Here is a 57671-nt window from a genome sequence, read left to right on the forward strand (position 1 = left end):
ACCCGATTTCCGTCATCGGTAAGCTCCTTAAAGAACGGGGAATCCTCTTTCACGTAGACGCCATTCAGTGGGTCGGGAAGTTGCCACTTCACTTATCCACCTTAGATATTGATCTTCTCTCTCTTGCTGGCCACAAGATCTATGGACCCAAAGGAGTAGGGGCACTCTACCTCCGTAAGGGGGTTCGCATAGAACCCATTATGTATGGCGGAGGGCAAGAGCGAGGCCTGCGACCTAGTACCCAGAATGTCGCCGCAATCATGGGACTTGGTATCGCAGCAGAACTCATCGCGACAGAAGTGGAGAATGAAGCCAGTCGGCTAACCAGGTTGCGTAACCTCCTCTGGGCACGTATTTCCGAGGAAATAACCGACGTACGCCTCAACGGCCATTCAGAAGAACGCCTCCCAAATAATTTAAATGTTAGCTTTGATCGTGTAGAAGGACAAGCGGTTATGCTAGAACTGAATCGCTACAATATCTCCATCTCCAGTGGGTCCGCATGCAGCGCAGGCAAACATGCTCCTTCTCATGTGTTAATCGCGATGGGTCATGGAGTAGAGTATGCTCATCAGAGCCTGCGAATGACGCTTGGTAAAGAAACAGAAGAAGAAGATATTCATACGTTGGTCGATCGCTTAAAAGAAGTGGTTACCTACTTACGATCGTTGGTGTAATTCGTCACGAAAGCGAAGAGCCCCCTCCCACCTCGAAAAAGGTGGAGGGGGCTCTTCGTTTCAATCACCTACGAATCTGCCTCATGCTTGTTTCAATGATTCCTGTGCGTCTTGCGACAGATGCTGATCCAACCAGGTTATCACATCTTGATATACTTCATTTTTATTCGGTTCATTAAGCATCTCATGCCGACCCTCTTCATAAATTTTCATGCTGACATCTTGTAATCCGGCTTTCCTAAGTAGGTTAGCCACTTTCCCAACCCCTTTACTCTCCTCACCTACGGGATCTTTTTCTCCTGAGAATAGGTAAACCGGTAGTCCATTCGGAATTTTACGTAGCTGCTCCGGTCGATCCAACTGTTTCACACCTGCAATGAGATCACAAAAGAACTGGGCGGTCCCTATTTGACCACACATGGGATCTTCCAGGTATTTATCCACTACTTTAGGATCGCGCGAGAGCCAATCAAATGGGGTACGCACCGGTTGAAAAGACTGATTAAACTTCCCAAAAGATAAGCGATCCAGCAATTCACTGCGTGCTCTTCTTCCTTTAATAGACCTTTGCAACTTCGCTAAAGAAAGTCCCAAAGAACTTAGAAACCCTTGATCTGTTCCTGTTCCAGATAAGATGAGTCCTTGAATCTCTTCGCCATACAATTGCACATAACGACGAGAAAGAAAAGAACCCATACTATGACCAAACAGAAAAAACGGCCCCTCCGGATAGGCACGCTTCATCTCTATCGTCAGCTGATGCATATCTTCCACCGTCCGCTGCCATCCATCTTCATCAGCAAAATGGCCCAATCGCTCTTGGGAACCGGCCGTTTGCCCATGTCCTCGATGATCATTAGCAAACACACGATAGCCCGCCTCTGTCAACTTTTCTGCAAATTCTTCGTAGCGTGCTGAGTGTTCTGCCATTCCGTGGGCAATTTGCACGCTTCCCTTCGCTTCTCCTTCTGGAAGCCATTTGTGAACAAAGATGTTTTCGCCATCAGCTGAGTGAAGCATAAATGTATCTGCTTTCATTACTCGAACCTTCTTTCTGGTGATGATGAATTCCCTTACACGAAAGAGTGAAGCAACCGATTACTTTTGACTCTTACTCATGATCCTATTCTCTACATGTGACGAGAGTTACTTATCCATATTTTATCAGTAACCCACTCACTTGAACATCCCATCTTCATGATAGCCAAATATGGATGGAATTCCACCGCCTCTTCATCACGAAACCTCCCCCTACCCTCCATCACATTTTTAGCCCACTAAAAAAGGCCTCGCTGGAGGCCTTTTCCCGTCATTTTCTCTACCCGGATCGGAAGTAAGATTTAGCGATCATACGCACTGCGGGTGTCCACTGCGAATCAGCGGCCCGCCAGGCATTTAACACCTGATCGGATCCTTCTTGTTCCCAATTGTCCGGTTCCGCTTCCTCTTCACTCGCAAACCACCTCTCCAATTCCAAACAAAACTTTTCCGCATCCTCACCCTTTACAAGTAGTGAAAACACATCCCCCTTCTTCAGCGGGATAAAAAATGATATCAAACCCAACACACTCTTCCCGTTACAGGTTATTTCATCCCGTTGAAAATAATAATTACATTGGTACTGTACACCTGTCCGTGCAAGATTCAGTAGTTGTGGCACCTTTAAAGGAGCCTTCAAGATTAGCTTTTTACTACGTTCCATACCTTCTCCTCCTTTTAATGTTAGAAAATCTTACATCACTTCGCATTAATTTCACTTTATTTCCCATTATAGCATAAAATCAAAATTGATCAACAAATATGTTGTTATAAAAAATGACATATAAATGACATGAGCACTGATACTTGCTATTTACTCGATTTAACGTAATGTTTCCTTACATATTAACTCTCCATTTTTTCATGAGTGTATCCATCATACAAAAACTCCTGCGGGGGATCAGCAGACAACCCAAAGTGATAAAATATCGCTTGTCGAATTCGTTTTGCTGCATGACCATCACCAAAAGGATTCTTCTTGCCCACCATCCGTTGATGCACACGTTTGTCCGTTAGGATCTCCAAACCCGCAGCATAGATTTTCTCTTCCTCATTCCCTACCAATGCGGCTGCCCCTATCCCAACCACTTCCGGTCTTTCCGTCCTATTTCTCATTACCAGCACCGGTACATTTAGCGAAGGTGCTTCCTCTTGAATCCCTCCCGAATCTGTACAGACGATATAGGAACGAGAAAGAAAATTATGAAATTGAATCGGGTCCAGTGGCGAAAGTAAATGAATTCGCCTATGATCACGTAAATGTTCTTCTACCACCTCTTTCACTGCTGGATTGGGATGGACAGGAAAGACCAATTCCGCTTCGGGTACATCATTCACCAATCGCCTCAGTGCTTGAAACATTCCTCGCATCGGCTCTCCCCAACTCTCTCGACGGTGCGCCGTCACGAGGATCAACTTCTTTCCTTTGATCTGCTCTAACAGAGGATGAGAAAAATCTTCACGCACCGTCGTCTGAAAAGCATCAATCACCGTATTACCTGTCTTAAAAATACATTCTTTTGACTTTCCTTCACGTAGAAGATTTTCTACTGCTCCTTTTGTAGGGGCAAAGTGAATTTCCGCTATCACCCCAGCTAGCCGCCGATTTAATTCCTCAGGATAAGGCTCCCACGGGTCTAAGGTGCGTAACCCCGCCTCCACATGCCCCACTGGAATCTTGTGATAGGCAGCCGCCAAACTAGTAGCAAAGGTAGTGGTTGTATCCCCATGCACCAATACCAACTGTGGGTTTACTGCTTGAAAAACTTCTTTCATTCCTTCTAGTATGCGTACAGTCACATCGGTAAGTGTTTGACGTGTGCGCATCACCGTAAGATCAAAATCTTCTTTTAATGAAAAAGCGTCCATAACCTGCTTCAGTAATCCTTGATGCTGCGAGGTAACACAGACATAGCACTTGCAGATTTCACTATTCTGTAGCGCCGTTACCAAAGGAGCCATCTTAATCGCTTCCGGACGAGTCCCAAACACAGCGAGAATTCGCAGCGGTTCCATTTGCATCTCTCCATCCATTTCTAAGTGAAAGATGGACGCTCCCCTTCTTTCTTCCTTTTCACTATGCGTATGCAGATATGACTGACTCATATTCTGAGTAAGTAAAAAGGTTCTCTATTACAAGGTTAAACGCGCTTTAGTATAGTTCGAAACACGGAGGGATCAGATGGAGAATAGCGAACACCTAAGCAGAAAAGCCTTTATAGCAGGGGATTCTCCATCCATTCAGAATAATGGCTTCCCTCACCTGCTTTATGTCATAAACCCTGCTCATCATGAATGTAATGTAGTATGTTATTCGCTTATCTAAAGAAGAAGAACGATGATAGAAGAGGGGAGCTCAACGGCGTATGAAGAAAAAAATTCTCATCGGAAGCCCCGTCCATCAGAAACCGGAAATATTAAAGGAATGTCTCCTTTCACTAGAAGAATTGGATGCAACTCGCTATGCAGCTGACTATTATTTTGTAGATGATAACCGTGATCCTGCCTCCAAACAACTTCTTAGTAGCTTCCAAGAAAAACACCCGAACACCATTATCCAACCATCCGGACATGACCACGAATACAATACCGATGAACAGGGTCATTATGTTGGATGGAGCGAGAAGATTATATGGAAAGTAGCCGCAATGAAAGATGGGGTTATTGATTACGCGGCAAAAGAAGGGTACGACTACCTTTTCCTCGTTGATTCAGACGTCGTTCTTCATCCCTATACCCTGGAACAGCTCTTACAAGCTGACAAAGATATTATCGCTAATATCTTCTGGACACGCTGGCAGCCTCAGCATATCGAGATGCCCCAAGTATGGTTACGAGACTTTTACACCCAACACAACTTAAGTCGCGAACTGAAACTCACTCCCGCACAGGAAGAGCACCTGATGCTCCAGTTCTATCAAAAGCTGAAGCAACCAGGCGTCTATGAGGTTGGTGGGCTTGGAGCCTGCACACTCATTAGTCGCGCCGCCATGGAAGCTGGCTGTCGCTTTCGTGAGATCTACAACATCTCCGTACGCGGGGAGGACCGACACTTCTGCGTGCGAGCAGCCTCTCTCGGTTTCACCCTCTACGTGGACACCCACTATCCCGCTTATCACATTTATCGTTCCTCTGAGTTGCCGGGATTAAAACGGTATAAAGAACGGTATCAAGCAGCCATCAAAGCTGCTGGAAAGGATTCGAGCGATTCCTAAATAGACAGCCATCTGCAAAAGACTACTAACAAAAAGCAAAAATAGCATGTAGGAAGCATAAAAAGAGAGAAGTACATGAAGTCTAGGTATCTATTCCCTCTTCATCAGCCGATTGAATAAGCTTCTCGCTTCCTGCCTCCGCTATCTGTTTCAGACTGATCGCACGCGCTTCGATAAAACCGTACATATACCGCTTTAGAAAAAGAACATCGGCAATTTTTCCTAATAGGCCCAAGGGGGAACGATATTGAAATCTATCTTCCATCATCGTTCCCCCTTCCACTTCCCTAAAGCTATGGGTATGTACAAACGAATGAAAGGCTCCCTTCACCATAACATCCACAAACTCGTAAGGACAGTTCATTTCAGTCACTTTAGCCGTCAACCTCTGCCTCACTCCTAAGTGGACAGCCTCCCACGTAACGACATCCCCTTTCTCCAAGATCCCTTGTGTCACACCACCAACCGCTCGTTCTTGAGTATGTGAAGTAGTCAAAGTATGAACATCAACATGACGCGCTAAGTCGAAGCACTTTTCAATCGGTGAATGGATTTCGATTCGATGATAAATCGTTGGCATGCCTTACTCCTTTTCTGTTTTATTCCCCGGGAAACCATACTCTGATTTTCTATCGATAATCACCACTATCAAGTGGCCGATCACGCTCAAAATACTCACCCAATTGCACTTTCCTTTGATCATCAATGTAGGTAACTCCATCCACCCAATAAACTTCATACGCCTCCTAACAGCTCAATATCTTCGATGGTAACCAGGACCTCTACTGGCTCGCTCATCAATACCCTTCCCTCTCACTTCATGCCATTACAGCACAGCTTCCTCCGTATTATTGCTCAAATAATAATATTTCCGCTCTAATTAGCATTGTTTTTAATATCCTCAGGAACAGTGACCGAACTCATCAACTCTCCCTTTAATGTCATCTCGACCTGAGTATAGCTCACTTGTACATTCTTTGTAGGGTTTTCTGCGTTCGAGTCAGAATCAATGGTTACATCTCTACTACCTAAGGTAACTCCAACAGGCAAGAATGTATGTTTGTCAAATCTGATCTCCCAATCTATAGATACATTCGCACTTCTTAGTTCTCTTCCATCTTCATATTTTGATAATTTCTTAACTAGTGTATCGTAATAGTCCGGAACGTATTTTTTCATTTCCGCATCATTTAATTCCATTTTAACGCTATACACCTCTTCCTTCTTCTCTACTCTTACTTTATCAATCCCCTCTTGTAAAGCCTCCATTGCGACCCTAGGGTCTAAATAATGTTTTTGACCTTCGTCGTATGGAACCGAATAATAGTGAAGAGGCTTGTTTCCATTAGGGGGGTAATTAATGTATAATTGACCGTCTTCTAAATATACATGTTCACCTAATTTTACATTGCTACTATTTTTTATAACATGATTATAATATCCATATGGTTTAAATTGAATATCAATCTGACCCTTAACGGCACCCTTCGGCTCCCTTTTTTTCTCTTCATCTTCATAGTAACTACCTTTGTATTGCTCGCTATATTCATATGAAAGTCCCTTGGTTTTCTCAAGTGCCACTTGTGCTTTCTCTAATATCTCTAATGCTGTCCGCTCTTTCTCATTTTTCCCCTTATTAACAGCAGTTGATTGCGCATCAACTTCTACTTTACTTTCCTCTTTTACAACCTTACTACTACTACATCCAACAATCATAGATACAATCAGGCAAACAATAATAAATATGACTAGATGTTTATTCACTTCTCAATCCCCTTTATCTCTACATAGGATAGATATCCCTATAAAATCATAACATACTATACAATTCCTATATAACTATTTTTTTCATTATTAGCCTATTGGATTCTTACTCCAATCTCGAGTCTAACAGCTAAACATAAATTTAGATTAGCAATCTTTCTAGGAAGAGAAGGGATTGCTTTTTTCATGTCTAATTATGGATGGTTTTTACCCATCATTATCCCTGTTGATATCAGAAAACTGATATAATCCTAGACAAGGGTATGACAGCTTGTGGTGGATTGGCTATACCTCCCGTGAGTGGGGAGGTAACCGCCGATGATCCAACTTGGATTGCTGATTGTTGCGACAATATCTGTTGTTGTAAACATAGCAATGTTCTTCTACAAGATTGGGAAGGATATTGAAAAAAAGTAATCCACCCAGGTCCCTAACCAACGGTGGATTACTTTTCCGATGAAATATTGAATTTCGCGGGAGTCGTCCACCATGGGACGGTCTACCCTAAGTCGCAGGTGTTAGCGCACCTGTCACGTTCTTATTTTATGCCATTATCAGCTACGATAAACGTTTCTTTGTAAAAACTCATGACGATAAAGTCGTCTATCCCTGTTATCTATGACGATAATATCGTCTCTGTAAAATCATCATATCATTATTTTTTGCGATTGTACACAATCGGGTGTGTGTATACACATCTAATTGTGTAACTAAAGCGAAAAAGCCGACTAGGCCTACCCAAACGGTTCTCATCGATTAGCAACAAGATGGGTCAGTGACGTTCACAATTGGTGGCTGTGACGATACAAATGCGCCACTAATTGGGATTAAAATGAGAGCTATGGACAATACCATTGAGATAATAAATTTCATGTATATCAACCTCCATAATGGATTTTTCTTGAATATTCTAGTTCTGTTTAGCTTAATCGAAAGTATGGTAGATCATATCACATCTCACATCGAACTTCACCAAGGAGCTATAGCGAGGCATGCTAACCCTAAACTAGGAAGACATAAGAGAGCAAATCATGGCCACTTCGCGATTACGTATGGAAATCTAACCACGCAAAAAAGAACACCCCTCTGCTTAGACTTAACTTTTTACTGCCTCAAATATTGACTCAAGTCCAGAAGATCTAACTCTAAGTATGAGAATGCTCACTACTCAACTTCCACCTTGATTAGTTTCATAGCAGCTACTAGATTGTCCACTAGTCTTTCGTAATTTTCATTCGTACCAAAAATCCAAGCTGTAGATGGATCAAAACTCTTTGGTGGCAATTTAATTTCATCTCCCACATTCCTAATTGGGAGGACGAATTCTACTCCTTCCACTTCCATAGCAATGTCTAAGCCTTTTACCGCTTTGACTTTCCCAGCTACTTCAGAGGAAGATTGAGTTATACCAGCATATTTTGTTGCAATTTCATCATATGCTTTCCACTTAACAGGTTCCCCTAAAGCACACCTTATCATTTGCTCATGGAGTGAATATCCAGATGCAGCCGGAATAATATGCGAGGTAATAAAGCCACCTCCAGCCCTTGCAGCAACTTCTAGTATTCTTACTCCAGCTGAAGTCACCCTCACTTCGAGGTGGAAAGAGCTATTATCAAGCTCCAGTGCCTTCACAGCAATTCTTGTTTTTTCCTTCAGCTCGTCCACAGATTCACTCGGTAAATTTGAAGGAAAATATGATGTATACTCCAAATAATAGTCTTCTGTCACATCTTTATCTGTGACACCCGCAATATAGACCTCTCCATTTTGCACGAGTCCATCTACCGATACCTCAGGTCCATCAATGAATTCCTCCACGATATATTCACCCGGGTAGTAAGAATGAATATTTTTCCCGTTGGGAGTCGTTGTTTCTGTCATGATTTTATAAATCGAATCCAAGTTGGTTTGTTCGGTTATAGTGAAAATGGATTTACTACCAGATGCCCCCACTGGTTTAAAAATGAGTGGAAATTCAAGCTGATTTACAGCTACTTTCAGGTCATTTAATGACTTGACGAACATAAATCGAGGGCACAATTCAGTCTCTGTACGGTTCAAAGCTTCGCGCATAAGATATTTATTTCGTGCCAAGCGGGCAGATGACTCTGAAAGAGAAGGAAGCCCTAGTAACTGACCAACCTTTGCGACAAGCTCTACATCTTTATCCCCCCAAGTCATTACCCCAGAGAGAGGGGTTTTGTTATGGTATGCTTTTACTGCTTTTAATGATTGCTCGAAGTCAAATGTATTAGTCAATATTACATCATCAATCAATTTCTCTTTCCCATATGGTATTTCAGGATCCGTATCTGTCAACAATGCCACTCTTAATCCCATTTTTTTTGCCGTTTTCAATGGAGCGATACGCTCAACCAAGTGTGATCGAAGATTGATAAACAGGATTGTTAGTTGATCCATGATGATTTACTCCTCATCCATATTGAATAGTTTTTTAAATCGGACGTTTTCTCTATTAGCTCTCTTAACAATATATTGCTTCGATGGCGATTAACCTACAAAAAACTTGCCAAACGAGATCTGAGCTCTGAGAGCCAAACTTCTCAACCCCGTTTGATCTCAAATTCTACAAGTTGCAGGCTACCCGCTATATAAGTTGCTCGTTTCCACATCGCAACAAGTGAGGTAACCTCATGAAACAGATTAACACACTGATTGAAAGTTTACAAAAACTCATAACTGAGGAAGATTGCAGTTTATATTGAATGAAGGGTTTCGCGATGTAGCTCGAAAACTCACATTTTGTGAACTTTTTTAAGTTTTGGGTTGCGGCTTCGACTGAACGGTTGACAGCCTCGTTAGATATAAGAGATGATATAGGGAATGTATGTTCTTTATTAGAGCATTCGTATCCTATATGTCTTTTAGTAAGCCTAAGACAAACGAGGTGATCCTATATGATTTCGCTAATATTCTACGAATCCTCCCATGACGAGGGTCTAAACCAATTTACGCTTCATGAAGAGCAGCGACCCTTTACAGCTCTACCTCGTGATGCTCTTATAAGCTGTGAACAAGATGAGCAGCGCTATCCCATCGTCATTCTCCATGAAGAAGTTCCTGTTGGCTTTTTTGTCCTCCACGCTGGAGAAGGAATTCGTAGCTTTACCGAAAATGACACGGGGATGTTAATCCGTGCCTTATCTATCAATCAGTCTGAACAAGGGAAGGGATATGCTCTACAGGCGATGCAAATGTTGCCTTCATTTGTATACAAGCACTTCCCTTCCATTAACGAACTGGTCTTAGTAGTGAACGAAAGTAATCAAGCCGCACGCAATTTATACCTGAAGTCTGGGTTTCAAGATCACGGACGCAAACGTCAAGGTCCGATTGGTAAACAATCCATCCTACATTTTTCTATTCGTTAATTTCAGGGTCATCCCTTACAGACCAGAAGAGACATTTCATGCCACTCCTTTGGAGCATGCAAAAAAGAACGAAGAGATACCCTCTCTTCGTTCCCGATCCTATTTTCATACACCCATTCTCTCTATTTCTTTTCCATTATAAACTTCTCCCATGAACCAATCATCGTTCGATTAGCGTTGGCCTTCCCATCACGCTCACCAACCACATAGGTGCCGTGCGTACTCTGAAAAGAAAGCTCATCTCCGTCAGCTACACATCCCGTTGCATCGGAGTGGTTGATGATCGTATAACGCTCCCAGGAACGTACTTCCGGTGCCTTGGCATCCAAGGATCCCGTATCAACGGCTCTTACATAATAGCCCCCTCCGGAGCGAATCGCTACAGAGTCACCGCTTCTTATACAGCTTCCATCAATACGTTCTGGTGCAATCAAGGTAAATGTCTCCCAGCTTTGTGCTTTCGTTCGATTGGCATTCACATCGCCACCTCCGTTCCCTTCAGCAACTAAATAGGTATCATGCGCTGTGCGGAACGCCACATTCTCCAATTTTTGTGCCCCATCATTCAATTGATAGTGAAAAATAGCCGCGAAAGGATCGTGATCAGACAGGTCATTCCCGTTATTATCCTTAAACTCTGCTTCAGCGTTATAAAAATCTACCACTTCCAACTGAACAGCATCCGTGCCACGAAAAAGAACCTTATCAATGTTGTCACCAGAAATAGACTCACCCACTGCCGGTATTTCTCCTTCTCTCTCTATTTCCGCCCAAGCATCGGAAAAACCGGCGTCCGTAAATTGCCGTACCCCATCCTCAGTAGAAAAGCGAGAATTAAAATCACCAGCTACAATGACCGCATTGCCTCTAGACTTATTTTCAATCACAGATAAAATCTGTCGGAAGTTTTTCTCACTAATCTCCCCATTTGTATCCGCATGCAGATTGTAAACATCAATGAATACATTATCATCGATCCGATGACGGGCAAATGAGAAACCTTTTGGTGTCAAACAATTGCTCCCATTACGAAAATAGCCTTTACAATCGTTCCACTCTTGGCGCTTGTGATTGGTAAAAGCAAATTGAGAAAGTCGCGTCAATCCATCTCCAAAACCCATGATTCCCGCATGCTCGGAAATATAAGGATGATTTGCTTTTTCCGTCAAATCATCATGATAAAAAAAATCTTCTTGCGCCAAAACTATGTCATACTGGTTGAGCCCAGGGCTAATCTGAATGGTGTTACGGGCTGGATTGGATTGCGATATAGGGTCCCATAACCCAGCAACATTGTAGGTTAACACACTAAAATCACCTTCCTCATTCCCTCCCTCTGCTAGTACTTCACCATTCCAGCCAAAGCTTGTCCCGAGTAACAACAAACATATCCCGATTGCTAATGCTTTTTTCATGAACCTTCCTCCGATCTTCTTATTATTTTTGCTTGATCATACAGAACTTAAAAGTTGTATTGAGCATTCGTTCGACTCACTTTCGACTCACTTCTTAGAAAATAATGAGGGCGTCCCCCGTCTTTCGGACACCCCCACTTTCGCGCTTTCCTTTTACTCCACTTTAAATTCGCGCGATTTCCCTTGATAGTCACGAATCTTTCCACTTATTTTCTTGGATGCTCCTGTATGAACAATGCGATAAGTCCCTGTAGCATCTTCTGGAATCTCCCATTTAATCGTCACAAAGGAGGTCGCCCACAGGGTTGATTTGCGCGTCCATTTAAACGTCGTTTCCCAATCCCCGTCATCGGCCACTTTGATCCAATTTCCATCTACCTTCTTTTGCACCTCTAAATAAGAGGACTCTGTTTGAAAATCGTTGTTTGGGTGACCCGCCCAAAACTGTACATTTACCGTTTCACCCGTTTTGTAACTAGACTCTGCATTGTTTTTTACGTCCCCAAAATCTTTTCCCAGAGGGGCAGCATCATAAATGACTCCAGGAGGAAAGTAAACTTGCTCGTCACTCAAATCTTTCGGAGTCGGTCCTGGCTCTACTTCACTTCCGGTGATGAGGGCGTCCGCAAGCTGATCGTATTGTTGTAGATAAGCACTTAGCGTCCATTTCCCATACAGAGTTGATCCCCCTTCATAGTGCTGGTTTTCATACTCTTCCGGGGTCGTTACATAGCTACTGTAAGAATTGGACAAACCGCTCAGTACAACAACGCTCTCTTGCTCTAAATGCGCATCCATTTTCTCCTCGACCAAATTCATCAATCGACGACCAGACATCGTGGTAAACTCAGCTGGCACCGCCAGGATGGATACCTGTCCGATTTGCACCAACTGCATAGGAAGCACATCAGGCGTCCAAGAATCTGGTGTAACTTGCGAAGTAGCGAATAAAACCGACTTGGGGTAATGTTGTTCCCATAATTCTGGATAGAGGGAGCCACTCATCTCTCCTAAATGAGGAACAATGGTCAGGAGACCGGATAGATAAGGGACCACATTATCATAATCATCAATTTGGTACTCTGGCTGTGCCATACCTTCATGGAAGAAAGAGGAACCAGGCCCATCTTCCGCCCCAGCTGCAAAAGAGTATCCAAAAGCAGCTGGATACGTACGCCTCTCCTCACCATCGGTATACTGAGCATCAATCGTTACATTTTCGATTTCCACGAACTGATGACGAACATCTACGCTTCCCGTCACAGATTGGCTTTCTGATTCTGTTAAATCACGCGCTGCTTCATACTGCGCTTGCCCTGCTATTTCCGTACTTTCTACATCATTAGCACCAAGACCTGTGCCATCCAAATTTACATTGGGGGTTACATCACCAGAGTGTGCTTGCCCAAAAGCAGCCACAAAAGGTTCTTCTCTCTGATTCTCCCCTCCCATCTCCTGTTCAAAGAGATACGAAGCATAGCCTTTGTTGTCCCCTGAAATAAGGTGGTTGTCACTACTCATCGACACACCGTGCAGAGGAAACCAGTTGTACACTCCCAACAATGATCCTTGCTCATTACGAAAGCTGAGTTGCGTCATCGTTTGATCCACATCGGACCCATACTGATTACGCTCACTCTCCGGATTCATCTCATACGATCCCAAAGAGCGGTTGGCACTGATTCCTTCAACTTCTACCTGGCTTACTTCGATGGAACCAGGTTGCAAATGATCGTGTGCACGCACAATCGATTGGTAAATACCATTAACGATGGTCTTATAATTTTCCTCATGAAAACCATAAGTTGAGAAATTGTAGATCCCACGATGTGCATATCCACCTGGTCCGCTATGAGTATGGGTCGCACTTAGCATCACATTTTCGTAACCATAAAGATCACCATACCCATTCTCAACTAGCTTCTCCACCACTCCCTGTTTGACCGATTGAAAGACTTGCCCCAAATCGGCACTAACAAGCACGACCCGTTGATCGCTTGCCCGTTCTTGTACGATAAAGGCACGCGAGCGGAGACGTTGATGAATTCCTTCCGTCTTCTGTTCGGATTTGGCGTACCCCATCATTACCACTTCCGCAGCAGGACCTGTAATATCATAGATTCCTGCCCCAACATTGTACTCGGATTCTGAATTGGCTGCATTGTATGCGCTTACATTTAGGGGGATGATTAACAATATGATACACAATAGTCCGATAACGACCTTTCCCCACACTGCTTTTCTTCTCATGTTGTCACCCTTTCTTTATTTTCGCAAAAGTAATAGGATAACGAAACTCCTGAACGCCTCTTTCTCTATTCCCTACGCTACGAACTCTCTATTTCGAACTGTATTATAGCACACATCGTAAATTTTGAAAATAAAAAAAGAAAGATAATTATACAAAAGCAAGAGAAGTGTAAGTTAAAACCTCTCTTGATTGATATCCACAAAGAAAGAGGGAGCCCTTACTTAAGCAAGCGACTCCCTCATCAAAATCTCCTGTTTTTCCTATTTCCCTTCCAATCTTCTATTTAGCTCGCTTTCACTCCACCAAGATCTCCATGCATCCTACACCCACGCTATAGGGCATGATATCTCCGCTCTACTTCTTTATATGTTTTGTAATCACATATCACAAATAACTGAGCGTCTGTTGGAATGGGTTCCTGCATCCGTCGTACAATCCCAAAATCTTCACGATCGGCAACCAGATTGGCACCATTTTCTCGAAAAAAATGATCAGCATCATCGTATGTATCCCAGCGTGGATGCTTGGTGAAAACATAGAGATCATCCCCTTGCTTCCCGCTTAATAGTTGTTGAAACAAGCGACTTGATCCTTGGTACTGTGACGCTTTTGCCATCAAGTTGGAGGTCATCTGATTGGAGAGGATAAAGTCATCCACTTCAGCATGACGGAAGTTATTCACATGATTCTCTTTCATCACTTCCACCACTGTATACACATCGGCGTTACGCTCTACCCCGAAGTGTTCGATCGCTGTGGCAATCAACAGCGTACGTCCATCTGCCAAAACAGGGTCTTGAATAGAAGAAGGAGAAAAGATCAACACCGACTTCGATTCGGTCACATTGGCTTGTTCTAGCACTTCTTCATCCGTGGGTTCCCCTTGTATATAATGATAGCGTACACCCGTCATTGGAGACCGCTCTAACATATCAATCAAGACGATTTCTGCATCGTGATTAGCCGACATCAGTTCTTTCATCGCGTCTTTCGCTTTATCCGACCAACCGATAATAACATAGTGCCCGCTGCCACGGTATTTCAATTTCCCTTCCTCCTTCATGCGCTTAAAAGTCCCAAATCCATCCACTACTTTTCCGATGACCAACCCAATCAAGCCAATGCCAAATATGTATAAAAAGATGGCCAGCCATTGGCCCTGTGGTGTCGTTGGTGAGTAATCTCCATAACCCACTGTCGTCACCGTTGTCAGCACCCACCAAAACCCGATCCAAGGAGTCTCAAATGTTTCAGGCTCAAGATCGTGAATGATATATGAGCTACAAAGCAGGAGGAGGGAGGTAATCAAAGCGAGAAACCAGTTATTTAATTGCACCGCTGCCGCCACAAATTTACGTATATAATAGATGATTAGCCCTCCCCATCTGACAAAATGATCTATCTCTATCTTAACCAATCTTGCAGGAGCTTGGCAAAATCACTTCACCAACTATTTTAAAGAGTGCCACGCACCCCTAAAAAACAGAAATAATGTAGAGACTTTCATAAAAAAAGCTGACCTCTTCTCATATATATGAGGGGCCAGCTCATTCACGCCTTCCCTTACTTTGCTAGCTCATAAATCGCCTGTGCATAAATGGCCGCGGCTAGTACCAAGTCATCGACAGATAGACATTCATCCTTTTGATGAGCCGTATCCGGACGACCAGGGAATAAAGGACCAAAAGCAACGCCTGTATCGAGCGCACGTGCATAGGTCCCCCCACCAATCGCCATCAACTCGGCTTTTTTCCCTGTTTGTTCTTCAAATACATGTGCCAAGGTCTGTACAAGTGGATGATCATGATCCACCGCATGGGGGTATTTGTGATCAATGAGATCACGTTCGATTTTCATCCCATAGGGGGTTAGCTTCTTCTCAATTTCATCCATTAGTGCCTCCCCATTGCTAGCCAAGGGATAGCGTACATTGAGAACCACTTGTTGTTTCTCTCCCTTTTCATAACGGAAAACACCTGTATTCACGGTTAGTTTACCCACTCGCTCATCCTCTTGCGCGATGGCTAACTTCTCACCAAAGAAGCTATCCACAAAGCAATCATGAATCATACCAATATATTGTTCTCCACTACGATCTAATTTGACACCATGAAGAAAGCGTGCCAACTCCAATGCCGCATTAAGCCCTTGTTCTGGTTCTGATCCATGGTGAGATTTCCCCTCTAAGACCAGGGTTAAATCGGTATTGGCTTCCTCCGCATAACCACGAATTCGGTTTTCCAATAAGAAGTCTTGAAACTGTTCTTTCAGAGTAAAAATGTCTCCTTCTCCTACTAAACTGACTCGAGCAAAATCAGGCACCATGTTGGGACGATAGCCTGCTTCGAAGGAAGAAAGAATCAAGCCTTCAGCTTCCTCTTCTTGTGGTGGTTGAACATTTCCCGCCAAGGAGAGATCCATCAGACCCTTTTCTGCTGTAATGATGGGGAAATCTGCATCAGGGGTAAAGCCCATTGTCGGCATCTCTTCCCGCTCAAAATAGTAGGCCATATCTCTCCATAAGGATTCTTCATCCGTACCCCAAATCAAGCGGATGCGCTTAGACAAAGGAAGGTCCAATTCAGCAATCACCTTTGCAGCAAAAAAAGCGGCCATGGCCGGTCCCTTATCATCAATCGCTCCACGTGCATACAAGTAACCATCCCGTACTTCTGGTGCAAAAGGATCACTGGTCCATCCATCCCCTGCCGGTACAACATCCAAGTGGGCTAGGATGCCAATCAGCTCTTCCCCCTCTCCTATTTCAGCGTGCCCCGCATAACCGTCCACATCTTTCGTATGAAAACCACTTTTATGCGCCAATTGAAGCATATAATCCAATGCTTCCTGGATCTTTTGTCCAAAAGGTGCGCCTTCCCGTGCCGTTTCTTCATCTAATACGCTTTCAATAGCCAATAATTCTTTCGTTGTCGATAGTAATTCTTCTTTTCGCTTTTCCATCTCTTCCAACCAATTAATTTGCATGTTACGTCCTCCTCATCCGAAATCAACGTTTTTCTATCATCCTTTATGTAATTTACTCAGGATCTTTTGCTTTACAAGCCGCTTCCGCTAACTCCTTCATGAGAGCGGAATGAATCGCTCCATTGGTCGCCAAAATGTGCCGAACATGCAATGCATAAGGATTTCCTGACGTATCCGACACTTGTCCGCCCGCTTCTGTCACAAGCAGGGAACCAGCAGCTAAATCCCATGCATTTAGTTGTAGCTCCCAAAAGCCTGTTAATCTTCCTGCCGCCACATAAGCCAGGTGTAGAGCGGCCGATCCTCCTGCACGCAGATTTCGACAGCGTGGAGCGAGATGGTTGATTCCTGCCATATTAATTTCACGAGCAATACGGTCAGCGGCGGGAAAACCCGATGCAATCAAGCTATCTTCCAATTCTTCCTCTCCCGATACCGTCATCGGCTCTCCATTGAGAAAGGCTCCTTTGCCTTTCTCCGCAGTAAAGCATTCTCCCGCAATCGGGTCATAGATAACAGCCGATATCACCTTCCCTTTGTGTGCATAGGCGATGGAAACACAGCAAAAGGGAAAACCATGCACAAAGTTGGTCGTGCCATCGATGGGGTCCACAATCCATAACGAATCCATCTTTTCGTGCGTTTCGGTGGCTTCGGTAGACGCTTCCACTCCAGCAGCCACACCTTCTTCTCCCAAAATCGCATGAGACGGAAAATGATCCAATATCTTCTTTCGAATAATTTCCTCTGCTTGTTTATCCACCTCCGTTACCAAGTCGCTTCGTGAGGATTTATACGAAACCTCTTTATTCGTCCGAATGCGTTCCGCAATTAAAGAACCTGCCCCTTTGGCAGCCAAGATTGCCACTTCTAATGTTGTCACACCTCATCCTCCTTTGTTCCTATGCCCCCTCGGTCTTTCACTGAGACCGCGCATTCTTCGCTTCTATAATAGTATCATGTCCTGTTTACTCTCTGCATCTCCCATTAAATTTTCAAAAAGCGATATAATAGAAAGGAGGGTCACTCTCCCTTCCCTTTGATAAACAAACCAACTTGCACAAAACTCGTATCGGTCCATGCAGAAACATGAATCCAGTGGAGATTTGACTCCCTCTGATGGAAAATCCCACTTAGGGAGACTAAAGAAAGTGGTCTGGTCTACTCCACACACCCTGGATGAAAGCAGTTAACATGGGAGCATCAGGTTCTCTCGCGCCTGGTTGATGGGCGGCGGCATCTCCTATCGCTGCCTGATCCACGGCTCAGAGTCTCTCAAGGAGAAACCACTCGCCCATCTTCCAGCAACTCTAGGGTGAGCTTTCACCCTTATTTTCCATATAACGAAACTCAATTTCACTAGTGGAAACTTTCATTGAACAACTACTCACCGTCAGGAGGATCGTCATGCCAAACATTTGGACTCATATCATCTATGCAGAAGAGAGTTATCACCAACTCAATACCCCTCTTCCGCACGATAAAACCCTACTTCAACTCGGATCCCAGGGGCCAGACTTTCTATTCTATCACCATTTCTGGCCATGGAAAAAAGATCAAGGGGCTAGCGAGCTCGGTAATCAAATGCACACCCATCAATGTGGCCCATTTCTTCTGGCATTGATTCAAGAAGCCAAAGAAGCTACCAGTATTCGTAGCTACGTCATCGGTTTTGTCACTCATCATCTCTTAGACCGCAATACGCATCCTTATATCCACTACAAAGCAGGCTACGACGGATACAATCATCAAAAGCTAGAGATCATTATGGATACGTTAATTGCACAGAAATTACGAGGAATCGCTACGTGGCAAACACCCGTGTCCAAGTGGTTAGATGTAGGAAGCACACTCCCCTCTCCCTTAGTAGACACCTTACGTCGTTTAGGAGATCGCTTTTATCCTGACCTGATGAAAAAAATTCCTCATGAAATCTGGAATGAAGCCTATCAAGACATGCACAAAGCTCTACAATTCTTTTATGATCCCAAAGGAATTAAGACGTTTCTTACAGGCGGAAAGATAGCTCCATTCCGCTATACAAACCAGATTGCAGAAAAGGATTATTTTAATCAGGCCCAAAAACCTTGGATTCATTCTGCACTCGCAACAGAAGAGCATACCGAAACCTTTTGGGACTTATGGGATGCCGCTCTGATAGAAGCCAAAAAGATCCTGCCACTCATCCAAGCTTATTGGCAAGGTGAGGACGTATTTTCATCCATCGAAGAGCAGATCGGAAACATCTCCTACGATACAGGCAAACCGTGTGAAGCAAACTTGAGTAATACCATCGCTGACCCAATCGTATAAACATGTCCGGCGAAAAAAGTAGCTCATACGTCCTTCTATCCGTACCTGTGAATAATGTTCTATGCCTCATCTAGTGCCCATCAGACAGCCTTGATCTTGGTTCGCTACTAGGAAAAACATCGCAAGCCGAGTGCATATTTTTCCTCTTGCTTCCTGTCTCAACTCGTAACACCCGCGATCGCTTCCTTAGATAGCACAAGGCTTTTTAAAACAGAACCAACTATCTCATTCCCTGATGGAGCACTAGCACCTTTCTCTCACTCATGATGAAGAGAAAGGTGAAGTGTCAACTCCAATCAGGAGAACACTTGACAAAGGCCGATAAGTATGCGATTATCTAAATAGACAGACTTCCTTTATCCCTTTAATGAATAGGAAAGAAGAAGTAGCCCCATAAAAAAAGACCTTTCGCAAGGGCCGCCAAACCATTTGCGAAAAGCCGTATAAAATTCCTATGGTGTGAATAAATATTCTTATTCGCTAATTGAATTCAAAACAGAATGGTTTATATCAACAGTCTGGTTAGCTTAAAATGTTTCCAAGTATGAGGCTAGCCAGAACATTCCCCAGTCCTCTACTTCAACTAGATGGAGGACATGCGGGATTCCAACGGTACCAGGTGCACGCATATCAATCGTGGCCGGAATAGCATCAGCCGTTTCATACTGGGATTTCGGATAGAGATAATACTGGTACTCCGAGGTAACTTCATTTAAGTTTTGGACTTGTTGCTCTGCTACTTGTACCTTGTTTACATTAGCTTCTGCTGCATCCACCGAAGACATCGATCCGAAAAGGGCCACTGTTACCGTCAAACCTGCAAGCACTTTCTTATTCAACATTGGTAATCCCTCCTAATTTGTACTTCATGTACACCTTATCACAGACGGAAAGTCGAATACTGTCTAAATCTGTACCCTTATTCAAGTTTGTATTTTCCGAAAATATTGATATGTATACATATAATCTTTCTTACATACCTCGCTTCTACTCTTCGATATTTAAAGAATTTAAACTAATGAAAAGTGTATAAAAATACTCTCCTTTACCTTTCCGTCACAAAATATTCTTCCTCTTAACATAAAACATTTTCCTTCTTTTGTAAGAAAAAAGACCGCATCGCTACAATTACACGCGATCGGCCTTTTTATTATGAGAATAGATATAGAATGAGGCAGCAAAAATGATGAGATAGCCAAGAATGCTATAGATATCAGGAAACTGTGCGAAAAATATATAACTCAAAATCGAGGTATACACCACAGTCGAGTAAAAAAAGATAGATATTTCTTTCGCAGGCGCAAAGTTATAGGCCGCCGTAATTCCTAATTGCCCTAAGGTGGCAAATGAGCCTGCAAGAAGAAGGTAAACGGTTTGTCGCACGCTCATCGGTTCATAATAGATCACCACGAATGGGAGTAACACCACCGTTGAAAAGAAAGAAAAGTAGAAGACAATGGTGAAGAAGTTTTCCTTTTCCCGCAAAAATCGCAGAACCGTATACGCACCTGCGGCAAACATGGCAGACAAAAGACCCGATCCGTATGGGATGACATCAACTGAAAATGCCGGTTTGATAATAAAAAGCGTCCCCACAAAGGCAATCAAGATCGCAATTACCTGAAACGAATGGGCCTTCTCTTTTAAAAATAGCGCAGAAAAGAGAATCAGCAAAAACGGACTTAGTTTATTAAGCATATCCGCATCGGATAACACCAGATGATCGATCGCGTAAAAATAAAAAACAATGCCCAGGGTGCCCAGGATGGAACGTAACAACAAATATTTTTGGTGCTCTTTCTTACCAAAGAAGCGCTTCTTATAGTACCAAACCAAGCCGAAAGCGATCACTGCTGTTACCAGATTGCGAAACATCGTCTTTTGGATAGTGGGCAAATCCCCCGATAGCTTCACAAACACCGCCATCATGGAGAAGCCAAAAGCAGAGAGCAATAAAAGGAGAATTCCTTTTTCCTTGTTTCCCATGTCGATTCCCTAGCTCCAATCTTCAAAGTAAAAAGGTGTGATTGCTGAATGAACCACATCTCACCTATCATCTGTTCAGCAATCTCAACGAATTAGACTACCTGATTCGGAGAGGGAAGTCAACCAGAAATCCCTTACTGTTACTGTTGCTGTTTCTCCATCACCACCCCACGGTGTTCAAAGGGGCAAGTAGCAGTATGAAAATCGAGATCATTCGTTTCAGGAAGAAAATATTGTAACCACTCGCGATTGTGTGCTTCCCCAGGCAAGCCGAGATAAGGGAAGATATCCAGCTCATCATACTCTTTTAACAAGTCACGAATCACTTTCATCGATTTCTTTCCTTGTTCTGTCTTGATTCCAATTTCATCAAATACCCATCCGGGTTGCACTGCAATGATAAAATTGTCCATCCTCCTACTTTTCCGCTGTTGATAGGCGGGTGCATTACAAACAACAAAGATTGGTTCACCATGGTATACAAATTCCCAGTAGGGACTGCCCGTATCCAAGGGAATGCGTTCCGGCCATTCCTTCGGATCCAAGCGGTGAATCTGATTTAAAATACGCCAGAACCTCTCTTCATAGTCTGCTAAGGGCAATGTGCGATCAATGTTAAAAAAGCTGATCAAAGAAGTGTATTTTCCTAGTTGACGGGCTTGTTTTAAGTATTCTCCCAACTCATCTGCTAGCTGCTGAATCGTCTTCTCCTCTACATCTTCGTAAAAGGAAAATCTCATTTCGTCCTTTTTTAATCCTTGGGTAGCAAAAATACAAGGAAACTTCGGGTCGGGAACCAATAAGTTCTCTTGAAACGAAAGAAAAGCCTCTCTGCGCCAATCACTAGGATGCCATTGTAAAATCTCGTTTTGTCCAAACATAACAAGCCCCCTCCCTTTGCTCAGTACATAATATATACAACAAAGGAAGGAGGCATAATGTTAATTAATAGCAGTTCTCTTGGACTTCCCCCGTCTGAAAGGCTAAATCTGTTCAGCGATTAAGGTTCTTTTTTTGTTTTTCATTTCCAAAAATGAATCCTCTGCTAGCTTCTCTAACTTGGCAGAAAAATCTTTTGAATAAAAAACAGGACCCAACTGATCCGGCTCTAATACCAATCCTACTGGCATTAGGTCATTGTATTTCAACATTCCATTTACTTCATCAATCAGCAAGTCAAAAGCAATGTGATAGCAATGTGCTTTTACCTCCCAAATATCATGCAAAGCAAATGGATTCTTTAAACGCCTCGTCCGTAATAAAGGGCCTGAGTCAATGCTACTATTGATAAAATGAAGAGAGGCTCCTGTAGCACAGGTAAAAAGGTCCTCGTCATTGGAGCAAGCCATATTTTCCACTGCATAATATCCTCTTGCATAAGGAAGAGCAGCAGGGTGACTATTAATAATTCTCCCTTTTGTTCGTTCAATCCACTCAGGCGAGAGTAGTTTATCCAACACCATAAAAAACACGAGATCATCTTGAGAGTTTTGTCTCATATCATCCAGTTGTGCCAATGCATGTTCACTGTTTATATCTTGACCCACAAAGCGAGTCTGAGGGAATGACCCTGGAGAGTAAGGAGGAATTCCAAATCGCCCCACCATGGCCCGCTCGTACTTGCTTAAGTTCCCATAGAGAGAAGTAAGCTCTTCCCATTGCTTTGAGGTCAATTTGGTCTTCCCTTTGTGGTATCCATGGAATAAAGCTTTTTCTTTCTCCAGATGTCTATCTAAGTCACTTCTTATCACCACTTCTTTTACTCTATCTATATTCTTAAAGGAATCAATCCATTGAGAAACGAGATAACTGGTGAAAAACTGATTCTCTGTTAGTAAATATAAGTGAGGTTGTTGAGGATCATCACACATCCTGCATCGCTCCTTATGCTAATGATAGTTAAGAGATTGCTCAACGGTTTTTGCCAACTTAGCTCGCCTTAGAGAGTGGATCATCCCGCTGAATCGTCATTTTCTTTTCCGTAGCGTACACTAGAAACATTAAACCCGCGACAAATAATCCAACAAAAGTAAACAATTCACCTGCATACTGATTTCCTATTAACCCTAAAGGAAAAGCTAAAATTAAGGGTATAATCGCTTTTGTAAATTGAAATGCCAAAGTGGAACGTCCCGTCCATAAGATCGTTTCCTCTCTGGTTTGGATATAGTGAAACATCATACTCCTCTGTAGGATGCGGTTGTGGTTAAAAATCAGACCAATCAAACAGCCCGACAAAACAGCCACTCCCCATATGGATATAAAGGCCATCATTCCATCCAAAACCGCTAACACCAAAAATGAGGTTGGTGGTATATATTTTATCCATCGCCCTCTTATGGTGGCGGTAAGGGCCCCCAATCCAGCTGCTGCACTCATCAGACCATACTGCCATGCACTCCATCCCCGAACCTCGTGAAACACAATAGGAAGGAGGAAATTAAAAGCAGCCAACTGAATGGTAAGAACCAGAATTCCACTAATTGCAAGGGTAAGAACCCGTCTTCTTTCTCCTTCTGTCAATGTTTTCTTACTCTCTTTCTCCATCCCTTGCTCTACTTCAGAATGACGTTGCCACTGAAATTTTCGAGCGATAAAAGGAAAGAACATCCCTATTCCTAGCGAAAGAGCGAGACCAACCATGACGAAGGAAACTCCCCCTATATGAAGCAAAAACCCTGCTAAGGCATTCCCTCCAAGTGCCCCTATTTGAATCGCAGTTTGTAAGGTGGAAGATGCCTTATGTGCTGTCAATTTCTTTTCTAAGACCAAATAAGACATAAACGCTTCTAAACTCTGTGTGGAGAGAAATAATACCATGGATAACGTTCCTGCCAAAAGATATAGCTGACCAATTTGAATCCCAGAAGAAAAGAAGATAATCAAGCTTATAGCCAATAAACCTGCTAAACGAGAAAGAGCAAATAAGAGAAGTGGCCTCCTACTGATCCAGTCCCGTACAGTGCGCGAGATTCTTTGCACCATAAAAGGAACTAGACTCATTAGTGCCAAGATGAACCCCACTTGGGTAGCAGAGCCACCTTGCTCCAGCAAGGACCACACCAGGGTAACGGTCAACATTCCTTCGCCACACATCGTGAGCGAAAGAAATAGAATAATAAAGTATTCACGTGACAATGGAATCACCTTTTAACGAAATATGAAGATGTCGTTCCAGTTCACTTGCCTTCTGGCGAATCTTATCAACATCTTTTGGGTCCTCATAGCTCCCGCGTAAGGACAATAATCCCGTAATATCAAAGCCATATGGAGCTTTATGTACCCTGCTACCGGGTGACGCCACAGGATAATAGGCACAAAAGTACGAGTCCTCACTTGCCTCTCCAGCCTTATTCTCCAGAATCCATCCAGATCGATAAATAAATTTTATGCACGTGGTTGCTTTGGGCTTAGGGGAACGCCTCATAAACCAACGGGCTACTGCTAAATCCTCATCCATTATTGCAATGGTATGAGCTGCCACCAGATCCACCCCATAAACATCGCGAAGATTTCGATAAACATGCCCTCCGCTAATCCGAATGCTAAACTCTACAACCTTGTATTTTCCGTTTCGGTCTTGTCTAAGTTCCACATTGAACAAGGTATTTTTTAATAGCAATTGTTCACATATCTCTCGAACCAATCTAATTAGATCTGCTTCATCTCCTCCTAAATAAGGAAGAGTATACTCATTTTCTTCGAAATGTGGCCCCATCATTCTCTTTTTGCTATGTGTCCCTCCTAAGAAGAAGTCCCCATTAATTATGGCACCATCCAAAGTCACTTCTGTGCCCGGCAAAAATTCTTCCAAAAGGACTGGAAAGGGGTAAGAGGAATCTAAGTAGTATAATCCTTCCCTACTATTCGACATTTCTACTATTTTCTCGAATGCTGTCTTTAACGACTCATCGGAGTGCACAAGAGACACATGACTACTAGAAGCAGCTAATGTAGGCTTTATAATAAGCGGATAACCCATGTCATGGGCTACTGAGAGTGCATCAGAGAGGTTGTTCACTCCTTGATAAACTGGAGAGTCAATTCCATGGGTAGAAAGAAATTCTCGCTGTTTGAACTTGTCTCGTGAAATCTCCGCACTTGATAAAGGAACATCCTCTCGTCCTAATCGAATATTTAATTTGGTAGCCAAAATAACATCTGTTTCTTGCCATGTGATAAAGAAGAGAATTCCGTGTTTCCTCGCAACATTCCATATATCTTCCAACGCTTCTTCTTCCGTTTGTTGACTTACTTGATGTACATAGTGAAAACGAAAATCCTCTTTTCTATGTGGAACTTGTGTCCATAAATGAATTTCATCGGCTAATTGCGATACCCGCTCGATATGATCTGCGTGAATACCAACGCCTTTACGCATGAGTAGTCCGATCTTACGCATCTATCATCACTTCCCTATTTTCCTTAAGTTATTATCCTAGTTTGAATTTCATGAATGAGAAGAAGTCTCTGATCTCACAAAATCTCTTGCTTTATTATCGCTCTCCTTCTCCTCCTCTTTCGAGAGACTAGAAAGAAAGGGACATGCTTTTCGTTCGTTAAGCTCATTCGTTTCCGGCAGAAAGTATTGTACCCATTCTCTATTTCCTTCCTCTCCATATATATCTAGGTGAGGGTAGACTGAGATCTCATCATATAGCGACAACAAATCACGAATAACCCTCACCGACTTCTTCCCTTGTGGCGTTTGTAAACCCACTCTATCGAATGTCCAGCGAGGTTGAAAAGAAAGCATAAAAGTAGAAGAATTTCTACTTTTTCTATTATGATGAGCCGGTGTATTACATACAACAAAAATGGGCTCTCCATGAAAAGAAAACTCCCAATAAGGACTATCTGTATTTTGCGGGATATCTTGTGGCCACAGCTTTTTATCCAACTTATGAAGTTGGTTGAGGATAGACCAAAAAATCTCATGATACTTATTAATTGAAAGATCTTTCTCTATATTAACAAATGCAATGAGTGATGTATACGATCCAAACTGTTTAGCATGTGGAAGATAATTTCTTAATTCGTCGGACAAGGTTCTAATCGAATGTAGTGAAGTGTCTTCTAGAAAAGAAAATCTTAGCTCATTTTTCCTAAACCCTTGTGCACCAAAAATACATGGAAAACGTGGATTCAATCCCATCAAATCATTTTCCAATGATAAATATACATTCTTTCTCCAGTCTTTCTCATCAAATTTTTTGATATCATATTTTTCATACATATAGATTACTCCCTATCTTTAGATAATAATTCTTGATTAATGTTTCTTTATTACTATTAAGTACCATAATAGCAAAGGATGAATATATATTCAATATTTTATATAGAAACTTCTTAATTATAGAATAGTATTTATTATACTGTGGCTCAGAGACTCTTCAGGAGGAACCATATCCTGTCTTCCAACTGGTGGCTGAGTGAACTTTCACTCTTATTTTCATGAAAAATAATGCACTCTAAACAATAAAGGTAAAAGTCCATTTATTATTTCAGCGTTCGGCTCACCTTTTCTTTCCACTCTCATCGTGCACCCATCAAGCTTTTAACCCACATCGCTGTGGAGGGAGTTCATCAGAAGATCGCTCTCCCTTCTTACTCTTTCAATAACTTGCGCGCTTCTAGTAATCGCTGTATCCCAGTAAAGAGTTCAATCACAAAGAACAAGAGTGTCACAAAAACCAGGTACTTACTCCACACCATCATGACCGTAAACAGGAGAAAGCCCTCCGTTCGCTCTGCTAACCCCGCTTGATAATAAAACGACTTCATGCCTTTTTTTTCTGTGAGAGCCCCTACTGTCAAAAAGATGGTCATTGAAATGATGATGGAGACAGACAGCAGTAGTAACGCAAACTGTGCATCAGGAAATCGAATCGCCAGCCCCACAATCACAGAGATCTCCACCACGCGATCAAACGTGACATCAAGGACCGTTCCCCAAGCAGAAGGCTTTGTCTGGCGTGCCATGCTACCATCTACCGCATCCAAATAACCCGACAGCCACAAAAATCCAACAGCTACCCAAGGCAGATCCCAAACAATCCATACTCCAGTCGTGATTCCACATAGAAAAGCGATCCATGTGACTTGATTAGCCGTCAATCCCCATTTTAAAAACAGCCTCGCTGTGTGATCCAGCCAAGGCTGGACATGCCTTCTTGCGTGTGTATCAAGCATCTTCTGACGAATCTCCTTTCCCATATATCCATTCCTTCACCTGCTTGCGAAAAAGTAAGGATAACACCGTAATCACGATTAACACCGAGGAGGCGAATAGTATCTGCTTCCAACCACCCACCAGACTACTCCCTACGAATGTATAAGCAAACGTACCGGGGATAATCCCAACCAATGTGGCACATGCAAACGGAAGCAGTTTCACTCGAGATAAACCGGCCATATAACTAATGCCGTCAAACGGAAAGAGGGGGATGAAACGCAAGACGAGGATGACCACAAAACCACGCTCTTCAATCTGTTTGTCTAGTTTAGCCAGTCGTCCCGATAACCTTTTCTCAATCGCCCTTCTGCCCAAGCCCCGTGCCAGCAAAAAGGCTACAATCGCTCCCATAGTGGCACCCACCACCGTGAAAACCGTTCCCCACAAAGGACCAAAGGCCAAGCCACCCGCTAGCGATAAGACAGATGCGGGAAATAATATAATAGGACGCAAGGTATACAAGCCAATATAAATAAATATAGACCAAAATCCAAACTGCAATAAAAACTGCCGAATATCTGTAGGTCCAACATCCCAATAAGACCGACTGACCACCACGAGTCCGATTAACAAAAGGACCGCTATCCACTTTCCTATCTTCTTCACCACTTCTCTTCCCTCCCTTGGTCGTCTCTTATCCAAACTCATCCAAACAAATGAATATTTCGCGGATCGAAACAAAGATCTACCTTGGAACCGTTCGATCCCTTTAAGGGCTCCGATGCCTTTCCCGTCAATACCTGCTCACCAATCAGAATGCTATAGCCATAGGAAGCCCCCTCATCGTAGCAAGAGAGCAGCTCCCCTTCCAAACGAAGAAAAGGAAGCGGAACCTCTTCGTCCTCTCGACACAGATGAATGTCCTCCGGATAGATGGCACCCACCACTTCTTCTCCTGGAGAAAATTGAGTGGTAAATGCTGCTACTGGATAGACGCTCCATGTCGTATCCCATCTCTCTTCTCCCCAACTTCCCGTCACGACCAGTGCACCACCAAACATTTGCGCCACCATCGGTGTGTGGGGGTTCTCGCGCAAGTGGCGCGGGCTGTCCAGCTGCAAAATACGCCCTTCGTGCATAATAGCAATCCGATCCGCCACCTGCACCGCTTCTTCGCGATCATGTGTGACAAAGAGCGCCGTCAGCTGAAGCTTTTTGAGGAGTGTTCGAATGAGGTACCTCATTTTATTGCGTAAGGAGGGGTCCAAACTAGCCAAGGGCTCATCAAGGAGCAAAAGCTCTGCAGAGAGAACCAAAGCACGTGCTAACGACACTCGCTGTTGCTGGCCTCCAGAAAGTTGAGCGGGAAAGCGATCTTCATACCCACTTAACTCTACCCATGCTAGGGCTTCTTTTACTTTCGCTTTTTGTTCCTGTTTGGGCATCCGCTGAGCCTTTAATCCATAAGCAATATTTTCGCGAACCGATAAGTGCGGAAAAAGAAGGGGATGCTGAAACATCATGACAATGTTGCGTTGATGGGTAGGAAGGCTAGTCAGCTCGCGATCCTTGATTTTAACTGAGCCCCGGTCGGTAGGCAAAAGGCCTGCGATCACCTTCAACAAGGTAGATTTCCCTTGTCCCGATTCGCCAATGAGGGCGACAATCTCCCCTTTATTTAGCGTAAGATCCAATCCCGTTAAGATCTGATCCGCACCATAAGATTGATGGATTCCTTCTATTTGTACATACTCCTTCATCGTTTCTCCTCCAAGCTGTCCATCCTCGCGCTTCCATTAATGAATCTGCTTCTTGGCGCCTGCCCCTTGCCAAAGGAACATCACGATCACCCACAACAGAGAAACCATTACAAAGATCAAACTGTAAACCGCAGTAACCGTGCGATCCAATCCGGTAGCAAAAGGATAATACTCCAGTGGCAACGTATGAACACGTCCTCCACCGATTAATACCGTCAACAAGTACTGACTAAATGAGATAAGAAATACCAGTATAGCCGTTGCCGCTACATTGGAGCGAATTTGCGGGAAGGTAACCGTCCAAAAAGCCCGCCACGGGGAAGCACCCAAAGTTTGAGCTTGCTGACTCCACTCCCTGCCAACCAGTTGAAAGCCATGCCCCATTATGAGGATCGCGTAGGGCAAGGTGGGGATTAGATGGACCAACACCACCCCAAGCATCTGATCCGCCCAACCCAAGCGAATAAAAGTTAGGTGAATACCCATAGCGGAGGCAAAGGGAGGCAGCAATAATGGAAGCAAGAAAAAAAATTGCCACCAGCGTCTGATGCGTACTTTCATCTGCGCCAGCGCATTTCCCGCAGGCACTGCCAATAATAGGTTGATCCCGACGACGATCACGCCAATGCTCACACTCATGACTATCGCTTCTAGCAAGCGGCTATCCGCACGAAAAACATATTCCCACCCACGTAATGAAAAGTGTGGCCACAGCTCAGGAAACGGCCAGTTCGCTGCAAAGCTCCACAACACCATGGGCAGAAAGGGAAGCAAAAAGAGACAACCAATGAGTACCCCGATCCACTTTCTCATTCCTGCTTCCCTCCTGTTGCATAAAAAAGTGTCTGTTCATTGCGACGCACGAGCCAAAAGAGTAGAAGGGCAACAAAAAACATTAGGCCCGCCATTACCACCACCAGAGCCATCACGACGGGACGCATGGCCAGCTCCATCTCACTGTACTGTTCATATGCCCATACGGGTAATAGCGGGGGGTACGTTTCTCCAAGTAGAAAAGGTACTTCAAACGAGGTGAAAACAAAGGAAAAGAGAATCAATCCCGCAACCGTCATCGAGGGAAGCAAATAGGGAAGGGTAATTGTCCACCCTCGTCGCCATCGTCCTGCCCCTAAAGTCGCGGCGACTTGTTCGTATGTCTGGTTGACCTGTATGCAAGCGGGCAGGGTCATCAAAAGAACAAACGGAACTTCCTTCCACACATAGGTGAGGATGATCGCCCATCCCCACTCATCATGAACCAAGATCGGAAATTGGACAGGCTGTTGTATCCATCCCAGAGCAAAAGCCATCCTTGATAAAAGGCCGGTCTGTGAAAGTAACCACCCCATGAGATAAGCTGCCACGAGATGAGGGACCAACAAGGGTAATTGAAAGACCCACAACAACTTGCTCCAGCTCCTCGCCCAATGGCTAAGGGCATAGGCAAGTGTCGTTCCAATCACCAAGGAGAGACCCGTCGCTATAAGCCCAATCCGCACAGTGAGAAAGAGCGAATCCCAGAAAGTCTCTAGTTGCAGTAGTTGCCCATAAGCCTCCCCCATCGTGGTTTTCTCTGTAAATGGGACAAACCCCAAGCTCTGCTTGACTGCCTCCACCAATCCCCAGCCGAATAATAGGCCGAGGACCACCAGTGCGGGAAGCAGGAGAAAAGATGGTTTACTCTTTTGCCACATGCTCTTTCCAGCCTTCCTCCAAGAGTTCCACATAACGCGCATCGATTTCCGGCAAACGATGCTCCGCTAATTCTTCCTCCGACAAGGTAGCCTCACCTCGATCGATCGCTTCCCATGCCTGGCGATCTTTCTCACTCAGTTTTGCGGGGTCCAGTGCCATCGGCTCTCCCCAATGTGCAGGGTCCGCTTTCGCCAATTGTGCCGCCGGTGATTCTAGGAAATCGATTGCCACCATCGCCCCTGCCTTGTTAGGAGCATTATAGGGAATAGCCAGGAAGTGCGTATTGCCAATCGTCCCGGAGTCCAATACGACGGAGCGCGTCGTCTCAGGGAATGTTCCTTGCTGGATCAAGTTGCTCGCACGAGCAGGATCATAGCCCATCGTCATCCATACCTCACCATCGGCATAAAGCTGCTCCAACTGCGTTAAGTCCTGAGGATACGTTTTGCCTTCTCGCCACAAAGAGGGTTCCAGTTGGTTCAGTCTATCCCATACATCCGCTTCTACTTTGGCTACCTTTGATGGATCATAGGCACCGCTAAAAGACTCATAACCCCCTGCTTCTTCATATAAGACATGACGAATAAAAGCACTGCCAGTGAAGTCAGGAGGTGCGGGATAGGTAAACTTTCCTGGATGCTTTCTTGCCCAGCTCATCAACCCCTCTAAGGTGCGTGGAGGCTCCTTCACTTTCGCTTCATCATAGAAAAAGACGAACTGTGTCTTTCCCCAAGGGGCTTCCAATCCCTCTACCGCGGTTCCAAAGTCGTGAGTCACATCAGGAGCTTTTTCGTTAACGTATTCCTTAAAGTTAGGTAAACGGTCGGTAAAAGGACCCCACAACAGCTCCGCATCTTTGGCTGTGCGGAAGTTCTCACCGTTAATCCAGAGGATATCCATACTTCCTTCTTCTTTTGCTACCTGCTTCTCGGTAAGGAGCTTTTGAATAGAAGTTTGTGCATCAGCCGCGTGGCGAATGAGCTCCACTCCTGCTTCTTCTCTTAAACGAGGAGCCACCCATTCATCGATATAACGGTTAATCGATTCACTCCCGCCCCACATATAAAGGTGAACCTCGGTCCCGTCCGCTGCACTTGCAATCGCTTCCCAATCTTGTTGGAGAATATCCGTTTCCGCCTGCTCAGAAGAAGATGAAGGACTGCAAGCGACGAGAAACAAAGAGAGGACCCCCATCCATAGAACAACCTTTACTGCATATTTGCGCATGGTTTCTTTTCACTCCCATTCTTTTATTATTCTTGCGCTAAATCATCTTGTGCTCGTTCGGAGTGAATACGTATCGTCTTCCACCCCGTCTTCACAATTTTATCGTGATTAAGTTCCTTCAGCGTACTGCTAACCGTCTCTCGCGTAGAACCAATCATATCAGCTAACTCTTGGTGGGTTAATTGGATGTCCAGCTTCCGATACTCCCCTTTATCCGTACCAAAATCTTGACCTAGCTTCAATAATAGATACAATAATCGCTTGCGTACACTGTGAAAGGCCATATTTTCTAGCATTTCTTCGGCATCCTGTAATCGTTTCGTCAACTCTTTAATAAATGAGAGCGCAAGCTGCGGGCGAACCCGCAAATATTGTTCGAAATCATTTTTCCGTAACACACATAACGCCGTATCTTCCAATGCTTCCACGTACACATTGCGTGTTCCCGTCGTAAATGTTTCAATCTCACCAAATATATTGCCTTCCCCGAGGATCCCTAAAGTAAATGCTTTTCCCTTGGGACTCAGCTTATAGAGGCGCACCTTTCCTTTTTTGAGAAGGTAGAGGACACTTTTATTATCATCTGGCGTGCAAATAAGTGTCCCTTTTTTCGTTACAGCCAATTTTGCCTTCTCATCCAATATTCTAAGGTCCTCTTCCCCTAGCTCTTTCATGATATTGATCTGCGACAGGTGCCACAGCTTATCCATCTGCCTTCTCCCTTTCCTCCCGATAGATGCGCTCAAAGCTTTCAGCATCAAACCCCATCAGCCAGGAATCTCCGATGCGAATAAGAGGAGTTGCCACCACTTTGTTCTCTATTTCCTTTTGGACTTCTTCTTTTCTCACATCCATCACTGCTACGGGTATCGATGCATGCGTAAAATAACGTTGTGCCCGTTCTCCTCCGAGGCATCCTGGGTGCGTATACAGTTTTACGAATGGTTTCATCACCTTATTCCCCTTATTCTCATGTAAGTACACTTCGATAAATCCGAATCTGCTTACTTCATCTTACCGAAAGACCTGGCTAACCTTCTGTAAGATAGCTCACACTTCGCTGGAAATGCTTTGTTGCATTAAGGGATGACTTGAGTGCCACACACCCCAAATGAAAGCAATCATCATGGGAGCATCTGGTTCTCTCATAGCGTGATTGATGAGGTGAGCTCTCATCCTTATATTCAAAGATGATTTGTTTATTAAGTGTCACATTAAGTTCCCTTGAGTGAGGATTTTACTGGAAATTAACTGCTTGACGCTCGTGTTATACTTTTGTTTATATACGAGAGAATAGAGGCTATATAATCATAAGAAAATACTCTTGTTTCTATTACAAAGCTCCCTTATTATATTGTGTAACCAATAGAGGGTGACTATAAATAAATTCACATCGAAAGGAGGTATCCTCAATGAATCCTTCAGGTAAACGTGTCGTCTTAGGGATGTCAGGCGGGGTCGATTCCTCGGTGTCTGCTCTCCTCCTCAAGGAGCAAGGCTATGACGTGATCGGCCTTTTTATGAAAAACTGGGATGACACCGATGAAAATGGGCATTGTACTGCCACGGAAGACTATGAAGACGTGCGACGGGTCTGTTCCCAACTGGGCATTCCCTATTACTCGGTCAATTTTGAAAAAGAGTATAAGGATAAAGTGTTTGCCTACTTCCTTGACGAATACCGACGTGGTCGAACACCTAATCCCGACGTGATGTGTAACCGTGAAATTAAGTTTGGTGAATTCCTCCACAAAGCCATGCAACTAGGGGCCGACTATATCGCCACGGGTCATTATGCCAATGTGGAAAAAATCGATGGTCACTACCGCTTGTTGCGTGGAGCTGATCCGAACAAAGATCAAACCTACTTTCTACATGCCATTAGTCAAGATGCGTTAGCCAAAACCCTTTTTCCCATCGGTGGTTACCAAAAACCCGAACTTCGACGTATAGCAGAAGAAGCAGGACTTGCTACCGCCAAGAAAAAAGATAGTACCGGCATTTGCTTCATCGGTGAACGTGACTTTAAAGAGTTCTTAAGTAACTACTTGCCCGCGCAACCCGGGCCGATGCAAACCCTCGAGGGTGTTGAAAAAGGAACCCATGATGGACTCATGTACTATACACTGGGACAACGTCAAGGACTAGGCATTGGGGGATCCGGTTCTGGAAAGCCATGGTTTGTCGTCGGTAAAGATGTAGAGAAGAACATCCTCTATGTTGGACAAGGTCATGATCATTCTGCTCTTTATTCCAATGGACTCCTTGCCAGCGATCTATCATGGATTAGTGGAGAAGCTCCCACTTTCCCCCTTACCTGTACGGCGAAGTTCCGCTATCGCCAAAAAGATCAAGCCGTAACGGTGTATCCCCATGCAGATGGAGTAAAAGTGGTGTTTGACCAACCACAACGAGCGGTTACTCCAGGACAATCCGTCGTTTTTTATGATGGAGATACCTGTCTCGGTGGAGGCACGATTGACTCCACTTTCTGTCTATCCTAATCATACACGATAAAAAACCGACTTCCTAAAGGAGTCGGTTTTTTATCGTACTGTAACAGAAAGAGTGTAACACCTACACTCTATAGTGGCTAACATCAAATTGTGTTAAGGAATAGGCAAACTCTTTTTGCTTAGGATTTTCATCTTCTTGTGAATCAACAATGAGCCACAATCCTTCGTCAATGTACATGAACAAGAGAATCTCTTCCCAAATCTCTTTTTCTCTGTCGGTTAACGTTACATGCTCTTGGTAACCTGTTACAAACTGACTCCACTCTCCCTGCGTTAACGGACGGGCAGGTGTGAGGTCTATGCCATCGTTATGAAATAGGACACAAGCGATCGCTAAATCCATCAATCTAGGAATAATCCCACCATTATCTGGATCGACTAAAGTTGGTTTTCCGTCTTCATCAAAAATCAAATTATTCGCCTTATAATCTCTACTTGCTGTTACTACCGGTAGTTCTTCCTGTTGCAATTGGGGTAAGCGTGTAGATAGAAACGCTTCTATTCTATGTGCAGTCGATATAAATGTTTTATATGCTGGCCGATCACCAATCCAGCTCTTGATCGTCAGTACATCAGACGAGATCTCTTTTTTATAATCTTCTCCGAATGAATTCCATGTAAAACGACCACTATCATAGACCTCTCGCTGTTGGTGCAGTTGTCCGAGGAGTTTTCCTGCTTCATATAAATCATTGGGTGACCCTGTATATTTTCGGCCATGAATATAGGGATACATCACCCACGTGTGCTCAGCAAAAGAGACAAAAGGCTTATCCTTAAATGGAGTAACAACCTTAATCCCTTGATTTTCAAGATGGAGGAGCCATTGTTTCAAGCGATCGGCTTCCTGGATATCTTTTCTTGTACGCTTGATGATCACATCATGATCCAGGTAAGTACATTGAAATACAGGTGCATAGGGATAGATAGAAGTAGCGTAAGACTCATCCCATGCAATGTCAAACTGGCGAAGTAATTCTCTTATCTCTTTTCGCTCCATGATTAGCCTCCCATAGACATTATTATCTACTATACATAATATTTAATCAAATATCTACTTTATTATACAATTAGATAGAGTCAGAGCCTGTTCCCTCCGTTGAAGACAGATTCTGTCTCTTGCCCTTGTTTCTTGCCTCAACTGTACACTAGGCGGAAACTTTCATAAGATGAAAAACAGGTATCTTCGATGATGGGGGACTAGAACCAAAAACATTTTTTCAAAAGCACTTGACCTTTCCCCTAGGGGAACCCTATACGATAGGAATGGAAAGGAGGACTATCATGCTTACAGTGGGTCGACTAGCGCGCTTGTTCGACATCTCTGCCAAAACCTTACGGTATTATGACGCTATCGGACTTTTCTCTCCCGCCAAAGTAGGAGAAAATCAGTATCGCTATTATTCTCCGGAGCAGATCGGGGTACTACGAACGATATTACTATTTCGCGCGATCGGTCTAGGGTTGGATCGAATCGGCGAAATGCAAGCAAATGGTTCCATCAAAGATAAAGCGAAGGTAAAGGAAGTCTTGCGAGAACATGCCGATGAGATACGCAAAGAGATTGAGGGGAAAAGCAGATTACTCAATCAAGTCGAGGAAACGATTGAACGACTAACATTAAATGGAGGAATGATGATGATACCAAAGATCAAAACCTTAGGTGGGTTTACTATTGTAGGAATAGAGTATCAGAAATCTTCAAGCCAAGATAGTATTGCGGATATTTGGCAACAGCTCCTATCGAGACAACATGAGATTAAGGAGAAGCGAGACGCCTCTGTTTCATATGGCGTGTGCACGCCCATAGATGAAGAAGGTGATTTCTTCTACACAGCAGGATATGAGTCGGATATGAGCCAGTTACCCCCTGGAATGGTGAGCGTAACCGTCCCCGCACAAAAATACGCTATTTTCACCCACTTTGGGTCAGTCGAGAAGTTGGGGCAAACCTATGAAAATATCTACGAAACCTGGTTACCTCAAAACCAGTTGCAAGCTAGTAAAGGCATCGATTTTGAATATTATGGTCCTCGTTTCTTTGGACCTGAAAAAAAAGAGAGCGAAATGAACCTCTATATTCCCATTGGTTAAGTCCTCATAAGACGAAGAGAGGAACCCCTCTCTATCAGAATCCCTTTCTGTTTGCTCTCTGTCGACTTATTCATCCATGACAACCTTAAAACCGGCTCATCCTAGAGCCGGTTTTCCACGGTTTATGACAATTGGGTAAGACAGATCGAGGCAACCACCAGAGAGTTACCGAGACGAAGCCCAGTCTTCATTAGGAAAAGGAAATATAAGTAAATAAGACGACGTTGTTGCCCTCATCTCTCATTGGTATTCCTTCTCCTCTTCGCCTCTGGTAACATTCCTGGCTTTCACTACTTGGGAAAACGATTGTCTGTGCGACTAACCTCGAACTAGTTAATCAAACGAGTAATCGAATCCCTTGTCTTCATCCAGCGTGAATTTTTCCTTCTTTAATCAATGGTAATCGGATGTAGGAGATATTATACCTAACTAGATGATCTTCTTAAATTTAAGGATTTTCACACTTACACTCACTCAGCTAAAACGGGAGCTTTCTCGCGACTCTTCTCTCTTAACAAGTGATATAGCTCCACTGTTGATTGATGCAAGGCACTTTCTGCATCTAAACCATCTACCAATTGATTGCTCTTCGCATCGTAAAAGCGGCAAACATCGTCTTTCGCAAGAAAATACTGATAGTTGACGGTGATTTCGTCTCCAGGAACTAAGTCCCGTTTGGCAAAACAAATACCACAGTGATAAAGAACACTTGGATCAAAGGAATGATTGATGTACTCCTCTTCCGTAATTGCCTCTCCGTATAAAAACTCTTGACCGATGTAGCGTACACCTGTCATAATAATTAATTTATTTTTCAAAGACTGTTCTTTCTGATATTCCTCCTCCGAGAAAAAACGTGCTCCTTTGGGGAAGATTGCAATCACTTCCCCCTTTTTCACTTCTTCCTCCAGAAAAAGCCCTTCACCTTGAATCGGAGAATTCTTTACAGTTGATTTTACGGTCAACATGGCTCCCTCTCCTTTTTCAATAATCCCCTTAACTCTCGTCACGTGAAACTTCTAGCTTCGTCAAATCCTTCAATGAAATCATGTAATCCGAAGCCATTTGGGATGCTACCTCCACCGGAACACCAGCATCCACCAATTCTTTATACAACGCTCCTACCGCTTTCCCTATATTCTTCCCTGCTTCAGGAGAATAGAGAGTGTCTAGAAGTTGATTAATTAGAGTAGGTAGCTTTTGTGAAGTCATCTCTAGTAGCTGTGAAATCTCTTCTACGGGAATATGTTGATAATCTGTCGACGCCATCATGCTCTCTCCTTCATATAACTCATGTTGGTAGGCCCATTAAGCCTGACGGGTATAGGCCTTATTTAATGTATCCACCACTTGTTCTGCCTGCCCATAGATTTTTTTAAGCTCCATCTGATAGGCATCCATGATGGAACGGCCGATCCGACCTACTGGGAAAAGAGGAATACTCTTCTTCCAATCTATCTCACTATGCACCCATTCTCTTTCCCCTTCCCCTTCAAACGAGGCCATCTTAGTGGATATTTGGTGAAACAACTCCTCTTTTTCCTGGGGAGTCAATACTACGTGTGATTCACTCATCACCTTTTTCTGTAGTTCTTGCATGAGGACATATTCTCTGCGACACCCTGGGCATTGGGCCAGATGGTGATACAAGTTTACTTTCTCACGAATGTCCACCGACCGATTCAGCAAGAAAGGGAATAACGCTTGGGAAGATTGACACTTATCCATGGTTGTTCTTCATCCCCGTTTCTAACCATAACTTCTTTAAATTTTTCTTCAGATGAAAGACACGGCTTTTTACCGTTCCTTCTGGAAGATGAAGCAGAGTGGCAATTTCTTTGTACGAAAACCCTTGTTCATATACCAGATGGAGTAGTTCCTCCGCCTGCGGAGAAAGCTGCTCACGCACATCCTTCAGAGTGAGGTCAAAGGCGATTCGCTCGGTAAAATCACTTCGCTCCATCTTCTCGTCGGCCAGTTCCAACTTCCACTCATCCACTATATTTTCGATATGTTTATACTTTCTCCGCAACAGGTCCATTCGTTTGTTGCGCGCAATCGTATAAACCCAGACGGAGACGGGCGACTGCCCGCGATAGCTTTTTGCATTTGTCCATATGGCCAAGAAAATTTCCTGCAATAAGTCCACAACTTGTTCCTTATCAGAAATACGTTGATAAAGGTAGATAGAAAGCTTATCCACAAATGCCTGGTATAACGACTCAAAGGCTACTTTGTTCCCCTGGCTGGTTTGCTTCACCCATATTCGTAATTGTTTCTCACTGGGAGAAGGGGGATTTTGTCTTTCTTGTTGCTCCACCTCTCATCCACATCCTACGTTCTGTTCTCTTGTTCTATCTTTCTTAACCTCTCTACTTATACAGTCGTACAAAGCGAAAAATGGTTCAATCATTTGCTCATTTTTCTCTAAACTTTTTTCTCTTTTGCCTGCAGATGTTTCACACTTACCATCGTATGGGCAACCAATGCCATCGCTTCTTCCTCTCGCTGACGGCCTGTTCCCAATAAACGATTGCAATGCATATGTGTAAAGCTAGCCAATACTTTTAAGTTCCGGCTATCGGTCAGAGGACGTTGATAGTGATGTTGCCATTGTGTCGCATAGTCCCCTACCTTTTCTCTTCTCCGTTCAAAAAGAGAGAGAAGTTGCTCCTTTTCTTTTTGGCCTACCTGCTTCTGCGGGAAGTACCATCCTATCAAATGATCTTTCCACTTCCGGTAAGAAGATTGGTACTTTTCTTTCCCACGAAAACGTTCAAACCACTGCATACATGCTGATAACTTCAACCCGTATTGTTCCATCAAAGTAAACGTGCTCATAGCGGCCATCACTTCTAGAGGGTAGAACGAGCGATTCTCCCGTTCCCATTGCAATAAGTAGGCAACTACCTGACTATCCACCGCAAACACTCTCTCTGCTGCGGCTATCAACTCACGGCCACCATACCGCTCAATCTCTCTCGAATAAGTATCCAACACGATGCGAGTAACCTCTCGCTTTTCCACAAGAGGAGTAACCCATTTGTGCAAGCGCGGGATCACCTCTTGTGCCAATATCAACGGATCCCCCGTACAGCGCACACGCAAATGATCATCGGGGTCTTTGTAACGCAGGAAGTACCAATCTTGTATCCAACCACCTCTTGCTAACTCCTTCATAAATGGAGTGAGGGAATGAAGAAGAAAAAGATTCTCCTCGGCAGGTGGCAAATACAGTTTAAAATAAAGCCACTCACTTCCTGGAACTTTTACTCGGTCTTCCTCTGAAGAAAGGGAGCGAAAGAATCCCGTGAATGGAGGAAGAGATGCCATTCGGGTTGCACTCTTTTTCTTTTTCAGAGGAAAAACACACTCTGTCATGTACCTTTGACCAGAGGGATCTTGCACCCCTCTTTCCTGCAACGTCCCTATCATCTCTGTTAGAATAACGCTATCCCTTTTCACCAGTTCTTCTTGTAGGAGTTGGAGATGATCATCACACGTCAAATCTAACAGCAAACGTTGATCCTCTTCTCCCAGATAGACGTAACGCGGAACAGACCACTCCTGTTGCCAGTTTGCCAATTGCGCTTTCCATTCACCTAGCGAAATCCCTTCTTCCCACAGCGATTGACTTAACCGCCAACGAGCAGGACGCAAGATCGTGCGCCGATATCGAAGCCGAGGCAGGTAAGGCCATTTGTCTATACTTCCTAGCGATAAGGGAAGAAAGTCTCTTGTCTGTTGTCGGGATACCTCGCTCAGAAAGCGGAAGAGATTAGGTGTCGTGGCTAGGTTGATGGAGTGCGGAACATCCAAAATCACCTCTTGTTCCTTCTCTTTTAATTTAAGATAAAGGCGCTCAGATGTGGCTCCAACGACAATTTCTTCTAAGGGGACTTCGTTGCTCACGCAAGAAGTTGAGCTATTGAGCGCGAGTTCCCTTTTTCGTACTGGTGGACACAAAAAGACATTCGCATAACGCCCGTTTTCCGGTAAATAACGGAGCTCAGTATAACAACGATGGGGGTTGCTCTCTTCTTCTTCCCGATTCAACTCCACAAAAGAAGCTTGCACCTCCGGTTCACATAGATGAAAAAACCGCCCAAACGTTTGGCCGGCTGCTAGCGTGCCCATATGGGGACTTAAGATAAGCAAGTATTCCCCAGCGTCAATCGCTTGCGGAGAAGAAGCAAGCACTTCGGCGATCAGCTCCATCGAATGCGGAGCTGTCTCCATATGGGGAGAACACGCTGCCAACTCCTCTATGATTGAATCATCGATCACGATTTCCGGATCTCCTCGGCGAACCGCCGTTAGTACGAGATCACGGAGTAAGCTATCCCGCCGCTCCGAAATCTTCCCTTTCCTTCCTTCCTTACGGTGACTTTTAGGAAAATGATAGCCAGCAGGTGCCCCTAATCCAATATGCTCATCGAGCAGTTCCAATACCGGAACTTCGCAGTCCGTCCCATATTTTTCTATAAATTCTTGATGATACGCATGCAGATGCGGTTTCCCTCTATCCAATACTCCCAAACGCCATAAACATTCCGCTGCAGCTGCCACTTCTTCACCCACTCGTCTATGCAGGGCAAACTCCTTCATTGTTAGTTTTAAATCCACATGTAGAGGAAGGCGATTAACGGGGAAGAGGGAATTTGCCGCACGCTCTACTGGTTGCAAAGACAAAGGATCGTTTCCTATAAACTGCTGATGATAGTTGGACAATCCATCGGTTATTTTGGCTAGAGATTCTACCTCCTCTTCCACCCCCACAAGCGATTTCAATTGGCGCCACAAGAGAGGCAGTGGGTCCGTTTGGGAAAGGACCGGTCGTAACGAGGTCAGCAGAAATTCTTCTTCAATCAATTTATGTATAAACGATTCAATCTTCGCATCAGGAGCCTGCGGAAAAGAAACTTGTAACTCTTCCAACAATAGTGGAAAGGGAAGACCTTGTTTCGCTAAGGCAAAAGTGGTTTCCAACTCTTTTGTCGCACGCAAGTAGGTTCTATTATCTTGCTCTTTTTCCTGTCCCCTATTAAATGTTGTAACAGCAACATAGTATTTTGCTCTTGAAAGTGTAATCGTTGGATTGGTTTTTAACGTTAATTGTTTTACCACTTCACGTCTTCTCTCTAACTCTTCTATCCACTGAAGAAGCCACCCCATATCTATTCGTGCTTGCTTACGATGCTTAGCCCTCTCCTCTACCATCCACTCCGTTTTTTCCGTAAGTTTGCCCGTCGCCATACCAGCAAATAATCCAAAAGGGGTGGGGCGTGATGACATCCGTAGGGCATAGCGGGCCAGACTATGAAGAATATGCTTTCTCTTCTTTGGTGAGAGGTTCTTCTGGTCCATGCGTTGCATGCGTGCATAGAGAGGGGGGTTGGCTACATACAACGCTTCTCCCACAAGAGGATCTTTCACTAGCGTTGGTAAGTGATTAAAGAGGGATTCTTCGCCAGATATTTGTTGATACTCATCGATCGAGTGCAAAGGCATGCGGATCATGATTTGAGGCAACGGTTCAAATAGCCCTTCACCCTGCTTGTCCGCCATACTTATATCCTCTCCTTTTATGCCGAAAAAGTGGTCTCATTCACGAAGGGATAGACAGAAGGTTGCAACAACTCTTATGCTGCTCTCTGTTCCTATCTCCCTAAGATCACTCTCTCGTTCTCTTCCAGCTCAATGCGCATCTCCTCTTCATTTCGTAAAAACTGATACCATCTGTGACGGAAGCGAACCTGCGGTCCGTCTGAATCCACATGTGCCTCCAACTGCAGCATCTCCGGAATGGAGATGGGATTTTGGCTCTCTACGATTGGCTTATCTTCATCAAAGATTTTCGCATTGTACTTCATAAAGAGTTGATTCATACCCGGGATATATTTTGCGAAATTACGCCCTGTAATACAAAAGAGGGTGGAAAGCCCTTTATCAATAGGCGTAAAGCAATAGTAGTTAATAAAGCGACGATTTCCTCCCCAGGATCTTCTCAGAATCATATGCTGAGGAAAGAGGTATTCGATATGCGCTCCATCAATATGAATATCCCAGTGATCCCCTGTTACTGTAAAAGATAAGTCTGTTACTTCTGGTTTTAGGTAACGACCAATCGTTTTTTTATGAACAAAATAGAGATGAGACATGTCCAATATACTCTCAATGACGCGCGTAATATGTGCATTCCAAGTCGCCGTAGTAGGTGTAAACATATACTCCTGCTGATCCAAATCAGAGAAAAGACGGAGCGGAGGCAAGCGTGATTCTTCTTCCACTTGCAAGGGATAGAGCCAAATAAGAGACGCCTTCTCTTGCACAGGATAAGAGCGGGTATGAGCCAGCGCAGGAATCGGTTTATCCGGATGGGCAGGGATTTTCACACAGGTGCCGTCCCCTGTAAACTGCCAACCGTGATACCCACACTGTAATCGCCCCTCACGAATACAAGATCCTACCGTCAAGTCAGCTCCCCGGTGTGGACAATAGGCATTTAGACACCGGATTTTTCCTCCCTGATCACGAAACAAAACATAATCTTTTCCTAATAATCTCACTTTCTTTGGTTTGTCTTTAATCTCTTTTGCCCATGCAACCGCATACCAAGCAACTGGAAACACATTAATATCCACCTTTCCTCTCTCCTTCCACAAGTATCATGATCCCACTACGGCATCGATCGCTCCCCTCTCCTCGTGATGACCGACGCTCAACCCTTTCGTTCCCCAGACCTTTTCTCTATTTATCCCCTCCTCCTTCCTTCCCTTTTTTATTCTGTAGCCTTTTCCTTCTTTCTTCGTCCATATCCTCGCCAATTCGCAGGGGTGAGATCGACAAAAGTAGACCGATAGATTTCACCTAACTCCTCTACCTTAGTAGCCGGTAACCCACTTCTTTTTAATTCAGTACAAAAGTTGGATACGGCTTTCTTTTTACGCCATTGATAGCGAAAGTAGAAAGGTAAAAAAGCGAACAGGGTACGTGAGCTTTTCCAAATGATACGAATAACAAAAGTCAATTTGATCGTACTAGATGCTCTCTCTTTGCTGTCTCTCACTTTATCCCGCCTTCTCTTTCTTTTGTTTTAAGGAAAAGGGTGTGGATAAGGGTTTAGTGCTTGGTCTAACAGAGGAAGCGAACGGCCTACTTCCCTTGTCCGCGGGTTACCTAGCAAGCGATATTGGTGATTCCCCATTAAATGTTGAAAGCCTGGAATCAATACACGCGTCACGTGCACTCCTAATTTTTTGAGGTCAGGTGTCGTACACTCCTTCACCAACACCGGTAACTCTCTCTCTCCTAGAATTGCGACGACCTTCTCTAATTCCTCTTGCTTCTCACCCTTAAAAAGCTGATAGGAACCTTTCTGTCGCTGCACTAAGCCCTTCATATAATCGCCATTGAGTAAATACGGAACCTGTTTCTTAAGGTGTGGATACTTCGAATACAAAATGGCGTGCTTCTGAAAGGAATCTACCGTATGAAAATCCTCGTCCAACTCCCATTCACGATAGGCGTGTAACAATTCCTGAATATAGATAACCGATTGATTGGCCTCCAACCAAGCTTTATTTATCGCTTGTACCGGATCCAAGCGACACGCACCACCTATTGCAAAAACCTGTTCTCGCTCCAGTGTGACAAACATGGCTGGCAAAGGAAGGTCAATGGACAGATCATACAGCCGGATTACTCCTTGCTGATTTTCACCATAAACCTGAGAGGATTTGGTCCACTCTTCCGCAATCACGCGGGAGGGTAACTGAAAAAGCCATGAATGACAAAATGCATCCCTTTCTATTACCTCATACAGCGAGGTTAGAACGGCTGCCTCAAGATTGGGTCCCGCCGCCAAGCCAGTAGAGATGGCCGGCATGATCCTCGCTTCCCCTTTACGATATCGGTAGGGCAGATAAACCAAAGCGGCTGGAACCCAAACATCTTGCTTGGTTGCCCAGTCATAGGTTTTCGTCCAACGCAGAGGAGAGTCTTCGTCGATTGCTTGAAAACGAAAATTCTGCTGTTCCAGCTGTTTGGCAGAGTAAAATTGGAAGGAAGAAGGATGAAGGGCCTCACGATCACGTGCGATTTCTTTCCACGATGCCCATATCAGCTGTTCGGGATCGTAGAGAGAGGCAGCAAATCGTTCCAATCCCTCTCCGACAGCAGCCGCTTGCGCCACGGTCCTATTTTCTCCTGCCCCTGCTCCCGTACGCTGGCGGAAAGTAGAACTGATTTGACCCAGATCAGCCAAGACACTGGCCGCATAGCAAGCCCTCTCTCCACTATCTTTGTTCATATCGACAATCCTGTTCACCAGTCCCACTTTCTCATCCACAGCCCCTAAAATATCATTCTTCGCTTTTATTCTCTCAATCTCCTTGTAAGCTCTTTCACCACATGCAGAACAGGTTGGCACGGGCAATATGCGATGCTTATTCCACTTGTCACTCTTCCCATCACCCTTCCATAAAACATGATCGGTGATGTGCACCTTCTTCTCCGCATGGTAGCCGCTCCACGCTTGCCATGCCTCACGTACCACATCCGAGATATACGTAGAAGAGCGTGTTTGTACAAGAGGTGGAGACTGCTCTTGTTCCTGTAAAGAGCGGAGCTTTTTCCATTCTTTTCGCTTCGGATCATTCATCTCTAGTCGCATTTGCAAACAGCGATAACAAGCATTCACTTCTTCATGCGACCACAAGGGACCAATAAACGCCTCCTGATTATGTTCCAATCCCATAAAGAGAAATGACCGCTCCTGGGCAACGCACCAGTCACTTAACTGGAAGAAAAAAGGGTCTTGAGGAAGATCGGATGCCACTACCACCCAACCTTGCTCATCCATTTGAGACAACTCTGCTTTCCAATAGTGAAGAGACACCCGTGTGAATGGTAGATTGTTTTTGAGAAAATGGTGTACCCAACTGGCAGCCAGACGCCCTTCTCCTACGAAATAAATGGGACGATGGACGGCTCTTTCCTCCTTCCAGTGGAGGTAACCTTTTTTTGTTAACAGTTCGAGAAACGCAGTCAAATCTTCCTTCCTCATCACTTTCTCCACCTTGGGGAAAATGTCACGAATCGAATAGAATCCGTTGAGATAAGGTAGCACCTCCTGCCTCAAAAGAGCGAATTGATCTCCTTTCATACGTACGATCTCTTTTTCCGATTCAAGAAAGGCCTCTGACTCGCTTAACACATGTATGCCAATTTGCATCGTGGTTTGAGGGTAGTGCGTCTCTAATTTGTTCACCTTTCCTTGCGTTACCATGCTCATTTTCTCCCCTCACTCTCTCCCTCTTTGCGCAGTCTAGATTCTCAAGCCCGTAACTTTTCCTGTGGCATAATGGTAACTTCGATATCATTCTTGGGATAATACGTTACACCTGCCGTCGGGACGATTTCTTGCTGGGGAGCCAAGGTAAAGTCCACCTGTTGGAGCAGTTCACATAAGATGAGTGTCGCTTCTAGTAGAAAAAGATTGCGTCCGATACAGAGTCGAGGTCCCCCTCCAAAAGGAAGATACGCATAGGGAGGAAGTCTGCGATCCAAGCCATCCAGCCACCTCTCGGGGGAAAACTCATCCGGGTTAGAGAAATAGAATGGATTCTGGTGCAGGACAGCTGGTGACAGATAAACATAAGTGTTTTCTGGGAACTGCATCTCTTCCAATTGAAAGGATTGAACCGATTTTCTAGCAATCAGCCATACAACAGGGGTACGACGCAACGTCTCATTAATAACCGCTTGGGTATAAGGAAGCTTTGTTAAATGGTCAATCGATATCGAACGATCACCCACTTTTTCCGCTATTTCTTCTTTCATTTTTGCTAAACAATCTGGGTTTGTCATGAGATGATAGAGGGCCCATGTCAAAGCGGTTGCCGTCGTTTCGTAACCCGCTATTAGATGAGTAACCACCTCATCATAGATCTGTTGATCGGTGAAATGTCTTTCGTCTTCTTTTTTCTGCTTTACTAACATGGAGAGCAGATCATTGCGCTCCTCCACTCCTTTTTCTGCGCTCTGTATGACATTTTGTACGATCTTCTCCATCTCTTTTACGGCTGCTTGAAATTCATCTTCGCTTCGTTTCGCGGATGTTTGCTTGCTTTCATACGTGTAGCGGTTAAAAACCTCTACAATCGCCAAAATGCGCTCCGTCTCCACATCCTCTGTAAAGCCAAAGAAGATTTTTAGCGAGATAGCAATGGTCAAATCGCTCATTTCTGCGAGAAGCTTCACTTTTTTCTGTTGTTGCCAACGAGGCAACCATTGTTGCAGGGTCTCTTGAATCTGGCCACCGTAATGACGAAGATGTGCTGGATTAAATAACGGTTGCAGAAAACGACGTTGTCGTTTCCATTGCTCTCCTTCCGCCGTCACCAACCCATTCCCCATCACTTGACGCCACTCTTCCAAATCCGGCTTCACAAAACGATCCATTTGCTTAAATAAAATCTGCTCCACGTAGCTAGGACGATTAACCAGATAAAAGGAGTGAGTGCCAAACTTAAAGTGATAGATATCTGCGTTTTTCTCTTGAACGGCTCGCGTAAACAGCTGAATCGGATCCTTTTTCCATTCAAGCAGGTGTCCATAAGTAGGATGGGCTCCACTTACCACCGGAATCTCTACGGCTTTCATGCTGTTCTGATCTCCTCTCTCCACTTAGGGTTAGCCCCGTCGTTCTCTCATCTAAATGCATCCTTCATGAGTGCTGGATGTCATCCAGGATAAATCCCTTTATCCTACTCTCTGCTTACACGGGGGCATCCTTCATAAGATGATTCCATTCTTGGTAGTCATGTTTCCGTACATAGCGGGAAACCACATGTTTCACCTCATCAGCAGTAACCGACTGAATCTTCTCCATATACCTTGGTGGTGAAATGGATAAGCATTTAAACATTCCATTCATCACAGCTTGCGCGAGCGTAGACTCACTTTTGTGATGAAAGCGAGTGATTAGACGAGATTGCGCACGCTCCATTTCCGCGCGGGGAAACGGATGGATGCTGAGTCGTTCCACTTCTTCTGAAAATATGTGCTTCATTTTGTCTGCATCATCCGGACGACTGAGAAAGTAAGCAGTAAGGTAACCCCCATCTCCAAATTCCTTGCTAAAAAACTGATAAGCATAAGCCAACTGTTCGCGCTCGCGCAAACGGTAATAAAATCTCCCTCCAGCTCCATTAAGCATTTCACAAGCAACGTGTAAGGCATAGCGGTCCTCTGATCGAAGGGATACCCCTTGGAATGCAAATAACTGATGTACCTGACCTGGTGAAGTTTGAGTAACAAGACGAGCAGGCGGTACTTCTCCCTGAGTAACAAGGGGGGGAGTCTCTACATTCACCTCTTCATCCGCCTCTTCTCCATGTACCTCTTCGAAATTTGCTTCAGGCAAACTAGCTTCTACACTCGTGAGGAACGACTCTAGAGCCTGATCGGAAAGGGAGCCACATAGACTGAGGGTTGCATGAGAGAGATTTACTTGCTCCCTCCCTCGTTTCAGTACCCTATCTGGAATGACCCTTTCAGTAGGCGCGTTACCCTCAAGGAGAAGCTCCCGATAAAGATGATCCCGAAATAAATAGTGAAGCCCGACCGATTGCAATTGATAAAATACCCCTCGTGAGTGGCTTTGTGGCGCTCCCTGTACGATCGCAACGTCCTCCCTAGCCCCTGACCCTGATTGAAAAAAATCCACAACCTGTCCAGCAATTTGTTGAAAATCTGTCTGCATCACTTCTAACAACATGCCAAAAACGTCCGGACGAAAAAGGGGCTTACAATCTCCCAACCGCCGATCTACACTCTCCCTCCATCTCTTCACCATCCCTTGCGCCATTATATAAGGGAGAAAGGGATGATGATTCCAGTCAACAAGTAGACGATTGGGAAAAAGAATAGCCAAAGCGATCAGCCGGGAATCATCCGGCTGATAAATGATTCTCCCATGCTCTTGTAACGGCTTCCACTTTTCCAAGCTACTCCGCCCCCCTTACTCGGCTTATTTTTCATACTCTACTTCAGTTCAATTAGCTCAATCTGATCAAGAATTTCCTCATATTCCTTCGCACCAACGACCTGCTGAAAGTAGAACCATTCAAACCCGACCTGCATCGCCCATGATTCCATTCGTTGCCGTTTGCGATGCCATAGCCGCATGCGTCGGTTTTTTATCCCTTCCCAGTCGCTTGAAGTCAGTTGGGTAAGCAGTGGGTCCAGATCTCCGTTCCACTTCTCTACTTGCGTTTTTTCTTTTCCACGATGAGATACCAGCGTCACCCCACCAAAGCGAGTAGGCATTCGTTCGATTTGCATTCCCTGCAGTGCAGCTACATCCTGTAAAAGAGTAGAGCGGACATAAGAACGGAAGTCGGTTTGAAAGTCGATCCAACCTGTCACCGTACGCTTTTCCTTTTGCTTATTTCCCTGCCATTTTTTCGGGTCGTCCTGCTGACTGAATGTAGGCGAAATCCTGCTTTTCTGCGCTGACCAGGCTCTACCTTGTTTCTTCTTCCCTTCTTCCGTCCACATGGGCTCTTTTATATTCCCTGTGATCACAAAAAGCATGTTTTGCTTTTGGTAGTAATGATGAAAAAAATCGGCAATAGTTGCTTCCTCTATCTTCTCGATCGAATCCTTACTTCCTAGAATTGGATGTTGGTACGCCTCTTCCTTCCACAGAGACGAGAGTTTGCGTTCTCTTGACACCCAATTGGGATCAGCCTGACGCATCCGGAGCTCATGAAGAACAATCGCCCGTTCTCGTTTTATTGCCTCTTCATTCCAAAAAGGGGTCGTAAGTTGCTGAAAAGCTTCTATTGCAATGGATAGATCCTTCGATAAACAAGTGATTTGATACACTGTATATTCGCGGGCTGTTATTCCATGCAGGAGCGCTCCCGCTTGCTCCAAATCGTAGAGAGGAGACGACGGATTTCCTTTCTGACCTAAAAATAAATGCTCTAGGAAATGAGCGACGCCATACTGATCTTCTCCTTCATCCGCACTGCCTGCATCTATCCACATTTGCATAGAGATCAGCGGTGAGGTTCTCCTCACTTTTGAAAGGACCTCTATTTCTTCTAATAAGCTCATTCATCCTCACTTCTCCTCTGTGCTCCCATTAAAGCTAACATCCCTAAGTAGGTGCAATGACGTTGAATACGCAAGTCGTAAGTAGGATGAACCCAATTTCCCGCTGTTTCTTGCGAAGTAACTAAATGTTCCACTAATTTCTCGTACACAGGGTGTTGCCACTGCCCACATACTTCTAGGCACAAGGCAAACTCCCCCACTAAATCGTGAAGACCTTGTTGGATCACCCACTCACTTTGTTCATAGATGTAAGAGAGAATCTGACGGTGCTTCGTCTCATCCACACGCGGTTTTTCTAGCATATCTGCCTCACACAATATGATGTGCGTATAGTAATAAGATTGAAAAAGAAAGGCGACTTCGGGTGGTAATCCCTTGTAGGACTCGGTCGTTACAAAGTAATCCGGAAGAGAAAGGTCACACTTCTTGAAGTTGTAACGATACATGAAGCTGTACAGATGCCCCATTCTACTGATAACGGTTTGCTGTTCATCAAAACCAGCCCGTACCTGCTCCAGCCACTCCTTTGTCCGTGCTTCCGTAGGATAGCGACGATAAAGCAAGTGCGCCAACATGATATAGCCCATTAATTCATCGGCTACTCGGACAAACTCCGTTACTTCCTGCGTACGTGGAGAAGAGATCGCTACCTGTATTTTTTTCGTTTGCGCGAGCCGCTCCTCCACTCCTTTCTCCCACTTTGCCACTTTGGCAGGAGCCTGCTGTGCACAGTGGAAGATCAATAGCTGTTGTAACCATGCATCATCAGCTACCATTAAAATATGATTGTGATTTTTCTCCCACTCTCTCACTGTCAGCCATTGTTCGGCTTTTGCCACCGCTTCTTGCAAAGCCATTTGTTGACCGATCACGAGTAGATCACCTCACATCGAGCCAGTGCATTCACCAACAATCGATTACGGTCATCCGTCATTCCGATCAAAAAATCGCCAGGGATTAACTGCGGGTTTTCTCTGAGCGGTACCTCTGAAAGGATCACCGGTTTCTCAGGGGTAATATAGTGCGTCTCTTCTGTGGTAATGCCTGTGGAGTTATATCCGACTAATATTTTCTGCTTCTCTTTTACATTGGAGCAGACCACTTTCGTACGAAGAACAGGCACACCTTCCTCATTCATCTCTTCTGTTACAAGGGATTCCTCTACCTGTAGTGGACAAATGAACTGTTCATCCGGTAGATGATAAGGCTTTAACTCGCCCTTGTGATTATAGATTAAGACATCACAGTGCATCATGTAGTGGCTACTGTCATGAACGGTTATATTAAAATAGTTTTGCTTGTAATCCCCGATCGCGATGAGGATTTCACTCGTAGCTACTGGATTTTCAGGAGTTAATATAAATCCTTTTTCGCGTGATTCGTGAAATAGCGGGAAGGAGTAGCGGTGAACAATCGAAATTGAATGGGTTAAGTCGATTAACTCACTCGTATAACGAATGCGAATAACGCCTTCACGCACCCGTTCGCTTTCATAGTGGCAACGAATCCCCTGTGAGTATTCCCTGAGATCGCTACTAATTGAGTGTGCGTTAATGGCATCAGCCAAGCTCTTTCCGGCAAATTTCTCATTCGTCATCACATCCGCCACAAGGACGATCTTTGCTTTACGCATCCTGCAAGTCAACCCCTTCTCTTTCATTTTTTATATAAACCAAGCAAGTTTGTCTCCATCCGATCCCCTTCGTTTAGGGAAAGGGATGCGGATACTCGTTCATCACTGGCAAGGGTTGGTTCCATTTTCGCTCTAAATGAGCCCTTCTCTTTTCTCCTAGAAAGCGGTAGGCGTGGTTACCAGAAAGAGGATTAAAGCCTGGAATCAATACACGTACCACGTGAATGCCAATTTGTCTGAGATCCGGTGTTGTCAGGTCGACGGCAATCGCCTCATACCCTTCCTCTTTCAAAGCTTTCACCACCTGCCTAATCTCCGCCTTCGGCTCCATCGATTTTGATTGGAAAGTGGTTTGATTCCAAGTTGCTAGCGGACGCCTGGCAAGCTCTTCCCTCCATGATGAGGAGAGTAAGTAATGACACGGTGTACGCAGATCCATCCGCAGGTTGTAGTAAAGAGCATGTTTTTGAAAAGTATCCACCCAAGTGAAACCTTTCTCTTCCTCCTGCTTTTCATTTCTTACTAGTCCCCGAATATACGGAATACACTGGGCTGCTTCCAGTAGCGCTTTTTTCATGGCTGACTCTGGATCGGTTCTAGCCGCCGAACCAAAGTGAAGAATCTTCTTCTCCTCCTCCCGCTCAATCATCGCCAGAAAGATGGGAAAAGGCAGATCCAAGCTTATATCAAATAGAAAAGGGGTTGTCCGCTCGTTGCGTAGACCGAGCCGTTCGAGAGAAAGGTTTGCCAACCTCTCCTCAGGGACTTGACGCGGGGGCAACTTGGTCAACCACGAGAGCGAAAGCGCATCCCGCTCCATCACTTCATACAATCCCGTCAGAATCGCGTCCTCCAGTGATGGACCGGCCGCCAGCCCAGTGGAGAGGGAGAGTGTAATCAGAGCCTCCCCTTTCTGCCTCCGATAAGGGAGATAAACCAATGATGCAGGCACCCAAGCTTCACGGTACTCTCCAATAGAAAACCCTTTGCTCCAGCACACCGGTGTGGATTCAGTAAATGGCTGAAAAGGAAACCCCGATGCCTGATACTGTTCCGGCGAAAAGAGTTGAAATTGCTCCGGATGAACCGCCTTCTCCATCTGGTTATAAGGAAGTAAAGGGAGCTCCTGCGCTTCATAGATACTGCTCGCATACCGTTCCAGGGTCTCACCTACAGCGGAATTAATCGCTTGTTGGCGTGTATAACCGGCTCCACTATGCCGATACATCGGTAAATCGCTCTTAATCATAGAGAGGTCGGGGGTGGCGCTGGCATAGCTATAGATTGCTGGATCGTCCTCCGAAAGCGAAACTTCTGTGTAGCGATTGACGATTCCGGTGTGTGCATCTACTGCTTGTAACAGTTGGCTTTTCTGCTCCTTCTCCTCCCCTTCTGCCTTCTGCTCAGTGTAGCACGCTTCACACTTGGGAACAGGCAGAAGGGTGTGCCAATACGTACTCTTCTTTTCCCCATTAAAACGGAGGACCCGGTTCGCACTCTCAGCTGTTTGCTCCCATCCATCCGTCCTTTGCTTTATCATGAAACGAACCAAGCTCACCATGACATCTAGCTCTTCCACATCAGGAATCTGTACCAGAGGGATTTCTTGTTCACGTTGCAAATAGGAAGCAAATTCATGCAAAAGCTTTCCCTGTTCATCATTCATCTCCAAGCGGAGACGCAAACATTGATAACAAGCTCCCCCTCGATCAGGATCTCGTAAGGGACCGATCCAAGCTTGGCGATGGTTGTCCATACTGACAAAGAGAGCTTGTTTTTTTCGCTGAATAACCCACTCGTTCACGCTTTTGTAAGTAGGATCAAGTGCGGAATCAAAAGCGACAACGACGAGTTGTTCTTCTTCTCTCTCTATGAGATCGTCCAATGGCAGGTCCTGTTCTACCTCCACAAAAGAGAGTAGCGGCTGCTCATCTTTTTTTAATTTCTGATAGATAGAGGTGGCTAGTTTTCCTTTCCCCACAACCACACAGGGAATCGCCTGTTTCGTAACCGTTTCTACAGCAGAGGATGCCAATAAGTCTGCTTGTGCAAGTGATTGGATCATCTCCTCCACCACTTCTAGCGGAATTTGCGTTCCTATTTGTAATTCCGTCACTGTTTTCTGTCCTGTTAACTGTGGCACAATCTCTTGCACAAATGCCTCAATATAAGGGCTCTTCACCTTGAGAATTCCTGTTCTGGTCTCGATATATCCGACTCCCTCTCCCGCTGCATAAACCCGGATATCCGAACGTAATTGAGGAAGCATCGGATGCGACCGATTTTTCTCCTCTACCTCCATGCCGTCAACTCCCTTTCTGAGCTTTTTCCTGTTTCGGACCAATACACATCACATATAAAACAGACTCATCTATCCCGTTTAAGTAGAGCCGTTCATTCAACGCATCGTCAACAAACCCCATCAATCCATGTCCGACCAATCCTAAGCTAGTAGATAGAAGCAATAGATTTTGTCCAAGATGTCCACAATCCAACATCAAAATTCGATAGCCCCGTTCGCGGTACTTCCATTGATTTCGTTTGAAGTTACCAGAAAACAAAATGGTAATGGCCGCTTCTTCTACCCGCTTCGGGTGGTTAATAAAGGCTTTTACTTCCCTAGCTCGCACCTTTTCACTCACCAACTGCAACTCATGCAAGAGGGGATGATAGTAATAAAGTCCAGGGATGATACCCTCTACCCGCTCAATGAGCAAGTACAAGTCAATAGGGTAAAGCGCACCTCCCGAAGGTGCCGCTCTTAGCGGAATTTCTACGCCACTCTTCTTATTGGTCTGCTTTCCTGTAACGCCGTACGAGTAATAGAGTAGATGAGAGAGTTGACGATAGGAGAGAGAAGCCACCTGCATGCGAGCACTACTCCGACGGTTGAGGATCGACGTTTCCACATCCTGTGTGCGATCCATCTTCACATCTTCTAGCGGATAGATGTGCCTAGCATAACGATAATCCTTGTAAGGTGCTTTCATCACTTGTTCCATTTCATTCGTAATCGCATGCGGAGAAAAAATAAAATCTTCCACTTGTTGAATGGGGTGGATTTTCGAGTTTTCATGATACTGTTCGGAGAGAAGCGTATGCTCCTTGCCACTTGGCATGATGGATTTGTAGGCAAAGTCACTGCCCACCTCCGGCATCATCCAAAAATGATTTGATTTCTCCCTCCCTTCTTCTTCTTCGTATTGGCAAACATAGAGAGGAGGAGCATCCGGCAATACATCATCTAATCGAAGTACAGCAGGAGGGTCTGTTAGGGATGACCTCATCGATTCCTGTTTCATCTCATTCTCTCTTTCACGCTCCATAAGAGAAAGATAAGAAAGTACACCAGAAGCGCTGACACTCTCCTGCTGTTTGGTAAGCAACCAGGGAGCGGGGGAGGAAGTTTTTCGCCCTTCCCAATGTGTGTAAAGAATAATTTTGGCAACAGCATTCTCTACTGCTTCCATCACTGCTTCTCTCAGATGAGTCCCTGTTGCGACGGCTCCAAATCGATAGGATAGCTTCTCAATGTGGACAACAGCTCCGATCACGGCGACGGAGTTAGGCGGTTTCTCTACATATAATGTTATTTCCCCCCCTAAATTGTCGATGGAGTCGCACAAAGAGCGAAGTTCAGGATAACTTTCTTTCCAAGACACGATCTCAAGTCGTTCCCCCCTGTCTGAGGAAAACCCTTTTCTGCGCATCGCATCTTGATATGCTAGAGTCATCGCTTCCCATTCGGTATATCCCAAACCAAATCCCTGCTGTTTGACTTGATACAATGAAGCAAAGATATGAGCCAAAACCTTTTCGATGCACCTTGTGCTCGCCACTTCATAGGAACGACCCACTCCTAGTTGGTAGGGCGCAGATGGATTATTTGCTGGTTTTCCTAGATAGATGTGGAGGGGCAAATAAGCAACAGTGGGAAACGCCTGTAGTTGAATAAATTCGCTTGCAACCAGCTTGTCCAATGAGGGAAAAACTGTTTGTTTCATTCGCAAACCTCCGCCCAGCGGGCCGATCGCACAGGGACAGGCGAGCAACAAGAACAGCGCGTGTTTTTCCATACTTTATGGTGCTGTTGGAGGAACGACTCACATCGAATTCGGACTTTTTTCCCCCATGGTGTTTGCTCACCTGTTCGTAAAACGGTCTCTGTCCAAACATGCGAGAAGTGAGCCATCACCCCGCTAAGATAAGAAGGTTGCAAGGACGGCCAACCTAGCATATAGTGCGAGTCTGACGCTGGAGTATGCTCAGAGGAAGAGGGGAGCGAGGAAGTCTCGAATCCTTGTGTAAACGAAGGACCTTCTACTGCCACTCCACTACGTTCACTTGCGAGTATAGTCTGATCACTTCCTTCTAATGGACACTGCCAACATGCGGTATAGGAGGGCCAAATCCAAGGACCTAACTCCACCTGTGTTGGAGTAAACAGCAAAGGAAGCCAGCGAATGCCCTTCCTATGATATTCTCTATTCCGTTCCAACAACTCCTGATGTGCCTGCTCCTGCGGGAGCACCACCATGACGATTCCATTCTCCAAATCTTCCGTTAGAGTATGTAAAGAATCGCCTTCACTCACTCTCCACCCCAACTTCTTAATAGGTGAAGAAAGTTGCAGAGTAAGGAAAGGATCTCCTGCTATAAAGAGGGTTTGACTTTTCAAACGAAGAAAATGCTCTTCCGGATGTTTTTTCCGGCGTGCAATATACGTAAATAGTTGACAATCCTCCACACTACGAATCTTTTGTGCCGTCTCCTCATTGATAGCAAATAAGATATTCATGTTTTTTAATTGATCTTCAATATTATGTAATTTATGTTTTTCCTCTTCATTTAGCACATCGTCTCGCTTGGCACCTAACTGAAACTTAGGAAGGAGTTTTGTAAATACTTCTTCCATCAGTGGGTCCAATCGAACCGTCCACTGCGCTGTGGAGATCTTAATCTGGAATGCTTCTTCACTGATGCGGCTCGTACTTAAATCTGAACAGGTAAGATAGAAGGCCATCTACCATTCTCTCCCTTATAGATAGGGGAATAGCCAAGGTAACTGGGCGACCTTGGCTATTCCCTTCATTTCTACTATTCTTCGTCTACGTCCAATTCAAGAGAGCTACAGCTACTGGAAACAATGAAGTTTTCGTTCACTTCATTGTTCATCTCTACTTTCTCCTCGATGATTTCGAACATTGTCTTCACCTCGCTTATACTAATTTTGTAATGAAAGGGAATAATGCTGTTAATAATCATCCCTTATCCATAATATAAAACACTCTCCACTCTTTTGTCTACTATTTTTCTGAATATTAATATTTACAAATAATTGTTAGTACAGTCTAGGAATCTTCTTCATAAAAACACCATCATTTGCGCCACACGCCCCAGATGAACGTATTCAACATGGGAGCATCAGGTTCTTTCGGAGCGTGATTGATGGGAGGTGACTCCTCCTATCGCTGCCTGATCCACGGCTCGGGGTTTCTCAAGGAGAACCGCTGGCCCATCTTCCAACCACTCTTAGGATGAGCTTTTAACCCTATCTTCAAGGATATTTTTTCATATAGGGAAATAAACTTTCATATGATAGAAAATTACATAAATTTTCCTCAACTAGATTCTCTTCGCCCTTGCTCTCCATCTAAAGACGGAGGAAAAACAGTCTTCGCTCCGATAGCCATTTTCGTCACTTTCCAGTACGATAAGGATAGATTATATTAGGTAAGGATGCGATCGCATGTTTTCAAAAATGAATGGGCGTATTATTTTCGCCATCTTTCTCATCTTATTCGGAATCATCACATTGCTATATAACCTTGATCTTATTACCTTTGACTTTGTTGACCTATTTACGTTTATCATCAGCACTTTTTGGCCCGTTTTACTCCTATTGTATGGACTGAGATTGTTAACCTCTTCCATACGAAAGCATAAATTTTCTCATGCTGTTCGTTCTCCCTCTTTTTTTATTGGATTGATCTTTCTTCTTCTAGGAACCAATTTTCTTCTCTCTAATCTGGATCTTCCCTATGTGGTTATCAATAATTTCTGGAGTTGGTTCTGGCCTCTTATCATTATATATATTGGAATCCAAGTGCTAACAGCAGAAGGCTTCCTCTCTACTCGTAAACGGAGATGGAAGAATGAAGCCGATGAATATGCCTCTAAGTACCAATACAATAAGAGAAACTTCTCCTGGGTCGGGGAAACACGTATTGGGGACCATCCATTTGAATTGAGTGATCATGAGTCATTTGAATTAGGCATCGGTGAGATGTCCATCAATTTAACACAAGCCATTATTCCAGATAAAGAAATTACTCTACACGTGCGGGGCTGGGTCGGAGAAATCAACCTCTATCTTCCTTCTGATTTACCCGCAGACATTACGA

General features: G+C 44.5%; 50 protein-coding genes (2 of these 50 running past the window's edge). 7 read left to right on the forward strand and 43 right to left on the reverse strand.

Translation table 11 applies throughout. The features are described 5' to 3' along the window. Positions 1 to 677, forward strand: the 3' portion of a protein-coding gene (locus AC6RGY_RS15510; RefSeq protein WP_499864529.1) for a cysteine desulfurase family protein. Its footprint begins 469 nt before the window's first position; 677 of the gene's 1146 nt are visible here — the last part of the coding sequence; the start codon falls outside the window, past its left edge; the stop codon is at positions 675 to 677. An 81-nt stretch (positions 678 to 758) separates the two neighbouring features. Here the strand turns inward: AC6RGY_RS15510 and AC6RGY_RS15515 are convergent, their stop codons facing one another. The 3 genes from AC6RGY_RS15515 to wecB all read right to left on the reverse strand — a co-directional run bounded on the left by AC6RGY_RS15515 (position 759) and on the right by wecB (position 3731). Next, a complete protein-coding gene (locus AC6RGY_RS15515) occupies positions 759 to 1715 on the reverse strand; it encodes an alpha/beta hydrolase (protein ID WP_499864532.1) in 957 nt (318 codons plus the stop codon). A 280-nt stretch (positions 1716 to 1995) separates the two neighbouring features. Then, complete coding sequence (locus AC6RGY_RS15520; protein WP_499864534.1) at positions 1996 to 2379, reverse strand: HPr family phosphocarrier protein; 384 nt, start codon at positions 2377 to 2379, stop codon at positions 1996 to 1998. A gap of 182 nt (positions 2380 to 2561) precedes the next feature. Beyond that, positions 2562 to 3731: a non-hydrolyzing UDP-N-acetylglucosamine 2-epimerase gene (gene wecB, locus AC6RGY_RS15525; RefSeq protein WP_499864536.1), complete on the reverse strand. Its 1170-nt coding sequence runs from the start codon at positions 3729 to 3731 to the stop codon at positions 2562 to 2564. A gap of 350 nt (positions 3732 to 4081) precedes the next feature. Between wecB and AC6RGY_RS15530 the strand changes: the two genes are divergently transcribed. Beyond that, on the forward strand, positions 4082 to 4930 hold the full coding sequence (locus AC6RGY_RS15530; RefSeq protein ID WP_499864538.1) for a glycosyltransferase family 2 protein: 849 nt from the start codon (positions 4082 to 4084) through the stop codon (positions 4928 to 4930). 82 nt (positions 4931 to 5012) lie between these two features. Here the strand turns inward: AC6RGY_RS15530 and AC6RGY_RS15535 are convergent, their stop codons facing one another. The 3 genes from AC6RGY_RS15535 to AC6RGY_RS15545 form a co-directional block, all read right to left on the reverse strand. Next, positions 5013 to 5510, reverse strand: coding sequence for an SRPBCC family protein (locus tag AC6RGY_RS15535; protein ID WP_499864541.1), 498 nt, complete (start codon positions 5508 to 5510; stop codon positions 5013 to 5015). Positions 5511 to 5806: 296 nt separating this feature from the next. Continuing rightward, positions 5807 to 6694, reverse strand: coding sequence for a DUF6612 family protein (locus AC6RGY_RS15540; protein WP_499864542.1), 888 nt, complete (start codon positions 6692 to 6694; stop codon positions 5807 to 5809). A gap of 1164 nt (positions 6695 to 7858) precedes the next feature. Continuing rightward, positions 7859 to 9118: an ATP-grasp domain-containing protein gene (locus AC6RGY_RS15545; RefSeq protein ID WP_499864544.1), complete on the reverse strand. Its 1260-nt coding sequence runs from the start codon at positions 9116 to 9118 to the stop codon at positions 7859 to 7861. A 497-nt stretch (positions 9119 to 9615) separates the two neighbouring features. On the opposite strand from AC6RGY_RS15545, the gene AC6RGY_RS15550 reads away from it, so the two are divergent. After that, a complete protein-coding gene (locus AC6RGY_RS15550; RefSeq protein ID WP_499864546.1) occupies positions 9616 to 10089 on the forward strand; it encodes a GNAT family N-acetyltransferase in 474 nt (157 codons plus the stop codon). A 122-nt stretch (positions 10090 to 10211) separates the two neighbouring features. Here AC6RGY_RS15550 and AC6RGY_RS15555 read toward each other — a convergent pair whose 3' ends face one another. From AC6RGY_RS15555 to AC6RGY_RS15575, 5 genes are all read right to left on the reverse strand, one after another. Further along, positions 10212 to 11504: a hypothetical protein gene (locus tag AC6RGY_RS15555; protein ID WP_499864548.1), complete on the reverse strand. Its 1293-nt coding sequence runs from the start codon at positions 11502 to 11504 to the stop codon at positions 10212 to 10214. A 153-nt stretch (positions 11505 to 11657) separates the two neighbouring features. Further along, a complete protein-coding gene (locus AC6RGY_RS15560; RefSeq protein ID WP_499864549.1) occupies positions 11658 to 13754 on the reverse strand; it encodes a neutral/alkaline ceramidase in 2097 nt (698 codons plus the stop codon). Positions 13755 to 14086: 332 nt separating this feature from the next. Continuing rightward, positions 14087 to 15103: a potassium channel family protein gene (locus tag AC6RGY_RS15565; protein WP_499864665.1), complete on the reverse strand. Its 1017-nt coding sequence runs from the start codon at positions 15101 to 15103 to the stop codon at positions 14087 to 14089. A gap of 215 nt (positions 15104 to 15318) precedes the next feature. After that, positions 15319 to 16740, reverse strand: a complete 1422-nt coding sequence (gene pepV / locus AC6RGY_RS15570) for a dipeptidase PepV (protein WP_499864552.1) — start codon at positions 16738 to 16740, stop codon at positions 15319 to 15321. Between the two features lie 52 nt (positions 16741 to 16792). Beyond that, on the reverse strand, positions 16793 to 17623 hold the full coding sequence (locus tag AC6RGY_RS15575; RefSeq protein WP_499864554.1) for an inositol monophosphatase family protein: 831 nt from the start codon (positions 17621 to 17623) through the stop codon (positions 16793 to 16795). A 524-nt stretch (positions 17624 to 18147) separates the two neighbouring features. Between AC6RGY_RS15575 and AC6RGY_RS15580 the strand changes: the two genes are divergently transcribed. Further along, a complete protein-coding gene (locus AC6RGY_RS15580) occupies positions 18148 to 19053 on the forward strand; it encodes a zinc dependent phospholipase C family protein (protein ID WP_499864556.1) in 906 nt (301 codons plus the stop codon). A gap of 527 nt (positions 19054 to 19580) precedes the next feature. Here AC6RGY_RS15580 and AC6RGY_RS15585 read toward each other — a convergent pair. From AC6RGY_RS15585 to AC6RGY_RS15655, 15 genes are all read right to left on the reverse strand, one after another. Beyond that, positions 19581 to 19895, reverse strand: coding sequence for a hypothetical protein (locus AC6RGY_RS15585; protein ID WP_499864558.1), 315 nt, complete (start codon positions 19893 to 19895; stop codon positions 19581 to 19583). 286 nt (positions 19896 to 20181) lie between these two features. Further along, positions 20182 to 21039, reverse strand: coding sequence for a DMT family transporter (locus AC6RGY_RS15590; protein WP_499864560.1), 858 nt, complete (start codon positions 21037 to 21039; stop codon positions 20182 to 20184). 140 nt (positions 21040 to 21179) lie between these two features. Next, positions 21180 to 21920 carry a YqcI/YcgG family protein gene (locus tag AC6RGY_RS15595; protein WP_499864562.1) on the reverse strand — a complete coding sequence of 247 codons (741 nt, stop codon included), beginning with the start codon at positions 21918 to 21920 and terminating at the stop codon, positions 21180 to 21182. A 102-nt stretch (positions 21921 to 22022) separates the two neighbouring features. Beyond that, a complete protein-coding gene (locus AC6RGY_RS15600) occupies positions 22023 to 22910 on the reverse strand; it encodes a formyltransferase family protein (RefSeq protein ID WP_499864564.1) in 888 nt (295 codons plus the stop codon). A 58-nt stretch (positions 22911 to 22968) separates the two neighbouring features. Continuing rightward, on the reverse strand, positions 22969 to 24177 hold the full coding sequence (locus AC6RGY_RS15605) for an MFS transporter (RefSeq protein WP_499864566.1): 1209 nt from the start codon (positions 24175 to 24177) through the stop codon (positions 22969 to 22971). Further along, positions 24167 to 25441 carry an ATP-grasp domain-containing protein gene (locus AC6RGY_RS15610; RefSeq protein WP_499864568.1) on the reverse strand — a complete coding sequence of 425 codons (1275 nt, stop codon included), beginning with the start codon at positions 25439 to 25441 and terminating at the stop codon, positions 24167 to 24169. Before AC6RGY_RS15610 ends, AC6RGY_RS15605 begins: the two co-directional genes overlap by 11 nt. A 48-nt stretch (positions 25442 to 25489) precedes the next feature. Then, complete coding sequence (locus AC6RGY_RS15615) at positions 25490 to 26275, reverse strand: YqcI/YcgG family protein (RefSeq protein WP_499864570.1); 786 nt, start codon at positions 26273 to 26275, stop codon at positions 25490 to 25492. Between the two features lie 371 nt (positions 26276 to 26646). Next, positions 26647 to 27231 (reverse strand): CDP-alcohol phosphatidyltransferase family protein, encoded by a 585-nt coding sequence (locus tag AC6RGY_RS15620; RefSeq protein WP_499864572.1) that lies wholly within the window; start codon positions 27229 to 27231, stop codon positions 26647 to 26649. Next, a complete protein-coding gene (locus tag AC6RGY_RS15625; RefSeq protein WP_499864574.1) occupies positions 27224 to 27883 on the reverse strand; it encodes a TVP38/TMEM64 family protein in 660 nt (219 codons plus the stop codon). The genes AC6RGY_RS15620 and AC6RGY_RS15625 overlap by 8 nt, the downstream gene beginning before the upstream one ends. A 35-nt stretch (positions 27884 to 27918) precedes the next feature. Then, complete coding sequence (locus AC6RGY_RS15630; RefSeq protein WP_499864576.1) at positions 27919 to 28974, reverse strand: ABC transporter ATP-binding protein; 1056 nt, start codon at positions 28972 to 28974, stop codon at positions 27919 to 27921. A 36-nt stretch (positions 28975 to 29010) separates the two neighbouring features. Further along, positions 29011 to 29787: an ABC transporter permease gene (locus AC6RGY_RS15635; RefSeq protein WP_499864578.1), complete on the reverse strand. Its 777-nt coding sequence runs from the start codon at positions 29785 to 29787 to the stop codon at positions 29011 to 29013. Beyond that, on the reverse strand, positions 29784 to 30668 hold the full coding sequence (locus tag AC6RGY_RS15640; RefSeq protein WP_499864579.1) for an ABC transporter permease: 885 nt from the start codon (positions 30666 to 30668) through the stop codon (positions 29784 to 29786). Before AC6RGY_RS15640 ends, AC6RGY_RS15635 begins: the two co-directional genes overlap by 4 nt. Then, complete coding sequence (locus AC6RGY_RS15645; RefSeq protein ID WP_499864581.1) at positions 30652 to 31896, reverse strand: ABC transporter substrate-binding protein; 1245 nt, start codon at positions 31894 to 31896, stop codon at positions 30652 to 30654. The genes AC6RGY_RS15640 and AC6RGY_RS15645 overlap by 17 nt, the downstream gene beginning before the upstream one ends. 26 nt (positions 31897 to 31922) lie before the next feature. Continuing rightward, complete coding sequence (locus AC6RGY_RS15650; RefSeq protein WP_499864583.1) at positions 31923 to 32606, reverse strand: Crp/Fnr family transcriptional regulator; 684 nt, start codon at positions 32604 to 32606, stop codon at positions 31923 to 31925. Then, positions 32599 to 32847: a thioredoxin domain-containing protein gene (locus AC6RGY_RS15655; protein ID WP_499864585.1), complete on the reverse strand. Its 249-nt coding sequence runs from the start codon at positions 32845 to 32847 to the stop codon at positions 32599 to 32601. The genes AC6RGY_RS15650 and AC6RGY_RS15655 overlap by 8 nt, the downstream gene beginning before the upstream one ends. Before the next feature lie 461 nt (positions 32848 to 33308). Here AC6RGY_RS15655 and mnmA point away from each other — a divergent pair, with 461 nt between their 5' ends. Next, positions 33309 to 34400, forward strand: a complete 1092-nt coding sequence (mnmA, locus tag AC6RGY_RS15660) for a tRNA 2-thiouridine(34) synthase MnmA (RefSeq protein ID WP_499864587.1) — start codon at positions 33309 to 33311, stop codon at positions 34398 to 34400. Between the two features lie 73 nt (positions 34401 to 34473). On the opposite strand, the gene AC6RGY_RS15665 is transcribed toward mnmA, so the two are convergent. After that, on the reverse strand, positions 34474 to 35412 hold the full coding sequence (locus AC6RGY_RS15665) for a phosphotransferase enzyme family protein (protein ID WP_499864590.1): 939 nt from the start codon (positions 35410 to 35412) through the stop codon (positions 34474 to 34476). A 284-nt stretch (positions 35413 to 35696) separates the two neighbouring features. On the opposite strand from AC6RGY_RS15665, the gene AC6RGY_RS15670 reads away from it, so the two are divergent. Further along, positions 35697 to 36506, forward strand: a complete 810-nt coding sequence (locus AC6RGY_RS15670; RefSeq protein WP_499864592.1) for an effector binding domain-containing protein — start codon at positions 35697 to 35699, stop codon at positions 36504 to 36506. 470 nt (positions 36507 to 36976) lie between these two features. Here AC6RGY_RS15670 and AC6RGY_RS15675 read toward each other — a convergent pair whose 3' ends face one another. From AC6RGY_RS15675 to AC6RGY_RS15750, 16 genes are all read right to left on the reverse strand, one after another. After that, complete coding sequence (locus AC6RGY_RS15675; protein WP_499864594.1) at positions 36977 to 37474, reverse strand: SET domain-containing protein-lysine N-methyltransferase; 498 nt, start codon at positions 37472 to 37474, stop codon at positions 36977 to 36979. Between the two features lie 28 nt (positions 37475 to 37502). Next, positions 37503 to 37775, reverse strand: coding sequence for a hypothetical protein (locus AC6RGY_RS15680; RefSeq protein WP_499864597.1), 273 nt, complete (start codon positions 37773 to 37775; stop codon positions 37503 to 37505). A 39-nt stretch (positions 37776 to 37814) separates the two neighbouring features. Then, the gene (locus AC6RGY_RS15685) at positions 37815 to 38234 is read right to left on the reverse strand and encodes a zf-HC2 domain-containing protein (RefSeq protein ID WP_499864599.1); all 420 of its coding nucleotides are present in this window, start codon (positions 38232 to 38234) and stop codon (positions 37815 to 37817) included. Beyond that, the gene (locus AC6RGY_RS15690) at positions 38227 to 38826 is read right to left on the reverse strand and encodes an RNA polymerase sigma factor (RefSeq protein ID WP_499864602.1); all 600 of its coding nucleotides are present in this window, start codon (positions 38824 to 38826) and stop codon (positions 38227 to 38229) included. The genes AC6RGY_RS15685 and AC6RGY_RS15690 overlap by 8 nt, the downstream gene beginning before the upstream one ends. A 107-nt stretch (positions 38827 to 38933) precedes the next feature. Next, entirely contained in the window at positions 38934 to 42074 is a 3141-nt protein-coding gene (locus AC6RGY_RS15695; protein WP_499864604.1) for a lantibiotic dehydratase, read from the reverse strand. Between the two features lie 92 nt (positions 42075 to 42166). After that, positions 42167 to 43150, reverse strand: coding sequence for a Rieske 2Fe-2S domain-containing protein (locus AC6RGY_RS15700; RefSeq protein WP_499864607.1), 984 nt, complete (start codon positions 43148 to 43150; stop codon positions 42167 to 42169). A 137-nt stretch (positions 43151 to 43287) separates the two neighbouring features. Next, the gene (locus AC6RGY_RS15705) at positions 43288 to 43575 is read right to left on the reverse strand and encodes a hypothetical protein (RefSeq protein WP_499864610.1); all 288 of its coding nucleotides are present in this window, start codon (positions 43573 to 43575) and stop codon (positions 43288 to 43290) included. 27 nt (positions 43576 to 43602) lie between these two features. Further along, positions 43603 to 45801, reverse strand: a complete 2199-nt coding sequence (locus AC6RGY_RS15710) for a TOMM precursor leader peptide-binding protein (RefSeq protein WP_499864612.1) — start codon at positions 45799 to 45801, stop codon at positions 43603 to 43605. A 41-nt stretch (positions 45802 to 45842) separates the two neighbouring features. Beyond that, complete coding sequence (locus tag AC6RGY_RS15715) at positions 45843 to 47171, reverse strand: cytochrome P450 (RefSeq protein ID WP_499864614.1); 1329 nt, start codon at positions 47169 to 47171, stop codon at positions 45843 to 45845. A gap of 115 nt (positions 47172 to 47286) precedes the next feature. After that, the gene (locus AC6RGY_RS15720; RefSeq protein ID WP_499864616.1) at positions 47287 to 48516 is read right to left on the reverse strand and encodes a M16 family metallopeptidase; all 1230 of its coding nucleotides are present in this window, start codon (positions 48514 to 48516) and stop codon (positions 47287 to 47289) included. Positions 48517 to 48554: 38 nt separating this feature from the next. After that, a complete protein-coding gene (locus AC6RGY_RS15725; RefSeq protein ID WP_499864619.1) occupies positions 48555 to 49634 on the reverse strand; it encodes a M16 family metallopeptidase in 1080 nt (359 codons plus the stop codon). Further along, positions 49631 to 50506, reverse strand: coding sequence for a hypothetical protein (locus tag AC6RGY_RS15730; RefSeq protein WP_499864621.1), 876 nt, complete (start codon positions 50504 to 50506; stop codon positions 49631 to 49633). Before AC6RGY_RS15730 ends, AC6RGY_RS15725 begins: the two co-directional genes overlap by 4 nt. After that, positions 50503 to 51267 carry a DUF5944 family protein gene (locus AC6RGY_RS15735; RefSeq protein WP_499864623.1) on the reverse strand — a complete coding sequence of 255 codons (765 nt, stop codon included), beginning with the start codon at positions 51265 to 51267 and terminating at the stop codon, positions 50503 to 50505. Before AC6RGY_RS15735 ends, AC6RGY_RS15730 begins: the two co-directional genes overlap by 4 nt. Positions 51268 to 51340: 73 nt before the next feature. After that, entirely contained in the window at positions 51341 to 53569 is a 2229-nt protein-coding gene (locus AC6RGY_RS15740; RefSeq protein WP_499864625.1) for a TOMM precursor leader peptide-binding protein, read from the reverse strand. Positions 53570 to 53573: 4 nt separating this feature from the next. After that, complete coding sequence (locus AC6RGY_RS15745; protein WP_499864627.1) at positions 53574 to 55271, reverse strand: SagB/ThcOx family dehydrogenase; 1698 nt, start codon at positions 55269 to 55271, stop codon at positions 53574 to 53576. Next, complete coding sequence (locus AC6RGY_RS15750) at positions 55268 to 56290, reverse strand: hypothetical protein (protein WP_499864629.1); 1023 nt, start codon at positions 56288 to 56290, stop codon at positions 55268 to 55270. Before AC6RGY_RS15750 ends, AC6RGY_RS15745 begins: the two co-directional genes overlap by 4 nt. A 726-nt stretch (positions 56291 to 57016) precedes the next feature. Between AC6RGY_RS15750 and liaF the strand changes: the two genes are divergently transcribed. Further along, on the forward strand, positions 57017 to 57671 hold the 5' portion of the coding sequence (gene liaF / locus AC6RGY_RS15755; RefSeq protein WP_499864631.1) for a cell wall-active antibiotics response protein LiaF. The gene runs 158 nt beyond the window's last position; only the first 655 of its 813 coding nucleotides appear in the window; its start codon is at positions 57017 to 57019; its stop codon lies off the right edge, out of view.

The sequence above is a fragment of the Mechercharimyces mesophilus genome, from assembly GCF_059818345.1.

What these genes read in the sequence shown, in the direction of transcription:
- AC6RGY_RS15595 (WP_499864562.1), bottom strand. Translation starts at nt 21,920, where the DNA reads ATGTTTGGACAAAACGAGATTTTACAATGGCATCCTAGTGATTGGCGC.
- AC6RGY_RS15615 (WP_499864570.1), bottom strand. Translation starts at nt 26,275, where the DNA reads ATGTATGAAAAATATGATATCAAAAAATTTGATGAGAAAGACTGGAGA.
- AC6RGY_RS15685 (WP_499864599.1), bottom strand. Translation starts at nt 38,234, where the DNA reads ATGGATAAGTGTCAATCTTCCCAAGCGTTATTCCCTTTCTTGCTGAAT.
- AC6RGY_RS15545 (WP_499864544.1), bottom strand. Translation starts at nt 9,118, where the DNA reads ATGGATCAACTAACAATCCTGTTTATCAATCTTCGATCACACTTGGTT.
- AC6RGY_RS15665 (WP_499864590.1), bottom strand. Translation starts at nt 35,412, where the DNA reads ATGGAGCGAAAAGAGATAAGAGAATTACTTCGCCAGTTTGACATTGCA.
- AC6RGY_RS15655 (WP_499864585.1), bottom strand. Translation starts at nt 32,847, where the DNA reads ATGAAACCATTCGTAAAACTGTATACGCACCCAGGATGCCTCGGAGGA.
- AC6RGY_RS15535 (WP_499864541.1), bottom strand. Translation starts at nt 5,510, where the DNA reads ATGCCAACGATTTATCATCGAATCGAAATCCATTCACCGATTGAAAAG.
- AC6RGY_RS15650 (WP_499864583.1), bottom strand. Translation starts at nt 32,606, where the DNA reads ATGGATAAGCTGTGGCACCTGTCGCAGATCAATATCATGAAAGAGCTA.
- AC6RGY_RS15635 (WP_499864578.1), bottom strand. Translation starts at nt 29,787, where the DNA reads ATGAGAAAGTGGATCGGGGTACTCATTGGTTGTCTCTTTTTGCTTCCC.
- AC6RGY_RS15735 (WP_499864623.1), bottom strand. Translation starts at nt 51,267, where the DNA reads ATGCGTAAAGCAAAGATCGTCCTTGTGGCGGATGTGATGACGAATGAG.
- AC6RGY_RS15715 (WP_499864614.1), bottom strand. Translation starts at nt 47,171, where the DNA reads ATGAAAGCCGTAGAGATTCCGGTGGTAAGTGGAGCCCATCCTACTTAT.
- AC6RGY_RS15550 (WP_499864546.1), top strand. Translation starts at nt 9,616, where the DNA reads ATGATTTCGCTAATATTCTACGAATCCTCCCATGACGAGGGTCTAAAC.
- AC6RGY_RS15590 (WP_499864560.1), bottom strand. Translation starts at nt 21,039, where the DNA reads ATGGGAAACAAGGAAAAAGGAATTCTCCTTTTATTGCTCTCTGCTTTT.
- AC6RGY_RS15745 (WP_499864627.1), bottom strand. Translation starts at nt 55,271, where the DNA reads ATGAAACAAACAGTTTTTCCCTCATTGGACAAGCTGGTTGCAAGCGAA.
- AC6RGY_RS15520 (WP_499864534.1), bottom strand. Translation starts at nt 2,379, where the DNA reads ATGGAACGTAGTAAAAAGCTAATCTTGAAGGCTCCTTTAAAGGTGCCA.
- AC6RGY_RS15630 (WP_499864576.1), bottom strand. Translation starts at nt 28,974, where the DNA reads ATGAAGGAGTATGTACAAATAGAAGGAATCCATCAATCTTATGGTGCG.
- AC6RGY_RS15560 (WP_499864549.1), bottom strand. Translation starts at nt 13,754, where the DNA reads ATGAGAAGAAAAGCAGTGTGGGGAAAGGTCGTTATCGGACTATTGTGT.
- pepV (WP_499864552.1), bottom strand. Translation starts at nt 16,740, where the DNA reads ATGCAAATTAATTGGTTGGAAGAGATGGAAAAGCGAAAAGAAGAATTA.
- AC6RGY_RS15640 (WP_499864579.1), bottom strand. Translation starts at nt 30,668, where the DNA reads ATGTGGCAAAAGAGTAAACCATCTTTTCTCCTGCTTCCCGCACTGGTG.
- AC6RGY_RS15670 (WP_499864592.1), top strand. Translation starts at nt 35,697, where the DNA reads ATGCTTACAGTGGGTCGACTAGCGCGCTTGTTCGACATCTCTGCCAAA.
- mnmA (WP_499864587.1), top strand. Translation starts at nt 33,309, where the DNA reads ATGAATCCTTCAGGTAAACGTGTCGTCTTAGGGATGTCAGGCGGGGTC.
- AC6RGY_RS15675 (WP_499864594.1), bottom strand. Translation starts at nt 37,474, where the DNA reads ATGTTGACCGTAAAATCAACTGTAAAGAATTCTCCGATTCAAGGTGAA.
- AC6RGY_RS15710 (WP_499864612.1), bottom strand. Translation starts at nt 45,801, where the DNA reads ATGAGCATGGTAACGCAAGGAAAGGTGAACAAATTAGAGACGCACTAC.
- AC6RGY_RS15555 (WP_499864548.1), bottom strand. Translation starts at nt 11,504, where the DNA reads ATGAAAAAAGCATTAGCAATCGGGATATGTTTGTTGTTACTCGGGACA.
- AC6RGY_RS15680 (WP_499864597.1), bottom strand. Translation starts at nt 37,775, where the DNA reads ATGGCGTCGACAGATTATCAACATATTCCCGTAGAAGAGATTTCACAG.
- AC6RGY_RS15610 (WP_499864568.1), bottom strand. Translation starts at nt 25,441, where the DNA reads ATGCGTAAGATCGGACTACTCATGCGTAAAGGCGTTGGTATTCACGCA.
- AC6RGY_RS15515 (WP_499864532.1), bottom strand. Translation starts at nt 1,715, where the DNA reads ATGAAAGCAGATACATTTATGCTTCACTCAGCTGATGGCGAAAACATC.
- AC6RGY_RS15620 (WP_499864572.1), bottom strand. Translation starts at nt 27,231, where the DNA reads ATGCTTGATACACACGCAAGAAGGCATGTCCAGCCTTGGCTGGATCAC.
- AC6RGY_RS15750 (WP_499864629.1), bottom strand. Translation starts at nt 56,290, where the DNA reads ATGGCCTTCTATCTTACCTGTTCAGATTTAAGTACGAGCCGCATCAGT.
- AC6RGY_RS15585 (WP_499864558.1), bottom strand. Translation starts at nt 19,895, where the DNA reads ATGTTGAATAAGAAAGTGCTTGCAGGTTTGACGGTAACAGTGGCCCTT.
- AC6RGY_RS15695 (WP_499864604.1), bottom strand. Translation starts at nt 42,074, where the DNA reads ATGGCGGACAAGCAGGGTGAAGGGCTATTTGAACCGTTGCCTCAAATC.
- wecB (WP_499864536.1), bottom strand. Translation starts at nt 3,731, where the DNA reads ATGGAACCGCTGCGAATTCTCGCTGTGTTTGGGACTCGTCCGGAAGCG.
- AC6RGY_RS15530 (WP_499864538.1), top strand. Translation starts at nt 4,082, where the DNA reads ATGAAGAAAAAAATTCTCATCGGAAGCCCCGTCCATCAGAAACCGGAA.
- AC6RGY_RS15725 (WP_499864619.1), bottom strand. Translation starts at nt 49,634, where the DNA reads ATGAGCTTATTAGAAGAAATAGAGGTCCTTTCAAAAGTGAGGAGAACC.
- AC6RGY_RS15645 (WP_499864581.1), bottom strand. Translation starts at nt 31,896, where the DNA reads ATGCGCAAATATGCAGTAAAGGTTGTTCTATGGATGGGGGTCCTCTCT.
- AC6RGY_RS15740 (WP_499864625.1), bottom strand. Translation starts at nt 53,569, where the DNA reads ATGGAGGTAGAGGAGAAAAATCGGTCGCATCCGATGCTTCCTCAATTA.
- AC6RGY_RS15580 (WP_499864556.1), top strand. Translation starts at nt 18,148, where the DNA reads ATGCCAAACATTTGGACTCATATCATCTATGCAGAAGAGAGTTATCAC.
- AC6RGY_RS15600 (WP_499864564.1), bottom strand. Translation starts at nt 22,910, where the DNA reads ATGTGTGATGATCCTCAACAACCTCACTTATATTTACTAACAGAGAAT.